The sequence below is a fragment of the Vibrio sp. B1REV9 genome (assembly GCF_905175395.2).
Lineage (GTDB): Bacteria > Pseudomonadota > Gammaproteobacteria > Enterobacterales > Vibrionaceae > Vibrio > Vibrio alfacsensis.
The window spans coordinates 1,786,334-1,844,004 of sequence record NZ_HG992745.1 but is presented as its reverse complement, the minus strand read 5'-3'; the positions used below and the strand labels follow the sequence as shown (position 1 = coordinate 1,844,004).

43 protein-coding genes and 2 pseudogenes (2 of these 45 running past the window's edge) are annotated in these 57,671 nt (G+C 44.1%); 25 read left to right on the top strand and 20 right to left on the bottom strand.

What is annotated here, in order from left to right; genetic code table 11:
• On the bottom strand, positions 1-1,647 hold the 5' portion of the coding sequence (locus KHN78_RS13910; RefSeq protein ID WP_211916485.1) for a DUF294 nucleotidyltransferase-like domain-containing protein. The gene continues 234 nt to the left of window position 1, outside the view; only the first 1,647 of its 1,881 coding nucleotides appear in the window; the start codon lies at positions 1,645-1,647; the stop codon falls past the left edge of the window.
• A 415-nt stretch (positions 1,648-2,062) separates the two neighbouring features.
• On the opposite strand from KHN78_RS13910, the gene proV reads away from it, so the two are divergent.
• From proV to KHN78_RS13890, 4 genes are all read left to right on the top strand, one after another.
• Complete coding sequence (gene proV, locus KHN78_RS13905) at positions 2,063-3,250, top strand: glycine betaine/L-proline ABC transporter ATP-binding protein ProV (protein ID WP_211916484.1); 1,188 nt, start codon at positions 2,063-2,065, stop codon at positions 3,248-3,250.
• A gap of 4 nt (positions 3,251-3,254) precedes the next feature.
• A complete protein-coding gene (proW, locus tag KHN78_RS13900) occupies positions 3,255-4,349 on the top strand; it encodes a glycine betaine/L-proline ABC transporter permease ProW (RefSeq protein ID WP_211916483.1) in 1,095 nt (364 codons plus the stop codon).
• A complete protein-coding gene (gene proX, locus KHN78_RS13895) occupies positions 4,342-5,349 on the top strand; it encodes a glycine betaine/L-proline ABC transporter substrate-binding protein ProX (RefSeq protein ID WP_211916482.1) in 1,008 nt (335 codons plus the stop codon). The genes proW and proX overlap by 8 nt, the downstream gene beginning before the upstream one ends.
• 225 nt (positions 5,350-5,574) lie before the next feature.
• Positions 5,575-6,978 carry an MATE family efflux transporter gene (locus tag KHN78_RS13890; RefSeq protein ID WP_211916481.1) on the top strand — a complete coding sequence of 468 codons (1,404 nt, stop codon included), beginning with the start codon at positions 5,575-5,577 and terminating at the stop codon, positions 6,976-6,978.
• Between the two features lie 118 nt (positions 6,979-7,096).
• Here the strand turns inward: KHN78_RS13890 and KHN78_RS13885 are convergent, their stop codons facing one another.
• Entirely contained in the window at positions 7,097-7,576 is a 480-nt protein-coding gene (locus tag KHN78_RS13885) for a porin family protein (RefSeq protein ID WP_128812270.1), read from the bottom strand.
• 212 nt (positions 7,577-7,788) lie between these two features.
• Positions 7,789-11,774: pseudogene (hrpA, locus tag KHN78_RS13880) on the bottom strand (ATP-dependent RNA helicase HrpA).
• Positions 11,775-11,970: 196 nt separating this feature from the next.
• Between hrpA and KHN78_RS13875 the strand changes: the two are divergent.
• Complete coding sequence (locus KHN78_RS13875) at positions 11,971-12,555, top strand: FMN-dependent NADH-azoreductase (RefSeq protein ID WP_211916480.1); 585 nt, start codon at positions 11,971-11,973, stop codon at positions 12,553-12,555.
• 66 nt (positions 12,556-12,621) lie between these two features.
• On the opposite strand, the gene KHN78_RS13870 is transcribed toward KHN78_RS13875, so the two are convergent.
• Positions 12,622-13,935, bottom strand: a complete 1,314-nt coding sequence (locus KHN78_RS13870) for a MipA/OmpV family protein (RefSeq protein WP_211916479.1) — start codon at positions 13,933-13,935, stop codon at positions 12,622-12,624.
• Between the two features lie 261 nt (positions 13,936-14,196).
• Between KHN78_RS13870 and KHN78_RS13865 the strand changes: the two genes are divergently transcribed.
• The 3 genes from KHN78_RS13865 to KHN78_RS13855 all read left to right on the top strand — a co-directional run bounded on the left by KHN78_RS13865 (position 14,197) and on the right by KHN78_RS13855 (position 17,119).
• Positions 14,197-14,547 (top strand): hypothetical protein, encoded by a 351-nt coding sequence (locus KHN78_RS13865; protein ID WP_128810784.1) that lies wholly within the window; start codon positions 14,197-14,199, stop codon positions 14,545-14,547.
• Positions 14,548-14,556: 9 nt separating this feature from the next.
• Positions 14,557-16,497, top strand: coding sequence for an alkaline phosphatase D family protein (locus tag KHN78_RS13860; RefSeq protein WP_211916478.1), 1,941 nt, complete (start codon positions 14,557-14,559; stop codon positions 16,495-16,497).
• A gap of 178 nt (positions 16,498-16,675) precedes the next feature.
• Entirely contained in the window at positions 16,676-17,119 is a 444-nt protein-coding gene (locus KHN78_RS13855; RefSeq protein ID WP_211916477.1) for a TerB family tellurite resistance protein, read from the top strand.
• A gap of 169 nt (positions 17,120-17,288) precedes the next feature.
• Here the strand turns inward: KHN78_RS13855 and pheT are convergent, their stop codons facing one another.
• The 11 genes from pheT to KHN78_RS13800 all read right to left on the bottom strand — a co-directional run bounded on the left by pheT (position 17,289) and on the right by KHN78_RS13800 (position 30,002).
• Positions 17,289-19,694 (bottom strand): phenylalanine--tRNA ligase subunit beta, encoded by a 2,406-nt coding sequence (gene pheT / locus KHN78_RS13850; RefSeq protein WP_211916476.1) that lies wholly within the window; start codon positions 19,692-19,694, stop codon positions 17,289-17,291.
• An 18-nt stretch (positions 19,695-19,712) separates the two neighbouring features.
• The gene (gene pheS, locus KHN78_RS13845) at positions 19,713-20,696 is read right to left on the bottom strand and encodes a phenylalanine--tRNA ligase subunit alpha (protein WP_128810780.1); all 984 of its coding nucleotides are present in this window, start codon (positions 20,694-20,696) and stop codon (positions 19,713-19,715) included.
• A 390-nt stretch (positions 20,697-21,086) separates the two neighbouring features.
• Positions 21,087-21,896, bottom strand: a complete 810-nt coding sequence (locus tag KHN78_RS13840; RefSeq protein WP_211916475.1) for a helix-turn-helix domain-containing protein — start codon at positions 21,894-21,896, stop codon at positions 21,087-21,089.
• Positions 21,897-22,266: 370 nt separating this feature from the next.
• The gene (locus KHN78_RS13835; protein WP_128810779.1) at positions 22,267-22,581 is read right to left on the bottom strand and encodes a heavy metal-binding domain-containing protein; all 315 of its coding nucleotides are present in this window, start codon (positions 22,579-22,581) and stop codon (positions 22,267-22,269) included.
• Between the two features lie 276 nt (positions 22,582-22,857).
• Positions 22,858-23,211 carry a 50S ribosomal protein L20 gene (gene rplT / locus KHN78_RS13830; RefSeq protein ID WP_004727974.1) on the bottom strand — a complete coding sequence of 118 codons (354 nt, stop codon included), beginning with the start codon at positions 23,209-23,211 and terminating at the stop codon, positions 22,858-22,860.
• A gap of 40 nt (positions 23,212-23,251) precedes the next feature.
• A complete protein-coding gene (gene rpmI, locus KHN78_RS13825) occupies positions 23,252-23,446 on the bottom strand; it encodes a 50S ribosomal protein L35 (protein ID WP_128810778.1) in 195 nt (64 codons plus the stop codon).
• Between the two features lie 117 nt (positions 23,447-23,563).
• Positions 23,564-24,115 (bottom strand): translation initiation factor IF-3, encoded by a 552-nt coding sequence (gene infC / locus KHN78_RS13820; RefSeq protein ID WP_211916555.1) that lies wholly within the window; start codon positions 24,113-24,115, stop codon positions 23,564-23,566.
• 3 nt (positions 24,116-24,118) lie between these two features.
• Positions 24,119-26,047 carry a threonine--tRNA ligase gene (gene thrS / locus KHN78_RS13815; RefSeq protein ID WP_099078768.1) on the bottom strand — a complete coding sequence of 643 codons (1,929 nt, stop codon included), beginning with the start codon at positions 26,045-26,047 and terminating at the stop codon, positions 24,119-24,121.
• A 463-nt stretch (positions 26,048-26,510) separates the two neighbouring features.
• Positions 26,511-27,692 carry an acyl-CoA dehydrogenase family protein gene (locus tag KHN78_RS13810; RefSeq protein WP_211916474.1) on the bottom strand — a complete coding sequence of 394 codons (1,182 nt, stop codon included), beginning with the start codon at positions 27,690-27,692 and terminating at the stop codon, positions 26,511-26,513.
• 1 nt (position 27,693) lies between these two features.
• On the bottom strand, positions 27,694-28,941 hold the full coding sequence (locus KHN78_RS13805) for an acyl-CoA dehydrogenase family protein (protein WP_211916473.1): 1,248 nt from the start codon (positions 28,939-28,941) through the stop codon (positions 27,694-27,696).
• 320 nt (positions 28,942-29,261) lie between these two features.
• The gene (locus tag KHN78_RS13800) at positions 29,262-30,002 is read right to left on the bottom strand and encodes a sporulation protein (RefSeq protein ID WP_211916472.1); all 741 of its coding nucleotides are present in this window, start codon (positions 30,000-30,002) and stop codon (positions 29,262-29,264) included.
• Between the two features lie 194 nt (positions 30,003-30,196).
• Between KHN78_RS13800 and hutC the strand changes: the two genes are divergently transcribed.
• The 6 genes from hutC to KHN78_RS13770 all read left to right on the top strand — a co-directional run bounded on the left by hutC (position 30,197) and on the right by KHN78_RS13770 (position 37,664).
• Positions 30,197-30,904: a histidine utilization repressor gene (gene hutC, locus KHN78_RS13795; RefSeq protein WP_211916471.1), complete on the top strand. Its 708-nt coding sequence runs from the start codon at positions 30,197-30,199 to the stop codon at positions 30,902-30,904.
• A gap of 119 nt (positions 30,905-31,023) precedes the next feature.
• Complete coding sequence (gene hutI / locus KHN78_RS13790) at positions 31,024-32,274, top strand: imidazolonepropionase (RefSeq protein ID WP_211916470.1); 1,251 nt, start codon at positions 31,024-31,026, stop codon at positions 32,272-32,274.
• A 1-nt stretch (position 32,275) separates the two neighbouring features.
• A complete protein-coding gene (gene hutG / locus KHN78_RS13785) occupies positions 32,276-33,286 on the top strand; it encodes a formimidoylglutamase (protein WP_211916469.1) in 1,011 nt (336 codons plus the stop codon).
• A gap of 57 nt (positions 33,287-33,343) precedes the next feature.
• Positions 33,344-35,041 (top strand): urocanate hydratase, encoded by a 1,698-nt coding sequence (hutU, locus tag KHN78_RS13780; RefSeq protein ID WP_211916468.1) that lies wholly within the window; start codon positions 33,344-33,346, stop codon positions 35,039-35,041.
• Between the two features lie 11 nt (positions 35,042-35,052).
• Complete coding sequence (hutH, locus tag KHN78_RS13775) at positions 35,053-36,588, top strand: histidine ammonia-lyase (protein ID WP_211916467.1); 1,536 nt, start codon at positions 35,053-35,055, stop codon at positions 36,586-36,588.
• A gap of 350 nt (positions 36,589-36,938) precedes the next feature.
• Positions 36,939-37,664, top strand: coding sequence for a DUF3581 domain-containing protein (locus tag KHN78_RS13770; protein WP_211916466.1), 726 nt, complete (start codon positions 36,939-36,941; stop codon positions 37,662-37,664).
• A 75-nt stretch (positions 37,665-37,739) separates the two neighbouring features.
• Here the strand turns inward: KHN78_RS13770 and KHN78_RS13765 are convergent, their stop codons facing one another.
• Together KHN78_RS13765 and KHN78_RS13760 are read right to left on the bottom strand one after the other, a co-directional pair.
• The gene (locus KHN78_RS13765; RefSeq protein ID WP_211916465.1) at positions 37,740-38,201 is read right to left on the bottom strand and encodes a methyltransferase family protein; all 462 of its coding nucleotides are present in this window, start codon (positions 38,199-38,201) and stop codon (positions 37,740-37,742) included.
• Between the two features lie 91 nt (positions 38,202-38,292).
• Complete coding sequence (locus KHN78_RS13760) at positions 38,293-41,328, bottom strand: FAD-binding and (Fe-S)-binding domain-containing protein (RefSeq protein WP_211916464.1); 3,036 nt, start codon at positions 41,326-41,328, stop codon at positions 38,293-38,295.
• A gap of 254 nt (positions 41,329-41,582) precedes the next feature.
• Here KHN78_RS13760 and KHN78_RS13755 point away from each other — a divergent pair, with 254 nt between their 5' ends.
• The 7 genes from KHN78_RS13755 (at position 41,583) to KHN78_RS13725 (ending at position 47,432) form a co-directional block, all read left to right on the top strand.
• The gene (locus tag KHN78_RS13755; protein WP_211916463.1) at positions 41,583-42,263 is read left to right on the top strand and encodes a DUF3334 family protein; all 681 of its coding nucleotides are present in this window, start codon (positions 41,583-41,585) and stop codon (positions 42,261-42,263) included.
• A gap of 152 nt (positions 42,264-42,415) precedes the next feature.
• Complete coding sequence (locus KHN78_RS13750) at positions 42,416-43,117, top strand: DUF2786 domain-containing protein (RefSeq protein WP_211916462.1); 702 nt, start codon at positions 42,416-42,418, stop codon at positions 43,115-43,117.
• A 160-nt stretch (positions 43,118-43,277) separates the two neighbouring features.
• Positions 43,278-43,937, top strand: coding sequence for an OmpA family protein (locus KHN78_RS13745; RefSeq protein WP_411912350.1), 660 nt, complete (start codon positions 43,278-43,280; stop codon positions 43,935-43,937).
• A 74-nt stretch (positions 43,938-44,011) separates the two neighbouring features.
• Complete coding sequence (locus KHN78_RS13740; protein WP_211916460.1) at positions 44,012-44,986, top strand: J domain-containing protein; 975 nt, start codon at positions 44,012-44,014, stop codon at positions 44,984-44,986.
• 175 nt (positions 44,987-45,161) lie between these two features.
• Positions 45,162-45,347, top strand: a complete 186-nt coding sequence (locus tag KHN78_RS13735) for a hypothetical protein (protein WP_164837171.1) — start codon at positions 45,162-45,164, stop codon at positions 45,345-45,347.
• A 382-nt stretch (positions 45,348-45,729) separates the two neighbouring features.
• The gene (locus tag KHN78_RS13730; RefSeq protein WP_211916459.1) at positions 45,730-46,122 is read left to right on the top strand and encodes a SulA-like leucine-rich domain-containing protein; all 393 of its coding nucleotides are present in this window, start codon (positions 45,730-45,732) and stop codon (positions 46,120-46,122) included.
• A 206-nt stretch (positions 46,123-46,328) separates the two neighbouring features.
• Positions 46,329-47,432, top strand: a complete 1,104-nt coding sequence (locus KHN78_RS13725) for a phosphoribosylaminoimidazolesuccinocarboxamide synthase (RefSeq protein ID WP_211916458.1) — start codon at positions 46,329-46,331, stop codon at positions 47,430-47,432.
• Between the two features lie 81 nt (positions 47,433-47,513).
• Here the strand turns inward: KHN78_RS13725 and KHN78_RS13720 are convergent, their stop codons facing one another.
• Entirely contained in the window at positions 47,514-47,891 is a 378-nt protein-coding gene (locus tag KHN78_RS13720; protein ID WP_211916457.1) for a transporter, read from the bottom strand.
• Between the two features lie 268 nt (positions 47,892-48,159).
• A complete protein-coding gene (locus KHN78_RS13715) occupies positions 48,160-50,514 on the bottom strand; it encodes a helicase-related protein (protein ID WP_211916456.1) in 2,355 nt (784 codons plus the stop codon).
• A gap of 216 nt (positions 50,515-50,730) precedes the next feature.
• On the opposite strand from KHN78_RS13715, the gene KHN78_RS13710 reads away from it, so the two are divergent.
• The 3 genes and pseudogenes from KHN78_RS13710 to KHN78_RS13700 all read left to right on the top strand — a co-directional run bounded on the left by KHN78_RS13710 (position 50,731) and on the right by KHN78_RS13700 (position 54,988).
• Positions 50,731-52,419, top strand: a complete 1,689-nt coding sequence (locus KHN78_RS13710; RefSeq protein ID WP_211916455.1) for an NAD-dependent malic enzyme — start codon at positions 50,731-50,733, stop codon at positions 52,417-52,419.
• A gap of 163 nt (positions 52,420-52,582) precedes the next feature.
• Positions 52,583-53,375: pseudogene (locus KHN78_RS13705) on the top strand (vancomycin high temperature exclusion protein).
• 242 nt (positions 53,376-53,617) lie between these two features.
• Entirely contained in the window at positions 53,618-54,988 is a 1,371-nt protein-coding gene (locus KHN78_RS13700) for an SLC13 family permease (protein ID WP_211916454.1), read from the top strand.
• 206 nt (positions 54,989-55,194) lie between these two features.
• Here KHN78_RS13700 and KHN78_RS13695 read toward each other — a convergent pair whose 3' ends face one another.
• Positions 55,195-56,562, bottom strand: coding sequence for a GGDEF domain-containing protein (locus tag KHN78_RS13695; RefSeq protein ID WP_211916554.1), 1,368 nt, complete (start codon positions 56,560-56,562; stop codon positions 55,195-55,197).
• Between the two features lie 340 nt (positions 56,563-56,902).
• Here KHN78_RS13695 and KHN78_RS13690 point away from each other — a divergent pair, with 340 nt between their 5' ends.
• A protein-coding gene (locus KHN78_RS13690) for a DUF2797 domain-containing protein (protein ID WP_211916453.1) crosses the window boundary here: on the top strand, positions 56,903-57,671 show its 5' portion. It continues 56 nt past the right edge of the window; only the first 769 of its 825 coding nucleotides appear in the window; the start codon lies at positions 56,903-56,905; the stop codon falls past the right edge of the window.

Below are 57,671 nucleotides of genomic sequence, written 5' to 3'. Positions count from 1 at the left end.
ATTGTTAATGTCATCCAGACGTTCAAATGAATTTTGCGAGCGAGAACCAATCGCTAAAGCATGGACGCGTATCAAATCTGCCATTGGCGCAGTACCACGGCGCTTCAAGTTGATGGAATTTCGATGACGGCCATCTTTCTCCATCACAAAATCTTTGAAAAAACCCAACGGCGGCGTCCGAAGAATGGCGTTGTAAGCCATACACGCTAAGAACCGGCTGTTCTTCTTAGCACGACGAGCAATAAATCCACTCAGTTGTTCGGCCCACTTCACTCGGCCATGCACGCCAAGCAAATCGAAAAAGATACTACTATTGAGCAATCGTTCTGGCGTTGGGTTATCGATCCAGTTAGCAAAACATTCTTCCCATTCGGCGCGTGTTTTACGCCATTCAGGATTGGTTGCCATGATATCGCCAGTACAATAGGTATAACCACATTCTGCTAGCCCATCGCAAACAAACTTAGCAAACTGCGCAAAGTACTCGCCATGTTTTTGTGGATCGTAACTGTTATCAAGAATAAGAGCATTGTCTTGGTCTGTAACGATGAGCTGCTCATCACGCGCCATCGAGCCCATTGCAACTAAACAATAAGGAATCGGAGCTGGACCAAACTCTTGCTCTGCAAGTTCAGCTAAACGCTGTTTAAAGCTAGAACCTATCACCGACATCGCTCGGCCAATCATGTGCGCGTTGGCATCTTCACTCACCATGCGAACAAAGCAATCTTTCACCTGTTTAGAAACAGCTTTAAGATCCTCCACCGTGTTTTGTTGAAAAATAGAGCTCACGAGCAACAAACTGTTTTGTGATTCATAACGAACAATATCCGTCATACTGATCACGCCAATTGGCTTGCGGTCCTTTAAAATTGGCAAATGATGAACGTTATACCGCAACATCGTAAGCATAGCTTCAAACACATATGCACTATAGTCGAGTGACACGACGTCATAGGTCATGACTTCGCTGACTTGAATGTTGGTCTCAATGCCTTGCGCTAAGACTCGAATACAGAGATCGCGGTCAGTCAAAATACCCAACAATTGATCATCATCTTCTTCCGTCAATTCTTCAACCGGTCGAACAATGAGTAAGGCTGTCACCCCCTCTTCGGCCATCAATATTGCCGCTTCTTGAATGGTTGCGGTCGCTTCTAAAGTGACGGGTTCTCGGCTTAATATTTTGCGCGCTTTAGCCGTGGTAAAATCGTTGCCATCTGAATGATTAGAAACGGCAGTGCGCAATCTTGCACTGTCTTCTAATTCCATGAAGTCAGCAAAATTCTCAAATTCGTCGCAAAGTTCAATGAAGATTTTTTCTGGTATGCAGTACACCAGAGTATCTTCTATTGCTTTTGCCGGCATCCGAACACGGTTGTTCATCAATAGGCCCATCTGGCCAAATACACCACCAGTATCAAAGCGGTTGTACAACTCACCTTTGCGTCGATAGATTTCTACCACACCGCTACGAATCATGTAGAGATCACGAATATCATCGCCTTTTTTAAGAATATCAGTTCCCGCTCGGTAATAAGCGACTTCCGCATTCAGTGCGATGTTTCTAAGTTGTTCTTCTGGTAGATCATCAAAAGGAGGGTGTTGGCTAATGAAGTTGAGAACTTCTAATTGCTCGGCTTCCATTCTTTATTCCATGTACTTCCTAAACTGTAGTGATAAATATCACCAAGATCGGAATCAAGCAATAAATAAATCTATACCCAGTAACAACTGATGCGATATTCAGCATAAAGTCTTTAACCCAACCAGTATGATGTCAATGCAAAATCACAATACCACACTAACTGAGCACTTAATTAATTAGATTACGAATAAATAAACCATCTCTAACAGCCATCACATTCGTGTCACCTCATTTAGTTTCAAAGTCAAGTCGACATATAGCTATCAACAAGATACCAAAAAAGTGGTCAGAAAATCGTTCATTACCACCCCGTATAAAACAGGATCAAATTGACTGTTTTATTGAAATTTTCACCACTTTTGCTTAGAGTACAAAACATTTGACGATAAACTATACACATTAAGGACAATTCAAATGGATCCCATACTGGAAGTTAAGGGACTGTATAAAGTGTTTGGTGACAATCCCGAACGAGCATTCTCATTGATAGAGAAAGGCATAGATAAAGATCAGATCTTTGAGCAAACTGGATTAACGGTCGGTGTTAATAATGTCTCGCTATCAATCAATGAGGGCGAAATTTTTGTCATCATGGGGCTGTCTGGTTCAGGAAAGTCTACGTTAGTTCGCCTACTTAACCGATTAATCGAACCCTCCAAGGGAAGCGTCTACCTTAAAGGCAATGACATCGCCCATATTTCCGACGATGAGTTAAGAGAAGTTCGCCGAAACGACATCTCAATGGTATTCCAAAACTTTGCTCTGATGCCTCACATGACCGTCGTTGAAAATGCCGCGTTTGGTCTCGAATTAGCGGGGGTTAACCTCAACGAGCGTAATAAAAGCGCCCTCGATGCACTTCAACGTGTTGGTCTAGAAGCAAACGCCGATTCTTATCCTGATGAATTGTCCGGTGGAATGAAGCAGCGTGTCGGTTTGGCTCGAGCGCTCGCTTGTGACCCAGATATCCTACTGATGGATGAAGCCTTTTCAGCACTCGATCCTCTTATTCGAACTGAAATGCAAGATGAGCTGATTCGTCTTCAAAACGATGATAAGCGAACCATCGTTTTTATTTCTCATGACTTAGACGAAGCAATGCGAATCGGTGACCGAATCGCAATTATGCAAAATGGTGATGTGGTTCAAGTAGGGACACCAGATGAAATACTCCATAACCCTGCCAACGATTATGTTGAAGCCTTTTTCCGCGGGGTGAATGTCGCCAGTGTGCTTACTGCAAGAGACATTGCTCGTAAAAAGCCGGCCGCAGTATTTAAAAAGTCTGAACACGATGGGCCTGGTTCAGCGATGCAGATTCTGATGGATCATGATCGAGATTATGGCATCGTCGTTGACCGTTCCAACCATTACTCCGGCATTGTTTCGATAGACTCATTACGCCTCGCTCACAAAGAAAACCGTTCCCTAGCCAGTGCACAACTTGAAGATGGCGTGACTTTACTGCCGCAACAATCCATCAACGAAATCCTCGGAACCGTTGCTAACGTTCCTTACGCCGTCCCTGTTGTGGATGAGCAAGGTGCCTACTTTGGTGTCGTGACGAAATCGCGTCTCTTACAAACGTTGGATAAGGAATAATTTGATGTCATCAGAAACAAGCAACAACGATCCATGGTCACAGACGACTCAAGAAACGGAAGCTCAAAGTAATCCGTGGGCACAAGATTCACCAACAACGGCAAATAATGACTGGCTCAACACAGAAACGGTAGATGAAAAAACATTTGATGTAATGAATCCATTTCAAGATGCCGTGTTACCGTTAGATACTTGGGTCGAGTCAGGGTTAGATTGGCTCGTTGAGCACGGAAGGCCCGTCTTTCAAGCAATTCGAGTTCCCATTGATTTTATTCTTTCCTCATTTGAAACCGCATTGGTTTCCACCCCAGCGCCTTTCATGCTTTTGATTCTATTTTTACTCGCATGGCAATTTTCTAATTTGCGTTTGGGCGTGGCGACGCTGCTTTCTCTTATTTTTATCGGATTAATCGGCGCATGGACACAAGCGATGACGACGCTGTCTCTGGTGCTCACTTCCGTTTTCTTTTGTCTGCTCATCGGTCTCCCTATGGGTATTTGGTTAGCACGCAGTCAAACCGCTGCAAAAATCGTGCGGCCAATACTCGATGCAATGCAAACGACCCCGGCGTTTGTGTATTTGGTTCCTATCGTCATGTTATTTGGTATCGGTAACGTGCCAGGTGTCGTCGTGACCATCATATTTGCTCTACCTCCAGTCGTTCGACTCACTATTCTTGGTATTCAACAAGTACCTGAAGAGCTTATTGAAGCCGGTCACTCGTTCGGCGCAAGCAAGAAACAGATGCTTTATCGAATCCAACTTCCTTTAGCTCTACCTACCATTATGGCTGGGGTAAACCAAACATTGATGCTTTCACTGTCAATGGTCGTGATTGCCTCCATGATTGCCGTTGGCGGTTTAGGTCAAATGGTATTAAGAGGAATTGGTCGATTGGATATGGGACTTGCCGCTGTCGGTGGTATCGGCATCGTCATTCTCGCGATTTTACTTGACCGCATTACCCAAGTTCTTGGCGTCAACGCCGGTAACACGAAAGTGCGTTGGTATCACATCGGCCCTATCTCTGGCCTATTACAACTGACAAGAAAGAAGAAACAACCTGACCTAAAATTAAGGAGAAATACAAATGACTAATTCATGGAAGAAAGCCCTAACGACAGGTGCTTTGACGACAATGACCTTTTCTATGAGCGCATTGGCAAATGATCTTCCAGGCAAAGGAGTTTCTGTTCAGCCAGTTCAATCCACCGTTGCAGAAGAAACTTTTCAAACTTTGATTGTTAACCGTGCCCTAGAAGCGCTAGGTTACGATGTAAAACCAACCAAAGAAGTCGATTACAACGTTGGCTACACTTCCATTGCAAAAGGCGACGCCACGTTTCTTGCAGTAGGTTGGTTTCCTCTTCATGCGGATAAATACACCATGTCTGGTGGTGACGAGAAATTCTATCGTCAAGGCCAATACGTCAGTGGGGCTGCGCAAGGTTATTTAATTGATAAAAAGACCGCAGAGAAATACAACATTACCAACATTGGCCAATTGACTGACCCTGAGTTAGCGAAATTGTTTGATGCGAATGGTGATGGTAAAGCAGATCTAACTGGCTGTAACCCAGGATGGGGCTGTGAAATGGTGATTGAGGAGCAGTTAAACGCTTACAAGCTTCGTGACACTGTCACCCACAACCAAGGTAACTACGCAGCAATCATCGCAGATACCATCTCACGTTATAAGAAAGGCGACCCGATTCTCTATTACACATGGACACCTTACTGGGTAAGTGGCGTATTAATTCCGGGTAAAGACGTGGTATGGCTAGAAGTGCCTTTCTCTGCGCTGCCAGGTGAGCGTAAAGATGTCGACACAGCATTAGCAAATGGCAAAAACTACGGGTTTGAAATGAACTCAATGCGTATTGTGGCAAACAAAGAATTTGCAGAAAAAAATCCATCTGCGGCGAAACTGTTTGAGATCGTAAAACTCGACATCAATGACGTGAGCGCTCAAAACATGATGATGAGCCAAGGGAAAAATAGTTCTGCAGACATCGAGTCTCATGTAAATGGTTGGATTAAAGCAAATCAAGGCCTCTTCGACTCTTGGGTAGCAGAAGCTAAAAAAGCGGCAATGTAATCAACACTGTACACTCGTTTGATATTTATAAGAGTCAATTGAATCAATCAATTGACTCTTTTTTATTCACCTCCACAACAAGCAAACGTTTCTTTGTGATCTCAATTACATATTGAATCGAACAACAAAAGTCCGTATATTTCGCTTGCCTACGGGGCACACCCTACAATGCACAACGCTATCCTGCTTTCATTGGTGCATTGATATTGGTGTTTACTTACATCCATGCAAAAAACTCCTTCCTCTTTTACTCGTTTTTTTAAAGAATCGGGCGCACTGCTGCATTTGTCGATCCCAATCATCCTAATGCAACTTGCTACCCAATCAATGGGCTTTGTAGATACGACAATGGCTGGCCAAGTCAGCGCTGCCGATCTTGCTGCGATTGCATTAGGCACCAGTTTATGGCTACCCGTTTCGCTATTGCTTCGTGGCATCATTATGGCCCTAACTCCGGTAGTGGCTTATCACCGCGGCGCAAAAAATTACGATAGTATCCGAATCTCGTTCATTCAAATGATGTGGCTCGCTGCTTTCGTTAGCACCATTTTGATTGTCTACCTGCTACTCGGTGAGGCAATCCTGTTAAGTTTAGGCGTCGCAAGCGAAATCATTCCCATTGCCAGTGATTATGTCGTCGCACTTGCTTTCGGTGTGCCGGGCATTGCTCTGTTCTACACCTTAAATGGCTTTTGTGAGGGGATGAATAACACCCGTGCACCTATGTTGATTTCTGTCGTCGGTCTATTAGTCAACATTCCTATTAATTACATTCTGATCTACGGCAAGTTTGGTATGCCAGCCCTTGGAGCTGTGGGCTGTGGTTGGGCGACGAGTTTGGTCTACTGGTTGATGTCAGCCCTGCTGTTTAGTTATATCAAGCGTCATCACCATTACAAATCGATTCTTCATTTCGCAGATTTGGCGCCTGTTTGGAAAGAAATTAAACAGCTGTTTAAACTCGGAATGCCTATTGGTTTAAATATCGCAGTTTGTGGCAGCATATTTGCTGTCATTGCACTTCTTATTGGCCGTATTGGCGCAGAAAACGTTGCTGCAGCACAAATCGCGCTCAATATTTCAAGTATGACTTATATGATCCCGATGAGCCTCTCTTTTGGTATTACCATTCGTGTCGGACATGCATTAGGTGAACAAAAGCTAGATTGCGCTTCTCATCGTAGTTTCGTGGGCGTAGTAACCGCAGCAGGGTTGTCTTTGGTCTCTGTCGCGTTTTTCCTACTCTTCCCAGATTGGATCATACGCTTGTACACCACCGACCCTATCGTGTCCGCAACAGCAGCGACACTTTTGATGTTCACCGCGGTTTACCAGTTCAGTGATGCACTGCAAACTTCTGCCAATGGTGCACTTCGCGGCTATAAAGACACAAAGATCCCAATGATTTTAGCGATCCTTGCGTACTGGGGCCTCGCCCTACCGCTGGGCATGCTGCTTGGTATTACCGATGAAATTGTCCCTGCAATGGGAGAGAAAGGCTTTTGGGTTGGTATTGTTACGGGTTTAACCGTTGCTGCAATTGCAATGCTGATCCGTCTTACATTGGTCGTCAAACGCACCAAACAGCCACTTGATGAAACGGATACCTTAACACTTGTAGCCAATTAAAACATCGAAAAATCGGCGTCTTAAACACACTGATAAAAAATAAACTAAAGCAAATCGTTAAACAAAAACACCGGCAAATGGCCGGTGTTTTATTTTCCTCATTATCACTGCTAGATGATTATAAGAAGTGTAGTGTTGCGTTTAGAGAGAACGTACCAATGTCGTCTTTGCCCGCAGTGTAGTTCATGTAGCTAGCACCCACAGACATTGGACCGAAAATGAAGTATTCCGCACCTACACCGTACATTAGATCGAAATCATCATCGTTTGCACCATTTTTTACTTTCTTATCCCACTGGTGGATACCACCTTTCGCGTATACGTGAAGTGGGCCAAAATCGATGCTTGGCTTAAGTGCTGCGTAGTAAGAAGTCAGCTTGGTCTCTTGGTTGTTTACCTTAAACTCACCATGCTGAACAACACCTGCTTCGATACCGATGATTGGCAGAATACCTGTACCTACATGTACAGAGTATGATGTATCTGTTTCACCTTTGTAGTCAGACTGACCTACAGAAGCACCACCATAAATCCATGAGTCCGCCATCGCTGCAGAAGAAGCACCAAGAAGTGCTACTGCCAATAGAGTTTTCTTCATCATCAACCTTTACTCTTTAATATCACCCACCGCTGTTTGATTCAGAGATGGGTACTACAAACATAAAGAAGGCGAACCATTGCCTCCTTTATGACTTAAAAACACTTATAGATGAGTGGTAGCAATTACCGTACCAGCTAAGGCCACAAGTGACCAAGCATTTGATAACCCCTCAAACCCTACAAAAAAACTGTCGCTATTGTACTGACCAACTAGCAAGCATCAATCGCATTTTTGATTCGTTTATCAGACACAGGATACGGTGTGCCTAATTGTTGAGCAAAGAAGCTAACCCGAAGCTCTTCAATCATCCAACGAATTTCTTTTACATTCTCCGGTATCACCATGCCTTTCGGTATCTTATTCAGTAGCTCTTTGTAATCGCTGGTTACCGATTCCACTTTCAACATGTGTAAGCGATCTTTATTTGGATCAATCGGTAGCTTCTCCATACGACGCTCAATCGCACGCATGTAACGCAGAATATCCGGTAGACGTTTCCAGCCACACTCTGTTGCAAAACCTTTAAAAATCAAACTCTCGATTTGCGCTTTGATATCAGACAACGCAAATGCCATCGTGAAATCAATACGACCTTTCAATTTCTTATTAATATTGAACGCCGTTGTCAAGATGGTTTCAACTTGCTGTGCGATCTCCACAACGGTATCGCCAAGTTCCGCTCGGACGTGCTCTTTCAACGCCTCAAACTTCTCCGGCTCCCACACCAAACCGCCCTGCTCTTCGATCAACTTGTCAACACCACATGCGATACAATCGTCAATCAGATCCAAGACTTTTCCGTAAGGGTTAAAGTACAGCCCGAGCTTTGATTTGTTCGGTAAATTGGTGTGCAAATATTTAATCGGTGATGGCACATTCAACAAAATCAAACGGCGCTGGCCCGCTTGCATTGCCGTCACTTGCTCGAATTCAGTCTCGTATAGTTTGATCTCAACACTGTCTTTGGTATCTACAATCGCAGGGTACGCTTTAACATCGTAACCGCCACGTTTTTGTTGATACACTTTCGGCAGTTCACCAAAACTCCACGTTCGCAAACCTTGCTGCTCAATATCATCATCCGCTACTTTTGAAAGCGTCTCCTGAACTTTTTCTTTCAAGCTTTCTTTTAATTCGTGGAGATTCTTATGCTCTTTTAACTTGCGATTTCTATGGTCAACCGCGCGGAATGTCACTTTCAAGTGTTCTGGAATTTGATCCACATTCCAATCTTCGCGCAAAACTTCCACGCCAGTCATGCGGCGCAGTTCTTTCTCTAACGAATCAAGAAGTGGCGCTTCCATCGGCGTTACACGAGCCAAAAACGCATCGGCGTAGTTTGGTGCAGGGACAAAGTTCTTACGAATTGTTTTCGGTAAAGACTTGATCAAACTGACCACCAGCTCATGACGCAAACCCGGTATTTGCCAGTCAAAGCCCGCTTGTTCAACTTGGTTTAGAATTGGCAGCGGTAGATGTACAGTCACACCATCGTTGTCATCACCTGGTTCAAATTGATAGCTTAACTTGAGCTTCAGGTTATTCTGATGCCAGAAGTTCGGGTAATCCAAATCTGTTACGTGACTCGCATCACCTTTGAACAGCATCTCTTTTTCAAAGTTGAGTAGCTCTTTGTTGTCTTTAGAGGCAATTTTCCACCATGTATCGAAGTGCTTACCAGAAACTACTTCCGTACCAACGCGCTGATCGTAAAAATCAAACAACTCATCATCATCAACCAAGATGTCGCGGCGACGTGATTTGTGCTCAAGCTCTTCCACTTCTTGCAACAGTTTTCGGTTTTGCTTGAAGAATGCATGTTTAGTTTCCCACTCTCCCTCCACCAGCGCACTTCGAATGAAGATCTCACGGCTCACTGCGGCATCAATGCTGCCATAGTTCACCAAACGTTTCGGCACGATTGGTACGCCATACAGCATCACTTTTTCATGCGCCATGACCGCAGCACGTTTCTTAGACCAATGCGGTTCACTGTAGCTGCGTTTAATTAAGTGCTTCGCCAGTGGTTCAATCCATTCAGGTTGAATTTTTGCAATGATGCGACCCCAAAGTTTTGAGGTTTCAACCAACTCAGCCGACATGATCCACTTAGGCTGTTTCTTAAATAGCCCCGATGCTGGAAAGATATGGAAACGAGCATTACGCGCGCCTTGGTACTCATTCTTCTCTTGGTCTTTCATACCGATATGGGACAATAAACCAACTAAGATTGAGCTATGTACACCATGGTATGATGCAGGTTCCGTGTTTAATTTAAATTCCATTTCACGCATAGACTGGTGAATTTGGAAGTACACATCTTGCCACTCACGCACACGCAAGTAGTTCAGGTAGTCTTGCTTACATTGCTTACGGAACTGGTTACCTGTTAATGCTTTTTGCTGCTTCTGAATGTAATCCCACAAGTTAACAAGCGTCATGAAATCCGATTCTTCATGGAAGAAGCGGCGGTGTTTATCGTCTGACGATTGCTGTTTGTCTGAAGGACGCTCACGCGGATCTTGAATGGATAGCGCCGCTGCAATGATCATCACTTCTTTCAACGCACCTTGCTTTGGCGCCTCCAGTACCATACGCGCTAAACGTGGGTCGATTGGCAGACGAGCAAGCTGACGACCAATGCTCGTTAGTCGTTTCTTAGGATCGCTGATTTCTGCGTTAATGGCACCAAGCTCTTCCAACAAACGCACACCGTCTTGGATATTGCGTTTATCAGGCGCCTCCACAAATGGGAACGCCTGAATGTCACCCAAGCCAAGGGCCGTCATCTGCAAGATAACCGATGCTAGGTTGGTACGCAGAATTTCTGGATCGGTAAACTCTGGACGTGACTCAAAATCATCTTCTGAGTACAAACGAATACAGATACCCTCTTCCACACGACCACAACGACCTTTACGCTGGTTCGCGCTTGCCTGAGAGATAGGTTCAATTGGAAGACGCTGAACTTTGGTTCGGTAGCTGTATCGGCTAATACGTGCCGTACCCGGATCAATAACGTACTTGATGCCAGGAACTGTCAACGACGTTTCCGCTACGTTGGTCGCCAATACGATTCGACGACCTGCGTGAGGTTGGAAAATCTTATTCTGCTCGCCCGCTGATAAACGCGCATAAAGCGGCACGATTTCTGTGCTTTTAAGATTACGTTTAGACAAGGCGTCTGCGGTATCACGGATTTCACGTTCACCGTTCATGAAGATCAGAATGTCACCTAAACCTTCATCACACAGTTCATCTACGGCTTCGAAAATGCCTTCAAGCTGATCACGATCGGTGTCGTCATCACCGCTTAGGGGGCGGTATCGGGTCTCAACTGGGTAAGTACGACCGGAGACTTCAATGATCGGTGCATTATTAAAATGCTTAGAGAATCGTTCAGGGTCGATGGTTGCTGACGTAATGATCACTTTCAAATCAGGGCGACGTGGCAGCAACTCTTTCAAGTAACCTAGGATAAAATCGATATTCAAGCTACGTTCATGCGCTTCATCGATGATGATGGTGTCATATTGATTTAAAAACGGTCATGTTGGATCTCTGCCAGCAAGATACCGTCTGTCATCAATTTGATTTGCGTATTTTCAGAGATCTGATCGTTAAATCGAACTTTATAGCCGACAAAGTCGCCTAACTTAGTTTCCATCTCTTCTGCGATACGGTTTGCAACCGAACGAGCGGCGAGTCGGCGCGGCTGAGTGTGGCCAATCAGACCAAACTTGCCACGTCCAAGTTCTGCACAAATTTTTGGTAATTGCGTCGTTTTACCTGAGCCTGTCTCACCAGCAACAATAACCACTTGGTGCGCTTCAATCGCTTTAGCAATATCGTCACGCTTTTGGCTAACTGGCAGGATTTCTGGATATTCAATCGTAGGTTGAAAACGGCTACGTTGCTCGACCACCATCATGGATTTAGCGATATCTAATGCGATTTCATCGAACACAGCATTACGCGCCGCGTCTTTCTTAATTTTGCTCGCACCTGAGATTCGCTTACTTAAACGAAAGCGATCACGCATCATACATTGACTTAATGCTTTGCGTAGTGACGCTGCGCTATTCACGTGAACTTGTGGAGCAGCGGTTTGAGTCGCTTGTGCCTTTGAAACACCAGTCTCTGGTGCCGCTGAGTTTTCAGCAGAGGTCTTTTTTGGGGGCTGTGACGAAGTCAAAGCGTTTCCTATTCTTTTCATTACATAAATCTGCGCAGATTGTATCACACAAGGGGTAAAACAGGATAACGGAAAGCCACTATCAATCTTATTCAAATATTTGGAACAACTTGAGCGAATCAGCAGGATTTTGAGCCACGATGTACCGCCTATAATACATCCCATAGCCGAAAGCACTTATTCAAGGAAATCCATTATGTCTCGCGTACTAGCTCTAAAATCAAGCATCCTAGGCGATTACTCTCAGTCAAACAAACTGGTTGAAAACTATATCAAAAATGTAGACCAAGCTAACCTTACTGTTCGTGACTTAGCTGCCCAACCACTACCAGTGTTGGATTTTGCCATTGCGACTGCATTACGCGCTACAGAAGATCTGTCTGAGCAACAGCAACAAGTCGTTGACCTTTCTAATACTTTGATTGAAGAGATCAAAACGGCAGACACTTTGATCATCGCCGCGCCAATGTACAACTTCACGATTCCAACTCAGCTTAAAAACTGGATTGATTTAATTGCTCGTGCAGGTGTGACTTTCAAATACACTGAAAACGGTGTGCAAGGACTAATTGAAGGTAAGAAAGCGATCGTCGTTACTACTCGTGGTGGTATCCATAAAGACTTACCAACGGATACTATGACGCCATACCTACGTACCGTGCTCGGTTTTATTGGCATTACTGACGTCGAATTTGTTTACGCAGAAGCATTAAATATGGGTGAAGATGCGGCAACAAAAGGTATGACTGAAGCGCAAAGTCAACTAGAGACAATGGCATAAGCACGATCAAAAAATAATCGACAAACGAAAAGGGATTGGTCGTACCAATCCCTTTCTGCTAACCCGCTAGAAATCATACTGCAAATAGATGGTGTTGTAGTTACTGCCACCTTTGATGCGACCAAATTGGGAAGCACTTTCAAAAATAGCACTACGATGATGTAAGGAGTAACCTACCCACATATTCTCCCAATCTTTCTGATTGAATAGATCGCCTACATTGACATCAAACGAGAAATCGAGATAGTTAAGTAAGTTACTTGCTGTGTATCCCTTTTCTTCCATCTCTGTTCCTTCAATGTAAGTGACGTTATCAATGTAAGACACCCCCTCAGCCACACCAAAGCGCCACTGGGTTGGCCAATTGAACGTGTAATACGCTTTGATCGCCACAACATATTCTGTACTCGATGATTGCACATCAGAAGACCAATGGTGAACAAGACCTGGCGTTAGATAAATATCAAGCGGGAAACTAAATATTTCATCGGTTAACGGATGACCATAGAATAACGACGTAAGTTGGTTATTGTACTCATCTTTTTCTGCGTTCAGTTTGAAGATATCACCGATATTAGATGGTGTAGCCCACCCATGTGCAACACGTAAATAAGGACGATTGCTCAGCTCTGATTTAGGCGCTTTAGACTTATCATTGAAGAAACCAAACCCGATAAACACTTCACTCTCATAACGATCTTCGACCACTTGGCTATCGTAAGCTGCACTATCCAAACGAGTAACACTTGCTTGCCCCAATAGATATAAGTTCGATACGACGTGGTAACGCGCTTTTACACCTAAGTTTGCATCAATGCCCGCACCAATGCTCTCACCCGTAACGTCCTTAAACGAGTAATAGGCGCTGTTAAAGTCCGCGTCTTTATAACGAACGGTGAAAGCGGGTTCTAGCTCCCAATCACCAAACTCATAGTTGGCCGCAAGACGATAGTTAGTATGAAATTGAAACTCGTCATCCGTCATTACTTCAAATTCAGCACGCCAATTATCATCAATGTTGTAACGAATTTGACCACCGAAATCTGCTCGGTCTCCCTCGAAAGCGTTTTGCACCGATTTAGGAATATCAAGAAACCTAAGCCGTGTAATAGCACTAATTCGCCAATTGGAATCGTCACTATTATGAATAAACACGCCCCCCTCTATCCCATCGATGTAAACATAATCATTTTCAAAAAACATCATCGGGACAAAAGTACTCACGGTTGAATCATCATCCGCGGTGTAAAACGGAATTGAAGCAGTTCGATACATCGCCGCAATTCCCCATTGTTGTTCAGAGACTGAAAACTCAGCAGCGACTGGCAAACTACATAGTATTCCCGCCGCAGCATAACTTGCCTTAGTGAAGTGTTTCATAACATTCCTGTTTCACGGTATAACTCAGTAACTTAGGTTTTCAATATAAGGGGTTCAATATAAATGGAAATTTAACCCGTCACCTTACTACTTTAACGCTCAACGCGTGAAAAAAACACGTAAGAGTTTGATTATTTTCATTCAAGTTGTTTATCCAATGTTCAACGTTGTGTTTTTTTCTTTATCAACACTATTGAGATTTAGATTTTTAGTGGATTCACCGATACAATAGGAAATCACTACTAGAAACCACTATTTATCGTGAAAGCATCTGAACTCATCTCCATTTTCAACACTCTGCCACAAGGGGCCGATCCCGATATCGTTATGGGTGATGAATGGCTACCCGAACGCTTAGTTGAAACTGAACTCGACGGGGAAATGCTCTTTTTACGCTTTGATAATGCACCTGAAGAGGGCCAAGGCGATGAAGAAGGTCGTGGTTTTGTAGAGCATGAAATTGAGCTCATTCGTACCCGCTTAAAACAAATCCTTGATGAAGATGCCGATAACACGTCAAAAACGGATGCTATGTTAGGCTTATTTCTTATGGGGCATGAACTTAGCAGCTCACAAGTTATCGAACTCCTTGAAGAAGACTCAAACGCATAAGGAACCACTTTGCCAACACCGCTATCGGCCAATGAGCCAAACCAACTACCTCTGATCATCGCAGGCCCAATTTTAAGAAAAGTGACCCCGGCAGAGGTCAACATTTGGTTAGTCACAACAAAACGTTTAGCTGGCGCTGTTGATATATTTGATGCACATTCCGATAGCGCACTTTATTCAGAAGCAATTTCACCACACCAGCAGCGTCAAGTAGGTAAAAATGCTTGGGTATGTATGCTGACACTGCAAGGTAACTACCCCTCAGGGCAAGCACTTCGCTACCAAATACATACCCAAGACGGTCCATTGACAACACTGATGCCGCACCTTGCTTATGAAAACGATACAAACGCCCAAAATGGTATTGAGTTTGTAATCAGTGAAAAGGCGGATTACCTGCTGCATGGGTCGTGCCGTAATCCGCATCATTTTAGTAAAGACAGCCTCGTTACAGCGGATGCAAAAGTAGCCAAACAAGAAGTGACGGATCGCCCTGACATGCTCCTAATGAGTGGTGACCAGATCTATGCCGATCACGTTGCTGGGCCAATGCTTGATGCGATAGAACAACTCATTCAGTTACTCGGTCTTCCAGATGAGACCTTTGATCAAGCGCCTATCAAAAATACTCAAGAGCTTTATCAACATCCTGATTGCTACTACGGTCGCGATCATATTTTGCCGCACTTTGTTGATGATGGAAGCTTGATAGCCAAGTTCTTCCCCCACAAAGGTGTACCCATTTTCAGCTCAAGAGAGAGTGAAAACCACTTAATTAGTTTTGCTGAATTTTTCGCAATGTATCTGCTGGTTTGGTCTCCAATACCTTGGACATTGATTAACCGCGATAGAATTCTCGACCTCGGCTTCTCTATTGGCGGGAAACAGTTAAGCCCGAAATGGCAACAGCACTGGCGTGATGAAAAAGTGCATATCGATGCATTTATATCTGGTCTAAACAACGTTCAGCGTCTACTGGCTCATATTCCGACTTATATGATCTTCGATGATCACGATATCACCGATGACTGGAATTTAACGGTCGGCTGGGAAAAAGCCGCAACAGAAAATGCGTTTTCACACCGCATCATCGGCAACGGATTGATCGCCTACTGGCTATGCCAAGGTTGGGGTAACGCGCCGGAGAAGTTTAATACTACGTTCATGAAGTATGCGCATCGTTACTTCGATGAGCTCACCGACGAAGCACAAAACCAATTTATTCAGTACCTATATCGCTTTGAAGAATGGCACTACACCGTACATACATCACCTAAAGTCGTCGTTCTCGATACTCGTACCCGTCGCTGGCGCTCAGAGTCACGCATGAATAAGCCATCAGGTTTGATGGATTGGGAGGCTTTAATTGAGTTTCAGCAAGAGTTGATGAATCAAGACAAAGTCATTATCGTTTCGGCCGCGCCGATGTTTGGAGTCAAGTTTATTGAGATGCTACAACGTGTCATGACCAGTTGCGGCCAACCCTTAGTCATTGATGCAGAAAACTGGATGGCGCACCCCGGCAGTGCAAATACTCTCATTAGCATATTTACGCATACGAAAACCCCGACCAACTTTGTGATTTTGTCTGGTGATGTTCACTACTCTTTTGCGTACGACATTAAGTTGCGTTACCGAAAAAACAGCCCGAATATCTACCAAATCACTTGCAGTGGATTTAAAAATCAGTTTCCAACTACCCTACTCAATTTTTGCGATGCAATGGACCGCCTACTCTATAGTCCGCGTTCACCATTAAACTGGTTCACGAAACGTAAGCGCCTTAAGATATTCAAACGTGCACCAAGTAACCACGACTTCTACCGCTTAGTAAACCAAAGTGCGATAGGTGAATTACGGCTAGAAGAAAATGGCAAACCAAGCCAAATTAGTATTCTCACTAGTGATGGAAACGAGGTTCACTTTCCACCTACTAAACTTGAAGAATAAGGCATAGGCATAACGATACCAGCTCTCGCAACACATTGAGCAAAGGAAGTTTGCCATCAAGAGTGAACAATCAAGAAGCCAAATTCGTATGCTTTTTTGAATAAGGGGTATGGAAAACTTGAGATATTCATAATCCGGCCCCATCTTTGATACATCACTTTTTAACATGGGGATCGTTATGTTTAATTCTCTCACTGCACTGTTTAAGCAGCTTATCGAGGGCTCTGACCTTAGTCATTCCAGTACTTTTTCCCCCAACTTGGCCATTGCCTGTCTGCTTTGTGAAGTCGCAGGGGCAGACCATGAGATCGATGAAAGAGAACAAGCAACCAAACGTTCGTTAATAATGCACCTGTTGTCTCTTAATGAAGAAGAGACTGAAACGCTGCTTCAACAAGCTCAGGTAAAATCTAACGAGTCTGCGTCGATTTACGACTTTACTTCCCAGCTCAGGGAACTTCCTCAAGAAACTCGCTACGATTTGATCAAGAGTATGTGGGATGTCGCGTATGCCGATGGAGAGCTCGATCCGCTAGAAGATGCTGTTATCCGTAAAACGGCAGAATTACTGTATGTTGATCACCGTGATTTTATCCGAGCAAAACTGCAATCTCAGCAATAATGACCATTAGTAGTCATTCTATTCTTTGTAAAGTCATTCATAGAAAATAACTGGGTTTTCTCATGAACTTGTTTTTCTAATGAACTCGCTTTCCACCATTCGCTTTCAATAAAAAACCCTGCCGTTCTGGCAGGGTTTTTATATTTAATCAAGTTTAGCGAGACGCTATTTAGTCACGTAGAGCTGCACCAAACTTCTCAGATACGTGAGCAACGATAGCGTCAACCGCACCAGCGATATCTGCATCTTCAAGCGTACGCTCAAGTGATTGTAGAGTCAGAGCGATTGCTAGGCTCTTCTTACCGTCTTCAACGCCTTTACCTACGTAAACGTCGAACAGTTTCGCATCTTTAAGGAACTCGCCACCTTGTTCTAGACAAGCGTTAACGATGTCACCAGATGCAACGGCTTCGTCCACAACAACCGCGATATCACGACGGTTTGAAGGGAACTTAGAAAGTGCTACCGCTTCTGGGATCACTTTACTGTTGATTGCAGACCATTCGATTTCGAATACGATAGTACGACCGTTTAGACCGAACTTACGCTCAAGCTCAGGGTGAACCGTACCAATCACACCAACTTGCTTACCATCAACGATGATTGCCGCTGATTGACCTGGGTGAAGAGCTGGATTCGCCGCTTTGTCTTCAGCAGATAGAGCTGCAAAAGAGTACGCTTTTTCGTTCGCAGATAGCTCTAGAATCGCTTCTAGATCGCCCTTAAGGTCGAAGAAATCAACAGTGTTAGTTTCGATATCCCAGTGCTCTTCACCGCGAGTACCTGCGATAACACCTGCTAGCATAGGCTCTTGGCGCATGCCGTTTTCTGCAGATTCACATGGGATGAAACGTAGGCCATATTCGAATAGACGAACACGTGGCTGTTGACGCTTCTGGTTGTGAACAACTGTATTCAGCAGACCTTGGATAAGACCAAGACGCATCGCTGACATATCCGCAGAAATTGGGAATGGCAGGATTAGCGGCTCAACACCTGGAACAACTAGCTTTTGTTGCTCTGGCTCAACGAAGCTGTATGTAATTGCTTCGTGGTAACCGCGGTCAACAAGAAGATCACGAACGCGTTTCAGTGGAAGATCCGCTTCAACGTGGTTGTGCATCTTAAGTGCTGCTACTGGGTGCTGGTTAGGGATGTTGTCGTAACCGTAGATACGCCCAACTTCTTCAATCAGGTCTTGCTCGATTGCGATATCGAAACGCCATGTTGGCGCTACTGCCACCCAACCTTCTTCTGAAACTTCAACAGTCAGACCTAGGCGCTCTAGGATCTCTACTACGTCTGCATCAGCGATGTGGTGACCTAGTAGGTTGTCTAGCTTAGTGCGACGTAGAGCAACTTTGTTTGGCTTAGGTAGGTCTACTTCAGACTCAACAGCCACAACAGGTGCAACTTCACCACCACAGATCTCAACAAGAAGCTGAGTTGCACGCTCCATTGCGCTCACTTGCAGTGCGTAATCCACACCACGCTCGAAACGCATTGAAGAGTCAGTGTGAAGGCCGTAGCTACGTGCGCGACCACGGATGTGATCAGGAGCAAAGAATGCACACTCTAGTAGAACGTCTTTAGTCTCAGTTGTTACACCAGACTCTTCACCACCAAAGATACCTGCGATTGCAAGTGCTTTATTGTGGTCTGCTACTACTAGTGTATCTGCGTTTAGTTCTGCTTCGCTGCCGTCAAGAAGTGTTAGCTTCTCACCTTGCTCAGCCATACGAACTACGATGCCACCTTCGATCTTCGCTAGATCGAACGCGTGCATTGGTTGACCTTGCTCTAGAAGAACGTAGTTAGTGATGTCTACTACAGGGTCGATAGAGCGAATACCACAACGACGCAGTTTCTCTTGCATCCATAGTGGTGTTTCAGCTTGAACGTTTACGTTCTTAACAACACGACCTAGGTAACGTGGACACGCAGCTGGGGCTTTCACTTCGATAGACACTTTGTCTTCGATTGAAGCGGCTACTGCTTCTACTGATGGCTCAGTCACGTCAGCGCGGTTTAGTACGCCAACTTCACGAGCTAGACCACGAATGCTGAAACAGTCAGCGCGGTTTGCTGTTAGGTCTACGTCTACCGTTACGTCATCTAGACCTAGGAATTCACGGAAATCGGTACCGATTACTGCGTCTTCTGCTAGTTCCATGATGCCGTCTGACTCAACGTCGATACCTAGTTCAGTGAATGAACAAAGCATGCCGTGAGATGGCTGGCCACGTAGTTTCGCTTTTTTGATTTTGAAATCGCCTGGAAGAACAGCACCAACGGTTGCTACTGCTACTTTCAGACCTTGGCGACAGTTGTGTGCGCCACAAACGATGTCTAGAAGCTCTTCTTCACCCACGTCAACTTTAGTTACGCGCAGTTTATCTGCATCTGGGTGTTGACCACATTCAACAACGTGACCAACTTTAACGCCGTTGAACGAACCTGCTACAGGTAGCACGTCATCAACTTCTAGACCCGCCATTGTAATTTGGTGAGTTAGTTCATCAGTGGTAATCGAAGGACTAACCCACTCACGAAGCCATGATTCGCTGAATTTCATAGTGATTTATCCCCTGGATTACTTGAACTGTTTTAGGAAACGAAGATCGTTCTCGAAGAACGCACGTAGGTCGTTTACGCCGTAACGAAGCATTGTTAGACGCTCAACACCCATACCGAATGCAAAACCAGAGTATTTTTCAGGGTCGATGCCTACGCTACGTAGTACGTTCGGGTGAACCATACCGCAGCCTAGTACTTCTAGCCATTTGCCGTTTTTGCCCATAACATCGACTTCAGCTGATGGTTCAGTGAATGGGAAGTAAGATGGACGGAAACGAACTTCAACTTCTTCTTCGAAGAAATTACATAGGAAATCGTGCAGAATGCCTTTTAGTTGAGCAAAGTTTACATTTTCATCAACTAGCATACCTTCCACTTGGTGGAACATTGGCGTGTGCGTTTGGTCGTAATCATTACGATATACACGGCCCGGTGCAATGAAACGGAATGGTGGTTTACCATTTTCCATTGTACGGATCTGTACACCAGACGTATGAGTACGAAGCATCAAATCAGGGTTGAAGAAGAAAGTATCATGGTCAGTACGCGCTGGGTGATCCGCAGCGATATTCAGAGCGTCAAAGTTGTGGAATGCATCTTCGATCTCTGGACCAGACTCTGTATTAAAGCCAAGTTCACCAAAGAACTTCTCAATACGCTCAACTGTACGAGTAACTGGGTGTAGGCCACCGTTCTCGATACGACGACCTGGTAGTGTCACGTCAATCGTTTCTGCTGCTAGCTTTGCTTCTAGCTCTGCACGTTGTAGCGCATCTTTACGAGCTGCGATAGCTTGCTGAACAACACCTTTCGCTTTGTTGATCTCTTGACCCGCTTCACGGCGCTCTTCTGGTGGTAGTTTACCTAGGCTTTGAAGTTGAGTAGTTAGCTCACCTTTCTTACCTAGATACTGAACACGCACTTCATCAAGTACGACTAGCGATTCTGCTGCTTCAATTGCTGCACTCGCGTTAGCAATGATCTCTTCTAGATGTTGCATCGTTTCCTCATCTACCTACTGGTAGTATCCATAAGGGAGTGATTGGTTTTTTGATAGCTGTACATAGTAGCCAAACCCGCCAACAAAGCCAAATTGAATTACAAAAAGAAGAGGTTATTGAATAAAAAGAACACAAAAACGTGAAAAAAGCAGCTTAAGCAACAAACCCGCAGGTTTCCCTTAAACGGCGTTGTTCATAAAGAAACCAATTCATTTATGAAAATACCGTTATCTTGATGACTGAAAAATATCGCCGGCAGCGAAAAGCGACCAGCATGTTAATCAGCACCGATATAGCCGCCCAAGAACCAAGAACCAAGAACCAAGAACCAAGAACCAAGAACCAAGAACCAAGAACCATAATACCCAGAAACTACACGCGATCATGAGCTAAATTGAGAGACTTGGCTTCTCTCCCGCAGAAGCAATGGCATAGCGTATATCATCAATAAAGTTATCATCCGTTTGAACAATCCCATTTGAAAATGTCACGGGCTGATGTGGGCCTGCTATCAATAGAACATTCGTAAAATCAGACACATTAAAGTTTTCTGCGACTACATTTTTTGAATGAAAATCCAATACAGTTTTTGCCACCAAGTCTTCTAATACAAGCAGCTGTTCTTCCGTAATTTTCATTCTGGATAGTGCGACTCGAACACACTTATCATAGGTCGTTGTCTGATCTTTAATGATCTCTGTATATTTATCGTTGAGTTTTGAGTTTTCAGCATAGCGATAATAAAGCGGCCCGTGTAATGTTATGTGGTTACTTTCATCGACATAGACTAAGTCGAGTAGCTCAAGGGCGCCAAGATAACTCGCCATACTCTGCTTCGAAAGGCCGTACTTTTTCATCAAGATGGTATAACCATCCTTACCACGCAGCATGCGTAACTCACGATAAAAATCATAAAGATGGGGAAACTGAAAAAACACTTCGTCTTGTGTATGGCTGAAATAGTCCTGATCTTCCGCTTGAAGTTGATTTGCCAACTTCTGTAATTCATCCAACGTACAATCGATGGCACGGCAATACTCAAGCAGCTTATCAAGCGCGAGATTGGTGCTTGTTAAATGTCGCTTAAAGGTGGACAACGGCATGCCCATTTTTTCTGATAGTTCTCGGTATGTTAATCTTTTCGTCTTGATTGCTTGCCGTAAAGCCGCTAACAAATATTCCGGTGTTAGCTCTCTCATTACACCCCTCCAGCTGTTACATCTTTATTATATTTGTAACAACTTAGAGCGATATAGCAAGCAATAAGTTCAGGTTTTTATATATAAACTATGAATTTATATATCACTTTCCAATTTGAAAGTTGTTTTTTCTTGTGAGTATAAGTGGAGACTCTATTCATAGAACACTCCCCCCACAAAATAACCTCAAATAAAATAACGAAAATTCAGAACAAGACCCCAACAGAACTCAAATAGAAAAATATAAAACCAAGCAATATAGTAGCGACAAAAACAATACGTACACTAAATTCCATAAAAGTGTGCGTATTAATGCACAAGATTATTCTGTCCTATCTAGAACGACAAAAAAGCACTTCCTGAATACGGATTAACCAAGTTTCACTGCCGTACCAAAGGCCAATATCTCAGATGAGCCATCAACTATCGAACTGGTAGTAAAACGAATACCTACAATTGCATCCGCCCCTTTACTCGACGCTTCCTCTACCATACGCTGAATGGCGATATTACGCGCTTCTGTCATCATCTCGGTATAGCCACGAATTTCACCACCAACAATGCTTTTGAGACCAGCCATGAAATCACGCCCAATATGCTTAGATTGAACGACATTTCCAGTGACCACTCCTTTGATTTCAATAATGTCACGGCCAGGAATAGTATCGGTCGTTGTATAGATCATATATAACCTCTGAAAGATAACTCAATGATTCACTTACGTTACCATGCGTATTCGCAATGTAAACCTACAGAATGTTACCAATTGCAGAGCTGCATCAGACGAGATGAATAAATTTGGAAGAACTCAGATGAGATGTGACGTGATTGAGGTTTATGTCTATATGGGTATGATAAATCGCTCAGAGTCAGAAGCAATAAAATGCTTACTGCAAATAGTAAATTGGAAAAATAAAAAAGGAGAGCTAATGCTCTCCTTTTCTTAAACCTAAACTGCTAATTAAAGAGCAGCTTTCGCTTTTTCAACTAGTACAGCAAATGCTGCTTTGTCGAATACTGCGATGTCGGCTAGGATCTTACGGTCGATCTCGATAGATGCTTTCTTAAGACCGTTGATGAAACGGCTGTAAGATAGACCATTTTGACGAGATGCTGCGTTGATACGTGCAATCCAAAGTTGACGGAATTGACGTTTCTTAGCGCGACGGTCACGGTAAGCGTATTGACCAGCTTTAGTAACTGCTTGGAAAGCTACGCGGTAAACACGTGAACGTGCACCGTAGTAACCTTTAGCTTGTTTTAGAACTTTCTTATGACGTGCACGAGCTTGTACACCACGTTTTACGCGAGGCATTATGCTTCTCCTAAACTAAACGATTGATAACTAAAAAGAATTAAGCGTATGGCAACATACGAAGAACTGCAGCCACTTCACACTTAGGAAGGATTGCATTTGGACGTAGTTGACGCTTGTTCTTAGTAGTACGCTTAGTCAGGATGTGACGTTTTGTAGCGTGCTTGTACTTAATACCACCAGCAGTTTTCTTGAAACGCTTAGCAGCACCTTTGTTGGTTTTCATCTTAGGCATGATGAATAACTCCGCATTGTAGTAGTTTAATAAACAATGTAATTAGGGCGAACAAAACCCAACCGCTTACCCTCGAAAGGGAAACGGCTAGGTCTTAATTACTTTATGAGCCGTTAATTACTTCTTTTTAGGGGCAAGTACCATGATCATCTGACGACCTTCAATACGACTTGGGAAAGATTCTACTACAGCAAACTCTACAGTATCTTCTTTCAAGCGATGAAGAACATCAACACCGATGTCTTGGTGTGCCATTTCTCGGCCACGGAAGCGAATAGTTACTTTCACTTTGTTGCCTTCTTCAAGGAAACGCGTCAGGTTGCGTAGTTTTACCTGATAGTCTCCAATATCAGTTCCAGGACGGAATTTAATTTCCTTAATCTGAACCTGTTTTTGCTTCTTCTTCTGCTCTTTCGCAGCTTTGCTCTTCTCGAAGAGGAACTTACCGTAGTCCATCACACGACAGACAGGTGGCTCGGCGTTAGGGCTGATCTCAACAAGATCCATACCAGCTTCGTCGGCTGCTGCTAGTGCTTCTTGGATTGAAACAATACCAACTGATTCACCGTCAGCGCCTGTTAGTCGAACTTCACGAACGCCACGAATTTCACCGTTCAAACGGTGCGGGTTTTGTTTTACCGGCTGTTGGCCGCGTCTTCCGCCTTTAATAGCTTATTCCTCCAGATTGAGCTTACGGCTTGAAATCTCGTCTTGGATGTAAGAAATGAAATCATCCACTTTAAATTTACCGAGATCTTTACCTTTACGAGTACGTACTGCGATCTCGCCAGCTTCCATTTCTTGGTCACCGACTACAAGCATATACGGTACACGCTTCAAAGTGTGTTCGCGGATTTTAAAGCCAATCTTCTCATTTCTCAAGTCCGCTTTAGCTCTAATTCCACTTTTTTGTAATTTTTGTACTACTTCCTGAACATAATCTGACTGTTTGTCAGTGATGTTCATAAGAATTGCTTGTTCTGGCGCCAACCAAGTTGGGAAGAAACCAGCATATTCTTCGATAAGAATACCAATGAAACGCTCTAGTGAACCTAGAATTGCACGGTGAATCATTACCGGAACAAGACGCTCATTGTTTTCACCTACATAAGTTGCACCTAAGCGGCCTGGTAGGTTGAAGTCTAACTGAACAGTACCACATTGCCATGCACGATCTAAACAGTCGTATAGCGTGAACTCGATCTTAGGACCGTAGAACGCACCCTCACCCTCTTGAATCTCGTATGGAATTTCCATGGATTCTAGAGACTGTTTCAGTGCTTCTTCTGATTGATCCCAGATTTCATCAGAGCCAACACGTTTTTCTGGACGTGTAGACAATTTCACGACGATATTGTCGAAACCGAACGTTTGGTACGTATCGTACACCATCTTGATACAATTTGTTACTTCTTCTTGAATTTGGCTCTCAGTACAGAAAATGTGAGCGTCATCCTGAGTAAAGCCACGTACACGCATAATGCCGTGTAGTGCACCAGATGGTTCGTTACGGTGACATGAGCCAAACTCAGCCATACGTAGCGGTAAGTCACGGTACGATTTTAGACCTTGGTTAAAGATCTGAACGTGACCAGGACAGTTCATTGGTTTAATCGCGTATTCACGGTTTTCAGAAGAAGTCGTGAACATCGCATCTGCGTATTTGTCCCAGTGACCAGAGCGTTCCCAAAGAACACGGTCCATCATCAATGGGCCTTTTACTTCTTGGTAGTCGTACTCATTAAGTTTGTCACGTACAAACACTTCTAGATCGCGGAAGATAGACCAACCATTGTGATGCCAGAACACCATACCCGGTGCTTCTTGCTGCATGTGGAATAGGTCTAGTTGCTTACCGATCTTACGGTGGTCACGCTTCGCCGCTTCTTCTAGGCGAGTTAGGTGCGCTTTTAGCGCTTTCTTATCGTGGAAAGCAGTACCGTAGATACGCTGAAGCATCTTGTTGTCGCTGTTACCACGCCAGTAAGCACCTGCAACATTCAATAGCGTGAAGTGTTGACAGAAACCCATGTTTGGAACGTGAGGGCCACGACACATGTCGATGTATTCTTCATGGTGGTAAAGGCCTGGACGATCATCACGAGATACGTTTTCGTCTAGGATTTCCACTTTGTATGGTTCACCACGTGATTCAAATGTATCACGTGCTTCCTGCCAGCTTACCTTTTTCTTAACAACTTCGTACTTAGTTTTCGCAAGCTCTTGCATACGCTTTTCGATCTTTTCTAAATCTTCTTGCGTTAGAGACTCGTCTAGGTCGATGTCGTAGTAGAAGCCGTTGTCGATGGTTGGACCGATCGCCATTTTAGCTTGAGGGTAAAGTTGCTTTAAAGCGTGACCAAGAAGGTGAGCACAAGAGTGACGAACAATTTCTAGACCGTCTACTTCGTCTTTAACTGTGATGATTTCTAGGCTTGCATCTTCTTCAATTAGATCACACGCATCAACGCGGTTACCGTTTACACGACCAGCGATCGTTGCTTTCGCAAGACCAGGACCGATCGATTGCGCAACTTCCATTGTAGATACTGGGTTGTCAAATTGACGCTGACTGCCGTCAGGAAGAGTAATAATAGGCATGCTATGTCCTTTACAGTGGTGTTGCATACCAAGCAACACATGATTTTAGTTTTTTTGCATTTGTAGCAATGATTTATGCGATGTGTTCTCGAAAACTCACCGCTGCAGGTACAAAACTTAGTACAAATACCGATGTACACGTTTTTTTTGTACGAACGAGCATTCTAAAGAAAAGACGCAAAATCACAACCGCTTTCTCTGCATCGACTAGCACTTTAGTAATAATCAGCTTTTGAAAAAGCAATATTCCGCAAGATTTATCGGCAACTGGACAAAGAACGTCGTGACTCCTTGATTTATAGCTACATCCCAAACGCCTTATTCAAAGAAAATTACCAACAGGATTAGTTATATCAGGAAAAGGTTGGGCAATAGATCAAGAACAAATATTCCTATACTTAACACTGTCATTTGGTGAAAGGGTAGGCGTCGTCTTAAATAAAGTTGATTAATTAACCTAAGTCTACCATTTCAGATCTTTAGGCATTCCCAGCCCACGCTCTGCAATGATATTTCGTTGTATCTCATTTGTACCGCCATAAATGGTGTCAGAACGAGTAAATAGAAATAGTGACTGTAAACGCGTTAAGTCGTACGACTTACCTGCCAATATTTCCGATTCCGGGCCCATCACATCCATGGCAAGTTTGCCTAAATCACGATGCCAGTTCGCCCAGAAGAGCTTATACACTAATGCCTCTTTTTGTAACTGGCCAGACTGTTTAGACGACAACATTCGTAATGAGTTATAACGCATGATGGTAAGTTCACTGTGTGCTTTCGCGATTCGCTGACGAATATCGCAGTTATCGGCCATGCCATTCTTTTTGGCTAATTCAATCACTTCGTTGAGTTCGTTTTGAAACAACATTTGCTGACCAAGGGTTGATACTCCACGCTCAAGCCCCAGCAGTGCCATGGCAATGCGCCAACCATCACCTGGCTCACCTATAATATCGGCGGCCACCGCGTCATCAAAAAAAACTTCATTGAATTCACAAGTTCCTGTCAATTGTTTGATCGGACGAACTTGAACGTTCGCTTGTGCCATATCAACGAGAAAAAAACCTAATCCTTTGTGACCGCTCGAACCAGGCTCACAGCGCGCAATAACAAAACACCAATCAGCATCCATCGCCAATGATGTCCATACTTTTTGACCACTGATCACCCACAGATTGATAGCCTCGTCATAACGGGCTTTTGTTTTCACCCCGGCTAAATCGGACCCCGCATCAGGCTCCGAATACCCTTGGCACCACAGTTCTTTGCCGGAGACAATACCCGGTAGGTAGCGTTCTTTTTGCTCCTTTGTACCAAACATCGAGATAGTTGGCCCGGCAAGGCCCTCACCGATATGCCCAACTCGACCAGGTCCACCAGCGCGTGCATATTCTTCATGGAAGATGACCTGTTGTTCTATCGTTACACCACGACCACCATCTTCTAATGGCCAACCGATGCAGGTCCAGCCACCTTCTGCTAATTGCTGCTCCCACACTTTACGTTCTTCAGTAAACATATGTTCATCACCAGGACCTCCTCGAAAGCGTAACGGCTCAAACTCACCGACAAGATGGTTAGTTAACCAATTAGCAACTTCATGGCGAAACAGCTCATCTTCAGTACTAAATGTCAGTTTCATATTAAGCTCCTGATGATTGTTTTTTTGACTTTGTTACAAGCGGCAATAAATGCTCCGCAATCAACTCATGATGGTAAGCAGAATTTCCTAACATAACGCTACTGGCCTGAGCGCGTTTAAAATACAAATGAACATCAAATTCCCATGTAAATCCAACCCCGCCATGTAGCTGAATCGCCGTTGCAGCATTAAAAAAATAAGCGTCTGAACAATAGCTTTTAGCGATACTGGCCGCTTGGCATAACTCATTGAGTCGTTCTGAAAGCGGTTGACGACCATTCAAGGTGATCTCAGTCCTCGTTGGCCGAGCCAAGGGTGTTGCATCCGCCGTGCAGGCCGCGTAATAGACGGAAGAACGGCCAGCCTCTGCTTTTAACATCATATCCGCCGCTTGATGCTTCACGGCCTGAAAGCTTGCAATCGGACGGTTAAATTGAGTTCGTTGCTGGGTATATTGAACTGTCTGTTCTAATACGGCTTGAGCTCCGCCCAATTGTTCCGCTGCTAATCCAATCTGCCCAACAGCAATGACTGTATGTAACGCTTCACCACAATGCCCCTCATTTGGCATCACACATGATGCATCGAGAATGACATTATCTAATTCTATTTGGGCTTGTTTTTGTGTTTGGTCCATTGTTGGCAGTAAATTGCGGGATATCCCGGGAGTGTCGGCTTTTGTGACAAATAAACTGATCCCTTCTTTGCCTCGCGTACCTTTTTTCCTTGCAGCCAAAATGAGCCATTGAGCGTTATGGCCAAAAGAAACATAACGGTAAGTCCCATTAAGCCGATATTGCTGTCCTTGCTTTTGATAGGTCACATCTACAGCATCACAACCCCAACCGGTCTTAGTTCCTGCATGGATACCGGTATAGGCGAGAGTCGCTACCTCCCCTCGAAGTAAATGCTCAAAATAGTACTGTTTCTGATATTCACTTCCCGCAACCAATAAGGCACTAGTTGCCATACACGCACTGGCATGAAATGGTAAACAAGCGAGTTTCGCACCTATTTGTTCAAGCACGATGCACAACTCGACGTAACCAAGCCCCAACCCACCATTTTCCTCCGGAATGAGAATGCCGTGGAAAAACATCTCATTACAGATTTTCTGCCATACTTTTACGTCATAACCTTGCTCTGTCACCATGATCTCACGCGCAGCTTCTACCGGAGATACTTCACTGAAGAAGTCGGATGCACTTTGTTCAATCATGATTTGTTCATCTGTATAACTAAAGTTCATGGGGCCTCTTAATCCTGTCTCTCAGCCTATATATTGAAGAGAAGTTAAACAGGCCAACAACCCGCAAATGGACTAGAGCTTGATTGTCGGAACTTAGCTATCGCTTTGCGTAACCGAAGAGGATTGATAGATGGAAAACAGACTGGGGAACTAAGGAACTAAGGAACTAAGGAAAAATAATGCAGCAGAAAAAGTGCCAAAACACGATTAAGCCATGAATTTCAGCTTATTTGAACGTTGGCACTCACTTATTAATCTCGTCTATTCATCGTATTAATCTTCGTACTGAACTGTCGAACGAACGAGAAACAAAAATCGTGTTAACCAATAACATGTGCTAGAGCAGAAGATACTTGGCTGTCAGATGCATCCAACGGTAATGTAAATGAACGATATTGGTCACCAGACATACTGAACGAACGATCAATTTCCACCAAACAATGCACAACAGCACCATCAAGAATAAATGACAATTCGATCTCTTTTGTCGAGATAAAGCCATTGTTACGGAATTCTAGCTCTTGATAAATGCCAGAACGAGAGGAAAAACCATTGCCACGCAAGAAGCCTTTCTCCACGTCTGCTTTGACCATCGTAAAACCCGCTTGCTCAATCGATCTTATGACCCGAGAAACAACTGACAACGGTTTTACTTCGACATAATCACGATCGCGAGGATCAATCGCAAAGCCGATGTCTAGCGTTGTTTCAACCCATACATGACATTGATTCTTTAATGCACTAACGGCAGTGATTGGCGTTTCATCATGCAGTTTTAATTCAAATGGAACCTGCTTTTCTTCGTTTGGCTGGATAACAAACGGCTCGACCGCTTTCAACTGATCAATGGTGAATGTTTGATAGCTCACACTGTCATCCGCTTCTACTTTCATTTCTGTATTCAGCTTAAGTGTAATGGCATCGATCTGCTGTTCGACATCACCGCCTTTAATTTGAACGTACCCTCGCAAGGTCGAACCTTGGAAAATGCTCATTTCATCTAAAATTGTATCGACCTTTGCAGAGCCAATGCCAAGCGATGCTTTAAGTTTTTTAAACATGTTATTCCTTTTGTGACTGTCTTCTTTATTTTAATTAGATGGATACCTGTTTACACAACAGACGCCACTCCTGCAAGTAATAGACGGTAAGAATGCGGACTAATTCCTTTTAACAACTCACAAAATAGTACGTGTCATTTGCAATTTGTACATAGATTACGCACTATTTGTATAGTCAATTAAAGGAAATCATTATGTCTACACCACTCTACATACAAATTAAGCAATTTATCCTAGATAAGATGAATTCTGGTGAGTGGATGGTTGGACACCGCATCGCAACGGAATTTGAGTTAACTGAGCAGTTTGGTGTCAGTCGAATGACCGTCAATAAGGCGATCCGAGATTTGGTAAATGAAGGGAAACTTCAACGCCGTCCTCGCCTTGGCACGTTTGTTTGCGATCCCGCAGAAAAATCAGAATCTCCTCTGCTCGATATTCGTAATATTGCGGATGAAATTAGTAATCGTGGCCACACACATCACAGTGAAGTACTCAAGCAAATTGCACTTAAAGCGGATGATAGCATTGCGATCAAACTTGGCGTCATGCTCGGAAAAACAATATTTTACAGTGAAATCATCCATTACGAAGATAATGTTCCAATCCAATTGGAGCTGCGTTGGGTAAACAGTCAATATGCTCCAAGTTATTTGACTCAAGACTTTACCAGTATGACACCCAATCAATACCTTTCTAACAATTGCCCACTCAGTGCCATTGAACATACGGTAGAGGCCATCATTCCTGATGGACGTGTTAAGCAAGATCTAAAAATGCAGGCTAACGAACCATGTTTGCTGCTCAATCGCCGTACTTGGAGCCAAGATAAACTGGTGAGTACAGCGTTACTTTACCATCCTGGCAACAAATACAAATTAAGCTCTAAGATCCTATTGTAAACTAGGTGTTACTTCTTCACTTTGATCACATTTCAGCAACATAAGTCTTGTCAGCGACGCTTTTTTCTCCTATTTATTTGTATATACATTTAATCAATTACGTTTTGGGATGAACAGACATGAATTTGCTGATTGAAAATGCTCGACTGGTCACGATGCAAGAGGGAGAAATGGGTTACTTACCCTCTCCGCCAGCTCGCGTTGGCATTCAATCGGGCAAAATCATCGCCGTTAGTACGGCTGAAAGAGGTAAAGATACCGCGCAAAGCGAATCTGTTCTCAACCCAAGCCAATACGACCAAACGATAGACCTCAACGGCAAGCTATTGATGCCGGGTTTCATTGATTGTCACACGCATCTCGTTTATGCCGGAAACCGTTCAAACGAGTTCGAAATGCGACTCAATGGGGTGCCATACGAAGAGATTGCTCAGCAAGGCGGTGGTATTCTCTCTACCGTTCATGCCACCCGTAAAGCGACGCAAGAGGAACTTATTGAATTCGCTCTCCCTCGTCTTGATGGTCTGCTCGCCGGCGGAGTAACGTCAGTTGAAGTAAAATCAGGCTACGGACTGACACTTCATGATGAAATCAAAATGCTACGTGCCGCTAAAGCGCTAGAAAAAGAGCGCAAAGTAAAAATCACCACAACGCTACTTGCTGCTCACGCGATTCCACCAGAGTACAAAGATCGGGCGGATGATTACATCACACACATTTGTGACGATATCATCCCTCTCGTAGCACAAGAAAATTTGGCCACCAGCGTTGACGTATTTTGCGAGTCCATCGGATTCAACCTCGTGCAAACTGAGCGGGTATTTCAATCCGCTAAACAGCATGGTTTGAATGTAAAAGGACATACTGAGCAACTCTCTAATTTAGGCGGAACAGCATTAACTGCGCAGTATCACGGCTTATCCGCCGATCACATTGAATATCTTGATGAAACAGGCGTGCTTGCACTAAAGAACTCATCAACGGTTGCAACACTGCTTCCAGGCGCATTTTACTACCTCCGAGAAACCCAATTACCACCGATAGAATCGCTAAGAAAGCACAATATTCCAATAGCAATTGCCACTGACACCAACCCAGGAACCTCACCATTTGCCGATTTAACACTAATGATGAATATGGCATGTACGCTTTTCCGTTTAACCCCACAAGAAGCGTTGCGCGGCGTCACTGAAAATGCGGCGAAAGCATTAGGTTATGGTAAGTCGCGCGGTGTTATTGAGGTTGGCTTTGATGCGGACTTTTCTATCTGGGATATCGAACACCCTGCAGATCTTAGCTACCAAGTCGGGGCAAAACGGTTGGTAGGTCGTATAGTAAATGGGGAGTATGTTTCTCACGGAGGACGATAAGATGGCCCAATCCGACCTAAATAATGCGCCTTTTCATTGGCAAGGCCGCCACGATGCCGAAGATGGCGAACTAGGAAAACGTGTCCATCACGTTATAAAAAACACCTCAGTTGAAGAGTTAGAGAAGCTTAATAAGGGCGTTTCGATTCTTGGCTTTGCCACCGATGCAGGTGTAGCAAGAAACAAAGGCCGTATCGGCTCGAAGAAGTCCCCAGATCTACTCCGTCGAGCGTTAGCAAATTTAGCATGGCACCAAAAGACACCACTCTATGATCTTGGCACCGTTATTTGCGAAGATGACTTGCTAGAAAGCAGTCAGGCCCAATGTGCGCAAACTATCGCCCAAGCTCTCCCCCATAGCCCTGTCGTTGTGCTTGGTGGCGGGCACGAAATTGCTTGGGCATCCTTTTCTGGGCTGGCCGAGTACTTCAAAACTCATCACCCAGACAAGCAGCCGAAGATTGGCATTATTAATTTTGATGCTCACTTTGACTTACGCGCTTTTGAAAGCTCGCTTACTGATGTAAAGCCAAGCTCAGGAACCCCGTTCAATCAAATCCATCATTTTTGCCAACGCAATGATTGGAAGTTCCATTATGCCTGTATTGGTGTGAGTCGCAGCAGCAATACCAAGGCACTTTTTCAAAAAGCGGATGAACTGAATGTTTGGTATGTAGAAGACAAGCAACTGTGCTACATGAACCACAGCTACCACTTAACCCAATTACAGCATTTTATTGATGACTGCGATTACCTCTATTTGACGATCGATTTGGATGTCTTTCCTGCAGCTACCGCTCCGGGAGTCAGTGCGCCTGCGGCACGAGGTGTCAGCTACGACATCATTTCACCGTTCCTCGACCGAATCCTACATTACAAAAACAAGCTAATGCTGGCAGACATTGCTGAGTACAACCCGACTTATGACGTCGACAGCCAGACGGCTCGATTGGCCGCCCGCTTATGCTGGGATATTGCCAATGCGATGGCTGAAAAAGAGCATAAGTCCTAAAAACAACAAAGACCAAGCATGAACTTGGTTTACACGTGAAACTAAAGGAGTCTTAAAATGACACAGCGCCAGGGACAAGATCCACGACTTGATACAAGCAGAACAATTCGTGCTCCACGCGGTAATGAACTGCGCGCCAAATCTTGGCTTACTGAAGCCCCTCTTCGCATGTTAATGAACAACCTTGACCCAGATGTTGCTGAGCACCCACACTCTTTAGTGGTTTACGGTGGTATTGGTCGTGCGGCCCGCAATTGGGAATGCTTCGATAAAATTGTTGAAGTATTAGAGAGGCTCGACGACGACCAAACTCTTTTAGTGCAATCTGGCAAGCCGGTGGGTGTTTTTCCTACCCACAAAAATGCACCTCGTGTTCTCATCGCGAACTCAAACCTAGTACCACATTGGGCAAACTGGGAGCACTTCAATGAGCTCGATAAACAAGGTTTGATGATGTATGGTCAAATGACCGCAGGTAGCTGGATTTACATTGGATCACAAGGCATCGTTCAAGGTACTTACGAGACCTTTGTATCGGTGGCGAAAAAACACTTCGATGGTGATGCAAAAGGTCGCTGGATTCTCACTGGCGGCTTGGGCGGTATGGGTGGTGCGCAAACATTGGCTGGCACCATGGCAGGTTTTTCAATGATTGCGGTCGAGTGTGACGAATCACGCATCGATTACCGCCTACGTACTGGCTATGTCGACAAAAAAGCCACATCGTTGGATGAAGCGCTGGCGATCATCAACGAGTCCGAAACCCCAATCTCTGTTGGTCTGCTAGGTAATGCGGCTGATATTTTCTCAGAATTGGTTGATCGTAACATCACCCCAGACGTCGTTACCGATCAAACCTCCGCACACGATCCACTTAATGGCTACTTACCTCAAGGTTGGAGCATGTCTCACGCCGTAGAAATGCGTTTGCAAGACGAAGCTGCCGTCGTAAAAGCGGCCAAAAAGTCCATGGCAGTGCAAGTGCAAGCGATGCTGGACCTACAAAGCCGTGGCGCAGCGACACTCGATTACGGCAACAACATTCGCCAAATGGCATTGGAAGAAGGCGTTGAAAACGCGTTTGATTTCCCAGGATTCGTACCTGCTTACATTCGACCTCTATTCTGCGAAGGTATTGGGCCATTCCGATGGGCTGCCCTATCTGGCGATCCAGAAGACATCTACAAAACCGATCAAAAAGTGAAAGAGCTCATTCCTGACAATCCGCATCTGCATAACTGGTTAGACATGGCACGTGAACGCATTCAGTTCCAAGGCCTACCAGCACGTATTTGTTGGGTTGGCTTGAAAGATCGCGAACGTCTCGGCCAAGCATTCAATGAGATGGTCAAAAATGGTGAATTAAAAGCGCCTGTGGTCATTGGTCGTGATCATCTTGATTCTGGATCGGTTGCCAGTCCAAACCGAGAAACCGAGGGGATGATGGATGGATCCGATGCGGTTTCAGATTGGCCACTACTCAACGCCCTCTTAAACACCGCAGGTGGTGCAACTTGGGTGTCACTGCATCATGGTGGTGGCGTTGGCATGGGTTTCTCTCAACACTCTGGCATGGTGATTTGCTGTGACGGTAGCGAAGATGCGTCCGAGCGTATCGCTCGCGTACTCCACAATGACCCAGCTACGGGCGTAATGCGCCACGCAGATGCAGGCTATGACATCGCAAAACAATGCGCCGCGGAACAAAAGTTGGATTTACCAATGCTCAACGAAGAACTGAAAAAGCTGAAGTAAGGATGAAAGACATGCTCAATTTAACGCTAAAGCCAGGCCATATTAGCTTAAACGAACTGCGTCAGGTGAGCCGATCACCTGTCAACCTTACGCTCGATCCAGAAGCTATTCCAGCAATTGATGAAAGCACACAAGTCGTCGACCGCGTGATTGCTGAAGATCGTACCGTATACGGCATTAACACCGGTTTTGGTTTGTTAGCCAATACGCGCATCGCACCAGAAGATCTAGAAACGTTGCAACGCAGCATCGTTCTCTCTCATGCTGCTGGTATTGGCAAATTAATGTCAGACGAAACTGTTCGTTTGATGATGGTGCTAAAAATTAACAGCCTCGCCCGTGGCTTCTCTGGCTTGCGTTTGAAAGTCATCAATATGTTGATTGATTTGGTCAATGCACAAGTTTACCCATGCGTACCCAAAAAAGGTTCCGTTGGCGCGTCTGGTGACTTAGCTCCCCTTGCTCACATGAGCACTGTACTGCTAGGTGAAGGGGAAGCTCGCCACAATGGGAAAATCATCTCCGGTTTAGAAGCACTGCAAATCGCAGGTCTTGAGCCAATCACACTTGCCCCAAAAGAAGGGCTTGCACTTCTTAACGGTACGCAAGCTTCAACAGCTTTTGCGCTTGAGGGCTTGTTCATCGCAGAAGACCTTTTCTCATCGGCGACGGTGTGTGGCGCAATGTCGGTAGAAGCGGCACTGGGTAGCCGTCGACCATTCGATCCACGTATCCACCGCGTACGTGGTCACCGAAGCCAAATGGACGCCGCTCATGCATACCGTCATCTGCTTGAAGCAACCAGTGAAATTGGTGAATCTCACACTGATTGTGAAAAAGTACAAGACCCATACTCACTGCGTTGTCAGCCTCAAGTGATGGGCGCGTGTTTGCAGCAAATCCGTAATGCTGCAGACATATTACAAGTAGAAGCAAACTCCGTCTCAGACAACCCTCTTGTGTTCGCAGAAGATAACGACATTATCTCAGGTGGTAACTTCCATGCAGAGCCCGTCGCAATGGCAGCGGATAATCTCGCCCTTGCGATTGCCGAAATTGGTAGCTTATCAGAACGCCGCATGGCGCTACTTATTGATAGTGCTCTATCTAAGCTTCCTCCTTTCCTTGTCGACAACGGCGGCGTGAACTCTGGATTTATGATTGCTCAAGTTACCGCTGCAGCATTGGCGAGCGAAAATAAAACGCTAGCACATCCTGCATCTGTGGATAGCTTGCCAACATCCGCGAACCAAGAAGACCATGTATCAATGGCTACGTTCGCAGGTCGTCGTTTGAAAGAGATGGGAGAAAACACGCGTGGTATTTTAGCGGTTGAGTACCTATCCGCAGCTCAAGGTCTCGATTTCCGAGCACCGAATAAGTCATCAGAGCGCATTGAAATCGCGAAGCAAATGCTACGTGAAAAGGTCTCTTTCTACGATAAAGACCGATTCTTTGCCCCCGATATTGAACAAGCTAACGCGTTACTCAAATTAGCACTGCACAATGCGCTGATGCCAGAAAGCTTATTGCCTAGCGTGCACTAACTCGTCCAAGCCTCTAAGACAAAAGGATCCACGAAATACAAAAGGTTTGGTGAAATATAAAGGCTCCTCGCTGGAGCCTTTACTGTCTCTTACGTATCGAACTACCCAATGAAAAGGGAACCCCCATCTTTTTTCTACACTGACTCTCATAACTTACTTACTGTGATGGGTATAACTTGTTGATTGATTAATATATTGAACAATACGAGGTAAGAGCGTCCTTTTGGACACTTTATTCCTTTGCATTATCGTTTCATTGTTAAGATACAGTGAAGGTTTCACTGGATGGACCATTGCTACACAGATATTCGCATATAATCTCTGACAGTTTCGGTTACTACGTAAAAATTATGTTTCTAACACCTTATTTTTCAAACACTAATCATCAATTTCAGTTCACTCGCGAGCAGGCAAGTCACTTTGCTAAGCGTGTTGCTGGTGATTACAACCCTATTCATGACGAAGACAATAAACGCTTTTGTGTACCAGGCGACCTACTTTTTGCGGTTCTACTGAGCAAAGAGGGAATAAGCCAAAAGATGCGTTTTAACTTCTCTGGAATGGTGAACGATGGTGTTGCACTTCACATTGAAAATAAATGTGAGAAAGAAAGTGCAGTCATCGACGAAGCAGGCAAAGAATACTTACGCATGTCTCGTGAAGGTGAAACTAACCATGACCCAGCATTTATTGAACATGTAGTGACAAACTACGTTCAATTCTCAGGGATGAACTTCCCTCACATCATGGTTCCTCTGATGGAAGAGAAACAAATGATGATCAACTGCCAGCGCCCTCTTGTTATCTACGAAAGCATGGAAGTAGAGTTCTGCCGTCTAGACCTCACTCATCCAGAAGTGGATTTCACGGGTGCGACTTTCGATGTTGAAGGCAAACGTGGTGTCGTAACACTCAACTTTGCCTTTAAACAAGACGGCGAAATTGTGGGTAAAGGCATCAAACGAATGGTCGCAAGTGGCCTTAAACCTTATGACCAAGACGCAGTTGACGACCTTGTACAGCGTTTTCATAAACGTAAGGATGCATTCCTAGCAAAGTTCGCTAAAGCGGCTTAACGCTGCAAAAATTAAAAAAATAGCCCAGCATCTCTGCTGGGCTATTTTTTATTGCTTTTACTCTTATAAGTCTCGTTAAATCCATCGACGTACCTGATTCTTGTAATCGACGTAATCCTCTCCAAACAACCTTTCTAGTGCGCGTTCTTCAGGCTTAATTTGAAACCGGTTCATGTAGGCGACAAACAATACGCTAAACAAAATCACACTCAAGTGTTGCCACCATAAGCCTAAAGCAATGATGACGAGTAATAATGCAACGTACATTGGATTACGTGTATAAGAAAAAATGCCCGAATCAACCACTGTCGACGCAGACTCTGGCTTAACAGGGTTTACCGTTGTTTTTGCTTTGCGAAACTCCATAACACCCGCGACACCAACAAAAATGGCAATCGATGCTAACCCGATAGATACAAAACCCACAAATGGTACGGTAATTTTTAGCCCCGGCATCATCTCTTTTAAGCCGTACATCAGTAATACCACCAGCAAGAACAAAGCAACAGGTGGGACTTTAAGCTCAAGTTTCTTCAATTCTCATGTCCTTATGAAATCAACGCATTCATCGTCGTATAACAAGCTGTTAGTGACAAAAAGCCCAGTTAGACTGGGCTTTCAAGACGTATTATAGCAAGGTTAGCAATGCTTGGATCGGGTGCTTTGGTTTTACATTCTCAAAGCGCTTCACTTGGCTTCGGCATGAATAACCTGTAATCAAGCAGCGTTCAGCATCGAGTTTATCCAAGTTTGGCTTCCAACTGAGATCATAGATATCACGAGACATAGACAGTTTATCCACTTCATGCCCGAAGGTCCCCGCCATACCGCAGCATCCAACCGGAACCGTATTCAGCGTTGCACCAAAATGAGCAAAGATTGCGCCCCACTCTTTTTCAGCGTTCGGCAGCTTTGTTTTTTCGGTACAGTGCGCAAATAAATACCAGGGCGTTGCTTCACCAGACTCAATAGCGGTGAACTCACTCAATCTTGGGTATAACCACTCATGTGCGGTCAATACGTCAAACTTTCCGCGCTTACTTCCTAGGATTTCCTCATACTCATCTCGATAACAAAGCACCAATGCAGGATCAACGCCAACCATGGGGATATCTAAATCCGCCACCATTTCCAAAAATTTTGCCGTATCTTGCGCCGTACTCTTAAACTGGCGTAGGAACCCTTTAATATGTTGTGCTTTACCATTAGGTTTAAACGGTAGAAGAACAGGATTCATACCCAGCTTTTTAACGAGCTTAATAAAGTCTTCCACAACATCAGCATCGTAGTAACTGGTAAATGGGTCTTGAACAATCAACACATGGTTTTGTTTGTCTTCGCTTGATAAGCCACTTAGTGCTTGCAAGTCATAGGCTGTCGTTAAACTGTCTACGCGCTGTTTTAGCGTCGGTACAGACAATAAAGGAGCATCCACGTAACCCACTGTCGAGGCCGTTAAGCTCTGTACCCAAGATTGCTTTAATACACCATTCACAACACTTGGTACTTTCGCCATCAATGGCAACATCGACTCAATGTTTGATACCAAGTAATCTTTCGCTGGGCGTTGATAGCGTGAGTGATATATATTAAGGAAACGAGAACGAAAGCTCGGCACATCGACTTTAATCGGGCACTGACTTGCACACGCCTTACACGCTAAACAGCCATTCATCGCCTCATAAACTTCATGTGAAAAATCGTATTCATGGCGACGATTGATCGAATGACGAACACGATCAATCATCGTTTTAATAGAGGTTTTGTTTTCCAGCGTTTGTTGCTCTAAGTCGAGGATATCAATGCCTTGCTCCGTGAGCTGGCGTAGCCATTCGCGTACTAAACCCGCACGCCCTTTTGGTGAGTGACGACGGTCTGCCGTTACTTTCATCGATGGGCACATTGGCGAACTGGTATCGTAGTTGAAACACAAACCGTTACCGTTACATTCCATCGCTTGTTTAAAGCTATCACGAACTTGAACGTCTATCTGTCGGTCATAATAACCGCGCTTGGTGTCGGTTATCTTTACTAGCTCCGCATCGCTATTGAGTGGTGTACAAATCTTACCTGGGTTCATTTTGTTGTGTGGGTCGAAAGCGGCTTTTACGCGCCTTAACTCGGTAAACAAAGCTTCGCCAAAGAACTCTGGGCCGTATTCTGAACGAAATCCTTTTCCGTGCTCACCCCACATTAAGCCACCGTACTTCGCAACAAGCTTAACCACCTCATCCGAAATTTCGTGCATTAACGCCTCTTGATGAGGATCACAAAGATCCAATGCAGGGCGAACATGAAGTACGCCAGCATCCACGTGACCAAACATGCCATAGTTAAGGGACTTTGCATCTAATAACTCACGAAACTCAACAATAAAATCCGCCAAGTTTTCTGGTGGTACGCAAGTATCTTCAGCAAATGCGACGGGTTTCGCGCGACCTTTTGCCGCGCCAAGTAGACCCACCGCTTTTTTACGCATGTTATAGATACGCCCGATGCTTGCTACATCACTGCACACTTGATAGCCAATGATGCCAGCTTCTTCCGTTTCTAACATGTCGTCTAGCTTGGCCGTCAGATAGGCGACTTGAGACGCCACTTCTTCCTCATCCTGACCCGCGTATTCCACCATGTTAATACCAAGCATCTCTTTGTCTGGAACATCGGTGATTAAGTCGCTGACGGTATGCCAAACAATGTCTTGCTTAGCGAGATTAAGAACTTTTGAATCCACCGTTTCAACCGATAACGCATTCGCCTGAACCATAAATGGTGCATTACGCAGCGCTGAATCAAAACTATTGTATTTTACGTTAACCAAGGTACGGGCTTTAGGAATACGCGTTAGGTTCAATTTGGCTTCAGTAATGAATGCCAATGACCCCTCAGCCCCACACAGCACTCGGGTAATATCGAAACGGTCTTGCTCTTCATCATAAGCGTTCTTTAAGTCATAACCAGTTAAAAAACGATTTAGAGGGGGGAATTTATCATTGATTTGCTGACGCTTTTCTCGGCAAACCGACTCTGTGACCCGAATGGCGGTATCTGCAAATTCACCCTCGTTTGGTAATCCGTGAGAAAGATCTGACTCTAAAATTGAACCATCAGCAAACACCGCTTGAAGCGAAAGTACGTGATCGGACGTTTTTCCGTATTTCAATGAGCCTTGACCTGAAGCGTCCGTGTTGATCATGCCACCAATGGTAGCGCGGTTACTGGTCGATAAGTCTGGAGAGAAAAAATAACCATAAGGACGAATGGCATCATTCAGTTGGTCTTTCACGACCCCGGTCTGAACACGCACCCATCCCTCTTGTTCGTTCACTTCTAGAACTCTGTTCATGTGACGAGACAGATCAACCACAATACCTTTAGTGAGCGATTGGCCATTTGTGCCAGTACCACCACCTCTAGGAGAAAACGTAATGCGTTCGTATTCTTCCTTATTGCTGAGTTTACCGATGAGAGAGACATCTTGTGTGGTTCGAGGATGAACCACAGCTTGAGGTAATTGCTGATAGACACTGTTATCAGTGGCAACCGCAAGACGACTGGAATATTGGCTCTCGATATCGCCAGTAAACCCGGCGTGTTCAAGTTCTTTAAGAAAACGAAGAACAAGAGGATCAACATCCGTTTGCGAGTGTAATCTTGGTAACATTTGCTTCCTGCCCCTACTGCGCTGATCCGATCAGCTGCGGGTTATCTAATTCTTAATCATTCACATTGCATCCTGTTCAAAGAGCAAGTAAACAACGTGAATGGAGTCATATTCTTTGAATTCCCTCACTTTACAACATTTAAAAAAGCGTTCAAATCAGAATCTCAATAGAAGATATGAACTTATGCTTTATTTCTTTAGGTCGAATGCCTTACATTTAGGGATAAATCGCCTTTTTATAATGAGCTCTAATAATGAAAAAAAATAAAGTCGTCACAACCGAAGATATCCTCCTAAAATTATGCAAATCCGTCTCAAGTGTTCTTACTTCGGCGACGTCTTCTCAAATTAACTACTCGGCAATGGTGCAAAAGATCAATAAAACGAGCTTAAAGCCTGACTTTGGTTGCTTTGTCTTGTTTGATGGCGGTTTTACCGGGCTTGTTGTTATTAACTTCACAGCAAAAGCGGCACTTGAGATCTATACCAACTACATGCGCAACATGGGCATGCCTGAAGAAGAGCTTGCGATCTCACATACTTCTGATGAAGTTGGCGATGTCCTTGGTGAACTGATGAATCAATTGGTTGGTAACTTCACGAATAAGATACGCAAAGAACTGCAAACCAATATCACACAAAACCAACCAAAAATGCTTGCGCTTAATAAACAAGTCATATTGCAAGTGGATACCAACCTAGATCGCCCTCAGGCACGTCGCGTGACATTCTCAACAGAAAACAACAACATTTTCTATCTAGAACTGGCTATGGATAAAACGGAATTCATCCAACTTGAAGAGTTTGACGTGGTCGAAGATGAAAACCCAGATGACATTTTAGAAGCAACACGCAAAAGCATGGAAAAAAGCACAGCGAGTACAGTAAGCACTAAAAACGAAGCTGATGATCTACTTGACCAACTCGGTCTGTAACTTTTTTAAAGAACATAACCCTCCTCAAGCCCCTTTCCATAAGGGGTTTGTTTTTTCTTTTCCTATTCCCCTCACGCCCCTTGTTTCGTTTTTGAGCCAAAAAAGGTAATATATCCGACTTCTTAAATTTTGGTACTCATGACTGGTCGTCGATGGATAAACAAAAAGCTCTGAAAAAAATTGCCAAGTGTTTAGAACTGGGCAACTCCGCCAATGTGAATGAAGCTGCTAACGCTATAAAAATGGCGCACAACCTCATGCTAAAATATGGCCTAGACAAAGATGATATTGAGTTTATCAAAATGGGTAAGACTCAATCCTCACATCTGCTGCCAGCCAATATCAGCTCTACACTATTGCGCGTGATTCGAGGCATTAACACTAAATTTGGTGTTGAAGCCGTACTATTGAATCACAAAGGGCTTAAACGTGTTGAATTTATCGGTGAGGCAGACCGCGCAATTTTCGCTGCTTTCGCTTTTGATATCATCTATCGCGAACTAAATGAAAGTACTGGCCAATTTCGAAACAGTTTTGCAGGCTCTGGCACCTCTTCGCTCGAAGTCACTCGCCGCGTTAACTCTTATGTTTCAGGTTGGGTCGAGGGTGCGCTAGAAAAGCTACCGGTGATCTCACCTGATGAAGAGTCAGCAAACAAAATCAATAATTACATAGATAAAGAGTTCAAGAATATTGATCGTGAAACGTTCAAAAAACAACTCAAAGAAGCGATGAAAAATCTGACCGAAGATTACGAAGTTGGCTTAAAAAAAGGTCGCAAGGTGTCGGTAAACCGTGGGGTTGGCGGCGCACAAGCGAGAAAAATGTTAGGTGATACTACAAATCGATCATAATTTTGGTTACAACTTCGCCAACAAGATGAAAAAGCTTACAACACGCTTATCAATCTGACGTTCGCATAACAAATATCAATAACACCTACTCCATAATTCGAATCACTTTGTGAGGCGCATTTGCGCCTCAATTTTATACGGAGATTTTCCCTTGAAAAAGATGTCTATCGCACTTGCGTTAGTGCTTGCTCTTACTGGCTGTCAAGCCACTCAACGTCAAAATGCCACAACGGGCGAGTACGAAACGAATTCAACGACGCAAGGCGCTCTGATCGGTGCTATCGCTGGTGCAGCAATTGGTCTTGCGACGGGTGACAATGCAAAAGAACGACGTAAACACGCGCTAATTGGTGCCGCTGCTGGTGGTGCAACTGGTGCTGGTGTCGGTTACTACTTCGATCAACAAGAAGCAGAACTTCGTCGTGCATTGCTTAACTCTGGTGTACAGGTTGAGCGCATTGGTGAAAACCAGCTGCTACTTCGTATGGAAAACGGCATTGGCTTCTCTTCAAGCTCTTACCAACTAGACGCAGGTATCCACAATACACTACGTGGTGTGGCTCGTATCCTCGTTGAGTACCCAGACACAAGCCTAGTAATTGATGGCTACACGGACAGCACTGGTAGCGATTCATACAACCAAACACTCTCTGAGCGCCGCGCAGAGTCTGTACGTCAATTCTTAGTGTCACAAAACGTTGCACCAGGTCGCGCGATTGCTCGTGGCTACGGTGAGCGTAACCCACTGTGTTCAAACCAAACATCAGAAGGTCGTGCTTGCAACCGTCGTGTTGAAATCCAGATCTTGCCACTGAAGTAATTTGGTAGCACCATATCGGTAATAGATCATATTATCGGAGCAGGTCTAGCGACTTTCGCTAGACCTGACACACAATGTCGTTCAAAACCACTGCTTGTAGCCTTATTTTTAGCGTTTGCGTATCGTACAGCGCATTTGCAACTCAAACACCGACTCAACCTAAAGCGCAATTTGAACTGGCACAGTCGCTCGCCTTAACGAATGAATCCGCCTCTCGCCCTGATGTTCGATATTGGCTAGAGCAATCTGCCCATCAAGGCTTTATACCCGCACAAAAACAATTGGCAGAAGATTACGCTCGCGGGCTTACTGGGCGTGTGGATTTTACCCAAGCGGTTTACTGGTTTACATCTGTTGCGCTCAATGACCCACAAGATAGTGGATTTCTCTTAGCTAATTTTGTCGAGCATCATCAGACCGATGTGTCCAATGCAGATCTCATCGAAGCATGGTATCAACTCTCAGCACTTAAAAACCCTAAAGCCGAGCAGGCTTACAATCAATTCTTGGAGCAACGCTTCAATCAACTTCGCGCCAAGCAACTCTCAGAAATCGTAACGCTCGATAAAGAAGCCACAGACGAAGAAATTCGTGAAAAAGTTGAACATCGACCGAAGCAGAACACCGACACTCATTACGAATGGTACACCTTAACAGGGTTCATCTTTGTTATATTACTTGGATTTGGTGCATATCGTAGACACACCATAAAAACGAAAGCGGAGACCGTAAACGATGTGTCGGAATCTCAACGCCTACAAACACAAGTAAATGAGCTTCAATTTACAAACAAACAGCTCAAAGGTCAGCTAGAAAAAGTCTTCAAAGAATTTAAAAAAATTAAAAGCCAGTCAGAGAGTCATACCTTGGCCATTGCTTGTGCAACATTTGGCTATACACCTCACTCAATTCCTGACAGTAAAGCACTGAAACTGCGCTACAGACAATTGTCAAAACTCTATCACCCTGATTCGAGAGGCTCTGAGGAAGAAATGAAACGTTTAAATCACGCTTTCAACGTAATTTCACAAAATGTTACAAAACAGTAAACAATCACTCAATAGCTTCTATTTTGGCATCTTATTTCCTGAAATCAAAGGCTCGCAATCGATCTCGCTCTCAAACGAATTAACAGACATTTAACTTCAATATGATTTCTATGTCATAATAGTCGCGAAAAATAACACCTAGCGACTCAAATTCATGTAGGTGGGGAGAAAATCAATGTTCACAGAAGAAGGCACCTGCGACTGGTGCAAAAAACCTAGTTTTGTTGCTCGTCATGATTACCTCGATGGTAAATTTAATCGTTCTTGCGAATCTTGCTACGACATTGCAAAAATCGATGTACGCCTTTTCAACCAAGGCGAAATGAAAATGCGCGAACGCATGGCACAGCAATTAGGCTAAACAAAAAATCAACGGAACTGATTTTCAAAGGCGTCTTTTTTTAAGACGCTTTTTTGATACCACTTATACCCAAAGGGCTTATTTAGCTCGATTTAGCTATCCAGCACTTAGCCTTTTAGTACTGTATGAACAGTACTGAACACCTGTATATACAGTCATTATCATTGATGACTTTTACCTCTTATATGCCGCTCACTTCACATTTCCCTGTTCTATCCCACATAGCACAAAATTCAAAAATAACCTTTAATTTCATTAGCTTAATGTAAGTTAATGTAACTTTCCGTATCCATATACGCTCTTACACTCATAAAAATGTGTTGATCACTTTCCAAAAACAAACTACTGTATAGGAATACAGCATGTATAAAGGAACAGTAAGATGCAGTTACAAAGTCAATCTCATACATACTCACGCTACAACGTATTGGCGCAAACAACGCAACCTATGGATGTGTCTGACCAACTTCTTTCTAAGTTGGCCGTGTTGTCTCAACAAAAACAATGGATCTTGTTTACGTCTGAGTGCCCTCGCCCTGATTTTGAACAACTTGCTGGTTCTAATATTCACTGTCAAAACATCATTCAAATGAAACCATCTCAACAACTTTCTGAAGTTGAAATCGTCATCAAGGCGATTCGTTCTGGCAATGCAAGTGCCGTTGTTGCATCAAGTAAGATTGCACCAATGAATCAGTCAATGCTTCGTAGTATTGCTCAACGTTATCAGTGTGAAGTCTTTTTCGTCGAAGGCAGTGTGAATAAGTACCACTAATAAGATCGACGTTATCCATCCTGCATCTCGCCTCCTTGTTTTGGGAGGCTTTTTTATGTTTCAAGAAAATTAAGCAAACGTTTGCTTTTTATCTGGCGAGTTAAAATAGTTCTGGTATGATGCCCACATTCGATTTATTTAGCGTTAATTTTCTGCTGAATATATCCTCTATTATGACGTTTGAATAATATGATAGGAATGTCGCAATGAGCCTTGCCAATCAAGTACTTGCCGTCAATGACGACCTGCCAATTCGCACAAAAAAACCAGTACACAGTGGAAAAGTTCGCTCTGTTTATTGGCTAACAGAAGAAGACAGTGCACGACTGATCAAAGAAAAAGGATACGATGTCGCACCTAATGCGCCATTAGCCATTATGGTAATTAGTGATCGCATCTCTGCATTCGATTGTATCTGGCATGGTGAGGGCGGCCTAAAAGGCGTTCCGGGTAAAGGCGCCGCACTAAACGCAATTTCGAATCACTGGTTTAAACTGTTTAAAGATAACGGTCTAGCTGATAGCCATATTCTAGATATACCTCACCCCTTTGTATGGATTGTTCAAAAAGCGAAGCCAGTTAAAATAGAAGCGATCTGCCGTAAGTACATTACTGGTTCGATGTGGCGTGCTTATGCGAATGGTGAACGCGAATTCTGCGGTATTCAACTCCCTGAAGGCCTAGAGAAAGACAAAGCCCTACCAGAACTGCTGATGACACCATCAACTAAAGGCATTTTGAAAGGTATTCCAGGCGTTCCTGAAGCGGATGACGTGAATATTACTCGCCAAAATATTGTCGACAACTTTGAAGCATTTAACTTCTCAAGTGCAGAAGACATCGCGCAATACGAAAAGCTATTAAAAGACGGTTTCAGTGTTATTAGCGATGCGCTTGAAGCCATTGACCAAACGTTTGTTGATACTAAGTTTGAGTTTGGCTATGTACATGACGCCGTTGGTAACGAAAAGCTAATTTACATGGATGAAGTGGGCACACCGGATTCTTCACGTATTTGGGATACAAAAGAATACTTAGCGGGCAACATTGTTGAAAACTCAAAAGAAGGGTTCCGCCAATTCTTACTTAACCACTTCCCAGATCCGGACATTCTACTCAATAAAGAGCGTATGCCCGAGCGTGAAGCATTAGCCCGCGATAATGATCTGCCTGTCGAATCGTTAATGGATATTTCTCGCACTTACATTGGTATTGCTGAAAAGATCACAGGAAAACCAATCGCACTTAGTGATAACCCAAAAGCTGAGATCATTGAAATTCTTAGCAAAGAATACGGGCTGATTGATTAGCTACCCGGTTAAAAATCAACCGGAATCCAAACAAAAAAAGCGACCGGTTGTGCGGTCGCTTTATTGATTTAATACTTCTCGTTAGAGTTTCAAGTTAAGTACGTCTTGCTCTGTGATATCTACTTTTAGTTGACTTCGAGCTTCGATGTACTCAATTTGTTCTGAGTCTAACGAATAAGGCATGACTACGCGTAGTTCTTGTATTCCCTCGTGCTGAGCTAGCTTTGCTAACTTCACGAGATTTGATTCGTCGCTTTGACGTGAAGACATCGATTTTAATGCCGCTTCCCAGAGACGATCCTCTGGTTTACTTAATTCTGCGATGTTTTGCTTCCACAACAAACCAAAAATAGGAGCAATAGTAGAAAAAGCCTCAACGAAGGTCCATTTTTTACTTCCTGATGCGCCTAAAAAACTGGTGTAGTCGAATTCAATGCATATCTTTCCTTGGTGCTTCATCCTATACCTCTACACTCAACAAAATTGAGTTATACGAAATATCGTACAATTACTTTGATATAGCAATAGGATATAAGACAATGGTCTTTTATTCCTGATTTTATTTACAAAAGGAAATATCAAAATCAATCTCATAACAAACTATACACATATTAGCTATGTGTGAATGTCGATTTAATTCATATTTTTTAATTATAAACAACAACCAACGGATGACCGTTTTTGAAAGAAAGCAGCAATAAACAAACCAAAGAACGATTCCTCACTATCATTTAACGTCAATGACTCGACTCGCCTTTTTATACTGAACTTTCCATCCAGACCATCGAGGCAATTCCCACCGCTTTGGATCAGCCTTTCGACTTCCCTCTACATAAATGACGTGGACCAGTTTTCGAGATACAAAATACTCAACATCGAGCTTTAGTTCCGCTAAAACCAGCTTTAATGGAAACTTCTCCGCGAAATCCTCGTATTCCCACTCGGGAACGCCTTTAAATGGGATGTCTTTCGCTTCGAACAACTCAATATCTTCAATACTCTCTACACCCAGAGTTTCCAATTGTTCGACCAACCACGATGAAAAAGTCAGATTTTCAATTGCCCCTTTATCGATAAGATCTGAGTTTAACCCAAGTGCGTTGTAGATCTTCCAATGCTGAATTTGTTGTTTTCTTAGTGGCGCAAATTCAGGCAACAGCGTTTCATCTTCAATCATCTCTGCAATGGATTGAACTGCAACTTCACCTTTAAGTGCTTGGTACTCTGTAAAGATACGACGACCGGCATAAACCAAATGCATGGTGGCGCGTGGCGATTCTTCTTCATAATTCGTTTCGCCTTGCTGCCACTCACCTAGTTCCAACTCTCTAAGCAAACGGAGCGAAATTGGCATCATAACTGAAGCAAGATTAAGCGTTTGCTTTACACCTCGTCCGGGTAAGCTGTGGCTATCTAAAACCAAAGCCGCTTCACTTGCTTCTGGGAACCGACTATTGCGACCAACCATCATTTCCATCATGCCATTACCAAGCGCATCTCGCCGACGTTCACGCCGCACAAATACGATCTCTGGATGCAGTTTAGCCATCGCTTTAACCAATACGTCTCGTTTATAACGCGAGGCTACTTCAAGATCGGGCAATTCAAAAACCGCTCGCATCTGTTTGGCTAAACCCTGTGCTTCTTCTAAGACACTCACATCAACGTTTACTCCGGGCAGCTGCTCACCACGCACCAGACGAATCATCAAGGCCACATCGCAACCGAATGTTTCTTGTTGGTCTAATGCTTCTGCTGCCTCTCCACTTTGCAACTGGTACAACTGAGCAGGTACAGATAACGCTGCTGCCAAATCGATCATCGCCTCTTTTTCTGCTTTTGTTTGAATACGGGTAACCAAATCTGCAAACAAAGCATCAATCGGCAGCGGGTAAACCTTTTTGCCATGGTCAGTGACATTACCTTGATCGTCAATCGCTCCCATTGAACGCAACGTTTTCGCGGCCAAAGCTAATGATTTCTCAGGCAATGTTTCAAGAAATGAAAGGTTCGACAAGGGATAGTCACAACAAGCAGCTGCCAACATTGGCTCCACGAGTTCTTCACGATGAAGCTCCGGTGGCGTGATGAGTTCCAGTGGCGCATGCTCACCATATAAACGAATGCACGCTCCCTCAGAAACCCGGCCTGCTCGACCCATTCGTTGTGCGGCACTGGCTTTAGAAATATTGGTCAACATCAGAGCAGTACGCCCGTTTCGTTGAATAGTCCGACGCTCTAAACCGCTGTCTATCACGACACGGATATTCGGAATCGTCAAAGACGTCTCCGCCACGTTGGTCGCTAACACTATTTTGCGCTGATTTTGAGTGGTAAGTGCACGGTGCCTTTCATCATCACTCACCGATGCATGCAATTTGACCACCAGCACGTCTTCAATATGCTGCAACATCTGAGCGCATTGAGTGATCTCTTTACGCCCGGGTAAGAAGACCAGAATATCGCCATCTTCATCTTCTAACGCTTCTTTGACGGTACTTACGACATCATTCTCACAACCTTTTTTATTGGGCAAATAACGACTATCACGCGCCCGATATGTCACCGTTACGGGAAAGCAACGCCCATTAGAACGAAGTCTTTTTGCCCCTAAATACTCAGCCAGTTTTTCGCCCTCTAACGTTGCAGAAGTGACGATTAAACGATGCTGATTTTCTCGCTTTAAAATTGCAGTAAGGAGATCAATATCCCAGCGGCGCTCGTGAAACTCATCCACCATAACAATATCGAAGTTTGCAAGCTTGTCTTCTGCAAACCAACGCAATGCAACGCCAGGTGTGACGAACACAACTTGTGTGTTCTCATCAAAGTGAGCATGGAGCTTAATCGCATAACCAATTTTCGTGCCTAATGCTTGACCTGATTGTTCAACCAGAAATTCAGCTAATGAGGTACAAGCAATTCGACGCGGCTCAATGACCAAAACGCGGCCATGATTGGCAGCCCATATTGGCAAACGAGTCGATTTACCGGACCCCGTTTCAGCTTCAACCACAAGATGATGGTGACTTACGAGTTGGTCAAATTCAGCTTTTAAGCTATCAATAGGCAATTGAGACATAAATGAAAGGATCGTATGTGGTTAGAGCGCCCTATTATACTCAAGTGAAAAATTCTTGCTTTAGGAATCACTACAGCGCCTATACTGACGATATTTTCATCGGGTATTAATTTTTTTTGCGACATTACGTTGATGTGCATCAACGATTGTTTACAACTAAATACTGAACCCGTTAGAATTTTACCCGCATCCCACAACCCTACATAAAGGCACCCAATGAACAACGACAAGCGCCCACTCTATATCCCTTTTGCGGGACCGGCTCTTTTGGCAACTCCGCTTTTGAACAAAGGCAGTGCATTTACGACAGAAGAACGCAGCTCGTTCAACTTAGATGGTCTTCTACCTGAAACGACCGAAACTATCCAAGAGCAAGTAGAGCGTGCCTACCGTCAGTACAAAAGCTTCGAAAGTGACATGGATAAGCATATCTACCTGCGCAACATCCAAGACACAAACGAAACGCTTTTTTATCGCTTAGTTCAAAACCACATTTCAGAGATGATGCCTATCATCTACACTCCGACTGTGGGTGCAGCTTGTGAAAACTTCTCTAACATTTACCGTCGTGGCCGTGGTTTGTTCATCTCATACCCGAACCGTGATCGCATCGACGACTTGTTAAACAACGCAGCAAACCATAACGTAAAAGTGATTGTTGTAACCGATGGCGAACGAATCTTAGGTTTGGGTGACCAGGGTATCGGTGGCATGGGCATTCCTATCGGTAAGCTATCACTGTACACCGCATGTGGTGGTATCAGCCCAGCTTACACGCTGCCTATCGTGCTGGATGTTGGTACAAACAACCCTCAACGTTTAGCGGATCCGATGTACATGGGATGGCGTCATCCACGTATAACAGGCCCTGACTACGATGCGTTTGTTGAGGAATTTATCCAAGCGGTTCAACGTCGCTGGCCAGATGCGTTAATCCAATTCGAAGATTTCGCTCAAAAAAATGCGATGCCATTACTAGAACGCTACAAAGACCGCATCTGTTGTTTCAATGATGATATTCAAGGAACCGCGGCAGTCACAGTAGGCTCACTACTTGCGGCATGTAAAGCTGCGGGAACAAAACTGTCTGAGCAACGTATTACTTTCTTAGGTGCGGGCTCAGCAGGCTGTGGCATTGCCGAAGCGATCATCGCTCAGATGGTGTCAGAGGGCATTTCTGATAAAAAAGCACGATCTCAAGTTTACATGGTCGACCGTTGGGGCCTACTACAAGAAGGCATGCCGAACTTACTTGATTTCCAACAGCGTCTCGTTCAGAAGTTCGACAACACGAAGAAGTGGGAAATGGAAGGGAATGCTTTCTCACTACTTGATGTGATGCACAACGCTAAACCAACCGTACTTATCGGTGTTTCTGGTGCGCCAGGCCTATTTAGCCAAGAAGTCATCGAAGAAATGCACAAACACTGTCCGCGTCCAATTATCTTCCCACTGTCAAACCCAACAAGTCGTGTTGAAGCAACACCAAACGACATTATTCGTTGGACAAATGGTGAAGCTCTTGTTGCAACAGGTAGCCCGTTTGAGCCCGTCGTACATGAGGGGCGTTCTTACCCTATCGCCCAGTGTAATAACAGTTACATCTTCCCAGGTATCGGTCTTGGCGTGCTTGCGGTTAATGCAAGAAGAGTAACGGACGAAATGTTACAGGAATCAAGCCGAGCACTTGCGACTTGTTCTCCGCTTGCCATCAATGGTCACGGAGCACTGCTTCCACCATTAGAAGAAATTCATTTGGTATCGAAGAAGATTGCATTCGCTGTTGCTAAAAAAGCGATTGAGCAAGGTGTTGCGTTAGAAATTACTGACGAAGCACTGAATGATGCCATTGACCAAGCATTCTGGCAGCCAGTTTACCGCCGTTACAAACGCACAGCATTCTAAGCAATGAGACGATTTGTTTAATAATTCGCCCTCGCTCTGCGGGGGCTTTTCTTTTTTAAGCTATTTTTCATCCTCCTAACCATATTTTGGCATTTCTGGGCTTCTCTCTTTAATTCTATAAGATATGATGAGAGACTCTTTTTCATAAAGGACATAGAACGTTTTGCTGTTTTCTCGCATAAGGTCAAAGTGGAAGCTTAAGTTGTCATGGAAGCGTTTTGCTTTGGTTTTGTCGATCTCTGTTCTCGGCCTATTGTGCACGGTTATCGCAATTGACCGCTGGGTTGTACTTCAAGCACAGGATCAAATTTATACCAATTACGAGCAAGTTCCGAATCATGAAGTGGCGGTTGTTCTTGGCACTAGTAAATACATCGGAAAAACACTCAATACCTATTACACCCACAGAATAAACTCAGCCATTGAACTCTACAAACAAGGTAAGATAAAACAGTTCCTCCTCAGTGGAGATAACGCGCACCGTTCTTACAATGAGCCATGGACGATGAAGCGTGACCTACTAAAAGCAGGTGTACCAGAAGAGGTGATTCACCTTGATTATGCAGGGTTTCGCACGCTCGACTCTATCGTCCGAGCAAAAAAAGATTTTTGCATCCGACCGCTTCCTCATCGTGACACAACGCTTTCATTGTGAACGAGCTCTGTTTATTGCTGATGCTTATAATATTGATGCGCAGTGTCTTGCGGTTGCGGGTCCAACGACAAAGAAACAAAAGACCTCAATGCGTACTCGTGAACTGCTGGCTCGAGTAAAAGCTTTTTTAGACCTTTACATCATGGATACCCAGCCTCGTTTCCTTGGCCCTCAAGTGCCTATTGTCGCGGTCGACAAGGCGAACACTGAAGACGAAATACACGCTTCACACGTCACGGACGGGCTTCCTCTAGAAGCACAAGATCAAAAAGAATCCGTCCAACAAAAACAAGCTAACTAGCTTATATCATCGCTCGACGCGACTCTTGTATACCTGGTGTTATTCTTACCACGAAAACCAAACCACTAAATGGGTAGCTTTCTACCCATTTCCAATTATTGGCGTCACATTTTCTTATTTTTTGGTTCAATCTCCGTAAATCCCACCCGCGCTTGCATGTAACATTTAATTAATAAATAACTACAAGTCAGTTACCTTGCCATAATAAATCAACAAAACGGCAGGAATAAAGGAGCCTAACCATGACCGCATTTGCTGTGACATTGAAGAACTGGTTCTTCACTCGCAACAGTATGATTTTAGTGTTCAATATCATGCTGTTTGTTTTGCTATTCAACACGCTACCCTTTGACCCCAAAGTCGTGACCGGATTGTGTATTTTAGTGTTCGTTGCAATTCTTTGGCTAACCGAAGCAATTCATGTAAGTATTACTGCGCTCTTAATCCCATTGCTTGCTGTATTTCTCGGAGTTTTTAATACCCAAACTGCTCTCAACAATTTTTCTAACTCTATCATTTTCCTATTTCTAGGCGGTTTTGCACTCGCAGCAGCACTACATAAACAAAAGCTAGATCGCGCTATCGCTGATAAAGTGTTGCTCATCGCAGGCGGAAAAATGTCGGTGGCCGTCTTTATGTTGTTTGGTGTGAGTGCAGCACTATCAATGTGGATATCAAATACAGCAACGACAGCAATGATGTTACCCCTTGTTTTGGGCGTAATGAGCAAATTAGATGCAGAAAAAAACCATCGTACATTTCTATTCGTACTGCTTGGTATCGCTTATAGTGCTTCAATCGGCGGTATTGCAACATTGGTCGGAAGCCCGCCCAATGCGATTGCAGCCGCAGAAGTTGGCTTAGGATTTATCGACTGGATGAAACTCGGCCTACCTATCTCACTAATTTTATTACCTATCGCTGTTTTAGTTCTATACACCGTCACTAAGCCGGATCTAAGCCATACTTTCGAGCTCTCTCATAAACCTGTGGAGTGGACCAACGGAAAAATGGTGACTTTAGCTATTTTCCTTTTAACCGTAACACTTTGGATCTTTAGTAAACCGATCAATGCCATGCTAGGCGGGTTTGCCAAGTTCGATACGCTGGTTGCTATCGGTGCAATTCTACTATTGGGGGCGTCTCGCGCCGTTGAGTGGAAAGACATTGAAAAAACAACTGACTGGGGTGTACTCATTCTCTTTGGTGGTGGTATCTGTCTTAGCAATGTCTTAAAGGTAACGGGTACAAGTGTGTTTCTTGCACATGGTCTGACAGGTTTCTTAGAACAAGCGGGCGTGTTTCTTACTATCCTGGCAGTCGTCGCTTTCGTCGTATTCCTTACTGAATTTGCTAGTAACACGGCGAGTGCTGCGCTGCTTGTTCCTGTATTCGCCACGATTGCTGAAGCGCTAGGGCTGTCACCGGTCATTCTTTCCGCATTAATCGCGATAGCTGCATCTTGTGCATTTATGTTGCCAGTCGCAACACCACCAAACGCGATTGTCTTTGGTACAGGCCACATTCAGCAAAAAGAAATGATGAGGATCGGGGTAATTCTAAATATTGCCTGCATCGGCGCGCTGACGCTATTTGCTTGGCTGTTTTGGTAAATTAAACCACAACACACTGCTGTTCTGGTGATAAATGTAATCACCTCCCCCCTCACAAAGAGATTGAGCAGCAGTTTCTCTTTGGTGGCCAATCGGCCACCATTTTTTCTTATTGGTTTTTGAAATTAAAGTAGTTGTTGAGATTAAGTTAGTTGTGGGGATTAACGTTGTCGGGCCTAAAAATGAGGTTCAGTATCTGACTTCACTTAACCACCGTTATCTACTTGAGAGCCAGTGTTCACTTGACTGCCACTGTTTACTTGACTGCCATAGTTAACTTCGATGCGATTTCGCCCGTTACGTTTGGCTAAATAAAGAACTTCATCCGCTCTTGCCATGGTCTCTGAAATTCGTTCATTTTCCATTTGAGCCACACCAATACTGCACGTCAACGTATCACCATGGACCCATAAATGCTTTTCAACACTTTTGCGCACCGCTTCTGCCTTTTTAACGGCCTGCTCGATATTCGTTTCCGGGCAGAAAACAACAAACTCTTCTCCACCCCATCGTACCAAACGGTCATCTGCATCAATATTGCTCGCAATCACCATCACGAACTCCCGCAATATATCGTCCCCCATTTGATGGCCATATTTGTCGTTGACGCGCTTAAATTTATCTAAATCCAAGTATAGGATTGAAAACGACTCATACCCCCAACGAACATGGCGAGCTTGCTGTTCTAACCAGCTATGTACAGCATGACGGTTCATCGCACCCGTTAACGCATCACGGTGTGCTAACTCAGCGAATTCACAATTTTGCGCTCTTAGTGTGCTATTCACCTTTTCTAAATGGCGATGACGTTTGCTTGCTTTATCAAAGGCAATTTTATTTTTACGCATTTCATGTAATGAAAATGCAAGCCCTAATGCCATCCATGAAAAAAGTAATGCAAACAACAATGTCGACTCTTCGACATACGCACCTTCAAACTCAATCTTATCAATAACGATTTTATGTTTGCCCAGTGCCGCTCCAGCGCCTGTCGCTAAATCAATTCGAGTTATATTGGAGAACTCAGGAGCAGAGTGCTCTATGGCAACATTGTTATCGTTTAGCCACCACGTCATCACTTGAAGATTCTTAATTGGAATTTCAATCACTTCGCTAAAACTGGAAGGTGAAAACTGCATACCATTGTATTTAATGGTGTATTCATCTTGAGGAATAGAATATGCGGAGTTGTAATTTCTTAGGTAAATTCGAAGATTTTTGTTCGGGTTCTCCCCAATACCCGCGGTTTCATAACGCAGAGTCAGACGAATGGTATGGTAGCTAGAGAGATCTAATCCCTTTGTGGCTTCTTTTACATCGGTATAGACCGAAATACCACAATACGGCCAAGCGTATGTACTTTTCTGTAAATCACAGTCCAAAGTGAGACTTTGTCCATTGTATGTGATTTCTGATTTGCTAAGACCATTAGCACTTGCGTCATTCGTAGCATGGATATTGAACTGTTCCGGCGTTACCACAAGCTTGCGCGTATCACCAAGCAAAGCATAAAGCGCAACCAAACTGATCGTGCATATCGACAAGGTAAAAACAAATTTGTGTATCCATTTCATCATGATTGGCCTAGTAACTATCAATCGCCCTATTTATATCGTGCAATGTACCGAAAGATTTTTGCCATTGCAAATAAAGTATTTTTGCAAGTCAAAAAAGTGACTTTTAACTCACATTCTCACTTTAAATACATACAACGCACACGTTAAACGTGATCTTGCTTTACGTCTGTATGATTTTGAAACAACTCTCTGATTTGCGAAGCAATTCACGTCAGGCACCCTCATTCTGCAAAAAAAGCAACAAATACAGGTTTAAGTCGGTTTCCTTGAAGCATTCCTCTCCATCTATAGGCTGGTAAGGTATATACTGGTCAAAAACACAATAATGAGTAATGTCATGTCAATAATTGCTACTGGTACGCTAAATAAAATGCGTGCATCTCTTGACGGTGCTGTCAGTTACCGTCTTCCTGTAGGTGATGAAGAAGTCGATCTGAGTGCGTTTCTCGGTCAAACTCTGACTCTCACCCATACGGGGAACATTTACTGCTGCGCTTGCGGCAAGAAGACTAAAAAAAGCTACTCTCAAGGTCATTGCTTCGTTTGCATGAAGAAATTAGCAAGCTGCGATATGTGTATTATGAAGCCAGAAACTTGTCACTACGAACAAGGCACCTGCCGCGAGCCGAAATGGGGCGAAGATAACTGTATGGTTGACCACTTCGTTTATCTATCAAACACCTCTAGCTTAAAAGTAGGTATTACACGCCACACGCAAATTCCAACACGTTGGATTGACCAAGGTGCAACTCAAGGCCTGCCTATTTTCAAGGTGAAAACTCGTCAAATTTCAGGTTTAATCGAAGTGGAATTGGCGAAACACATTGCCGATAAAACTAACTGGAGAACGCTATTAAAAGGCGACGGTGAACCAATGCCGTTAAAAGCGCGTTTTGCAGAACTATTACCATTAGTAGAAGACAAGATTGCAGAGATCAAATCACAGTATGGTGATGATGCAATTGAAATTTTGACTGAGAATATTACCGATTTGAGCTACCCGGTTCAGCAGCACCCAATCAAGATCACGTCACACAACTTTGACAAAAACCCGATTGTTTCCGGCACACTGCAAGGTATTAAAGGTCAATATTTGATCTTTGATA

Excerpts from the sequence above, each read along its gene's own strand:
- proV (WP_211916484.1), top strand. The coding sequence starts at position 2,063 with ATGGATCCCATACTGGAAGTTAAGGGACTGTATAAAGTGTTTGGTGAC.
- proW (WP_211916483.1), top strand. The coding sequence starts at position 3,255 with ATGTCATCAGAAACAAGCAACAACGATCCATGGTCACAGACGACTCAA.
- proX (WP_211916482.1), top strand. The coding sequence starts at position 4,342 with ATGACTAATTCATGGAAGAAAGCCCTAACGACAGGTGCTTTGACGACA.
- KHN78_RS13890 (WP_211916481.1), top strand. The coding sequence starts at position 5,575 with ATGCAAAAAACTCCTTCCTCTTTTACTCGTTTTTTTAAAGAATCGGGC.
- KHN78_RS13885 (WP_128812270.1), bottom strand. The coding sequence starts at position 7,576 with ATGAAGAAAACTCTATTGGCAGTAGCACTTCTTGGTGCTTCTTCTGCA.
- KHN78_RS13875 (WP_211916480.1), top strand. The coding sequence starts at position 11,971 with ATGTCTCGCGTACTAGCTCTAAAATCAAGCATCCTAGGCGATTACTCT.
- KHN78_RS13870 (WP_211916479.1), bottom strand. The coding sequence starts at position 13,935 with ATGAAACACTTCACTAAGGCAAGTTATGCTGCGGCGGGAATACTATGT.
- KHN78_RS13855 (WP_211916477.1), top strand. The coding sequence starts at position 16,676 with ATGTTTAATTCTCTCACTGCACTGTTTAAGCAGCTTATCGAGGGCTCT.
- pheT (WP_211916476.1), bottom strand. The coding sequence starts at position 19,694 with ATGAAATTCAGCGAATCATGGCTTCGTGAGTGGGTTAGTCCTTCGATT.
- pheS (WP_128810780.1), bottom strand. The coding sequence starts at position 20,696 with ATGCAACATCTAGAAGAGATCATTGCTAACGCGAGTGCAGCAATTGAA.
- KHN78_RS13840 (WP_211916475.1), bottom strand. The coding sequence starts at position 21,896 with ATGAGAGAGCTAACACCGGAATATTTGTTAGCGGCTTTACGGCAAGCA.
- KHN78_RS13835 (WP_128810779.1), bottom strand. The coding sequence starts at position 22,581 with ATGATCTATACAACGACCGATACTATTCCTGGCCGTGACATTATTGAA.
- rplT (WP_004727974.1), bottom strand. The coding sequence starts at position 23,211 with ATGCCTCGCGTAAAACGTGGTGTACAAGCTCGTGCACGTCATAAGAAA.
- rpmI (WP_128810778.1), bottom strand. The coding sequence starts at position 23,446 with ATGCCTAAGATGAAAACCAACAAAGGTGCTGCTAAGCGTTTCAAGAAA.
- thrS (WP_099078768.1), bottom strand. The coding sequence starts at position 26,047 with ATGCCTATTATTACTCTTCCTGACGGCAGTCAGCGTCAATTTGACAAC.
- KHN78_RS13810 (WP_211916474.1), bottom strand. The coding sequence starts at position 27,692 with ATGAAACTGACATTTAGTACTGAAGATGAGCTGTTTCGCCATGAAGTT.
- KHN78_RS13805 (WP_211916473.1), bottom strand. The coding sequence starts at position 28,941 with ATGAACTTTAGTTATACAGATGAACAAATCATGATTGAACAAAGTGCA.
- KHN78_RS13800 (WP_211916472.1), bottom strand. The coding sequence starts at position 30,002 with ATGTTTAAAAAACTTAAAGCATCGCTTGGCATTGGCTCTGCAAAGGTC.
- hutC (WP_211916471.1), top strand. The coding sequence starts at position 30,197 with ATGTCTACACCACTCTACATACAAATTAAGCAATTTATCCTAGATAAG.
- hutI (WP_211916470.1), top strand. The coding sequence starts at position 31,024 with ATGAATTTGCTGATTGAAAATGCTCGACTGGTCACGATGCAAGAGGGA.
- hutG (WP_211916469.1), top strand. The coding sequence starts at position 32,276 with ATGGCCCAATCCGACCTAAATAATGCGCCTTTTCATTGGCAAGGCCGC.
- hutU (WP_211916468.1), top strand. The coding sequence starts at position 33,344 with ATGACACAGCGCCAGGGACAAGATCCACGACTTGATACAAGCAGAACA.
- hutH (WP_211916467.1), top strand. The coding sequence starts at position 35,053 with ATGCTCAATTTAACGCTAAAGCCAGGCCATATTAGCTTAAACGAACTG.
- KHN78_RS13770 (WP_211916466.1), top strand. The coding sequence starts at position 36,939 with ATGTTTCTAACACCTTATTTTTCAAACACTAATCATCAATTTCAGTTC.
- KHN78_RS13760 (WP_211916464.1), bottom strand. The coding sequence starts at position 41,328 with ATGTTACCAAGATTACACTCGCAAACGGATGTTGATCCTCTTGTTCTT.
- KHN78_RS13755 (WP_211916463.1), top strand. The coding sequence starts at position 41,583 with ATGAAAAAAAATAAAGTCGTCACAACCGAAGATATCCTCCTAAAATTA.
- KHN78_RS13750 (WP_211916462.1), top strand. The coding sequence starts at position 42,416 with ATGGATAAACAAAAAGCTCTGAAAAAAATTGCCAAGTGTTTAGAACTG.
- KHN78_RS13745 (WP_411912350.1), top strand. The coding sequence starts at position 43,278 with ATGTCTATCGCACTTGCGTTAGTGCTTGCTCTTACTGGCTGTCAAGCC.
- KHN78_RS13740 (WP_211916460.1), top strand. The coding sequence starts at position 44,012 with ATGTCGTTCAAAACCACTGCTTGTAGCCTTATTTTTAGCGTTTGCGTA.
- KHN78_RS13735 (WP_164837171.1), top strand. The coding sequence starts at position 45,162 with ATGTTCACAGAAGAAGGCACCTGCGACTGGTGCAAAAAACCTAGTTTT.
- KHN78_RS13730 (WP_211916459.1), top strand. The coding sequence starts at position 45,730 with ATGCAGTTACAAAGTCAATCTCATACATACTCACGCTACAACGTATTG.
- KHN78_RS13725 (WP_211916458.1), top strand. The coding sequence starts at position 46,329 with ATGAGCCTTGCCAATCAAGTACTTGCCGTCAATGACGACCTGCCAATT.
- KHN78_RS13720 (WP_211916457.1), bottom strand. The coding sequence starts at position 47,891 with ATGAAGCACCAAGGAAAGATATGCATTGAATTCGACTACACCAGTTTT.
- KHN78_RS13715 (WP_211916456.1), bottom strand. The coding sequence starts at position 50,514 with ATGTCTCAATTGCCTATTGATAGCTTAAAAGCTGAATTTGACCAACTC.
- KHN78_RS13710 (WP_211916455.1), top strand. The coding sequence starts at position 50,731 with ATGAACAACGACAAGCGCCCACTCTATATCCCTTTTGCGGGACCGGCT.
- KHN78_RS13700 (WP_211916454.1), top strand. The coding sequence starts at position 53,618 with ATGACCGCATTTGCTGTGACATTGAAGAACTGGTTCTTCACTCGCAAC.
- KHN78_RS13695 (WP_211916554.1), bottom strand. The coding sequence starts at position 56,562 with ATGAAATGGATACACAAATTTGTTTTTACCTTGTCGATATGCACGATC.